This window comes from Caulobacter sp. DWR1-3-2b1 (assembly GCF_049895765.1).
In the GTDB taxonomy this organism is placed as follows: domain Bacteria; phylum Pseudomonadota; class Alphaproteobacteria; order Caulobacterales; family Caulobacteraceae; genus Caulobacter.
The window spans coordinates 1-56,282 of the sequence record NZ_JAFCSZ010000009.1 but is presented as its reverse complement, the minus strand read 5'-3'; the positions used below and the strand labels follow the sequence as shown (position 1 = coordinate 56,282).

The window sequence follows — 56,282 nt, the reverse complement described above, 5'->3', positions numbered from 1 at the left end:
GCAATCCTCGTGGATGCGACGCGCCGCATTGACGCCGGTTGGTCCGTCACAGAGATGGACGTCAACCAGGGCAAGGTCAGGCTGCAGATCGTGAGCGAGAACCATCGCCTCGTCGGAACTCATGGCGTGCCCGACCGAGCAGCATCCTGCTTCCACCAGCAGGAACTCAAGTTCAGTGGCGAGCAGAACCTCGTCTTCCACGATCAAAACGCCGAGCGGTCGCTCATTCATCACGCACCCTCGCCCGTTTTTACTATGGCGCGCCGTTAACGGGCAAGTTGATCACAACGCGCGTGCCTGGTGAGGCGTTTGAGCTTTCGAACTTGGCCTTCAATTGCTGGCAGAGCAGCTGGATGATGGTGAGCCCGAAGCCTGTCGATCCCGTCGAAGTGATTATACCAACGCCGTCATCCGCGATTTCGATCCGAAACTCTCGGTCGTTTCGACTAATTCCGACGAAGACCCGTCCGGGACGCCCATCCGGGAAGGCATGGCGCATCGTGTTGGACAGCAGGTCGCTGATCACCAAGGCCAAGGGCGCGGCCTTGGAGGCGGCCACATCCACCCGTTCCAGATCGAGGTTGAACTGGATGTCGTCACGACCCGAGGAGCCCATGATGTCGGCCACCAGATCGCGCACGAAAGCCGAAACGTCGAAACGTTCGACATCGTCGCATTGGAACAGGCGGCGATGCACGGTGGCGATGGCGCTGACCCGGTCCAGCATACCGCGCAGAGCGGCCTTCACGGCCGGATCGGAAACCCGCCGGTTCTGCAGCAGCAGCAGGGAAGAGATCAGCTGGAGGTTGTTCTTGACCCGGTGATCGACCTCATGGAGCAGGGCGGTCTTCTGCTCCAGCGCCTGGGTCAGCTCCCGCGTGCGGTCGGCGACCAGTCGTTCCAGGTCGTTCCGCGTCTCGCTCAAGGCCAGGTCCGCGCGCTTCTTGGTGCTGACGTCCAGCTGGGACGCGAAGAAATGGGTGATCACGCCGGTCTCGTCGCGGACAGGGCTCAGATTGACGGCGTTCCAGAACGACGACCCGTCCTTGCGGTAGTTCAGGATCTCGCATGCGGCGTCCTCCCCTGCGGCGATGGCTGTGCGGAGTCGTTCGACGTCAGCGGGATCGGTGTCGGGACCCTGGAGAAAGCGGCAATTGCGGCCGATGATCTCGTCACGGCTGTAGCCGGTCAGCTTCAGGAAAGCGCCATTGGCGAAGATGATGGGCTGGTCGGCCTGAGCCGCGTCGGTGACGATCATCGCCATTCGCGTTGCTCGGATGGCGGCGACGAACGAATCCCCGGCGCCGTCTGCGGAGGGGGCGCCAACGCCCCGTCCAGATTGCGATAGGTCCGTCATCAGGTCGCCAGATCCGACATGCCATCTCCCGTCCGCGCCTAACGCGTGGTGCGTCCGCCAGGTTCCGCCTGTGTCTGCTACCCAACAAACACCCGGAGCATGCCCCAAAAGAGGCAGGGCGTGAATCCTGTCTGGATTCACGCCCTGCGCGCGAGACGACAAAGGGGAGGATGAGCGTCCCGCGATCCGGAGCCCGGCCTATTTCGGCTGGTAGATCTTGTCGAAGACGCCGCCGTCGGCGAAGTGCGTGGTCTGGGCCTTTTTCCAGCCACCGAAGGTGTCGTCGATGGTCACCAGCGGAATCTTCTTGAACTTGCCGGCATATTTGGCCGCCGCCGCCGGGCTGCGCGGACGGTAGTGGTTCTTGCCGATCAGGTCCTGGGCCAGGGGGCTGTATAGGAAGTTCAGATAGCCCTCGGCGGCCAGACGCGTCTTGTGGCGGTCAACGTTCTTGTCGACGATGGCCACCGGAGGCTCGGCCAGGATCGACAACGACGGGTAGACGATGTCGAACTTGCCCGGCAGCTCTTCCTGCGCAAGGTAGGCCTCGTTCTCCCACGACAGCAGCACATCGCCGATGCCGCGCTGGGTGAAGGTGGTGGTCGCGCCGCGCGCCCCGGTGTCGAGGATGGGCACGTTCCTGAACAGCGAGCCGACAAAGGCCTGGGCCTTGGCCGGATTGCCGCCGGGCTGCTTCAGAGCCCAGGCCCAGGCGGCCAGATAGTTCCAGCGCGCGCCGCCCGAGGTCTTGGGATTGGGCGTGATGACGTCGATGCCTGGCTTGATCAGGTCGCCCCAGTCCTTGATCTTCCACGGGTTGCCCTTGCGGACCAGGAAAACGATGGTCGAGGTGTAGGGCGTGGAGTTCTCGGGCAGGCGCGACTGCCAGTTGACCGGGAGCAGCTTGGCGCGGGCGGCGATCTCGTCGATGTCATAGGCGAGCGCCAGGGTGACGACATCAGCCTGCAGGCCGTCGATCACCGAGCGGGCCTGTTTGCCCGATCCGCCGTGGCTCTGGTTGATGGTCAGGGTCTGGCCGACCTTTTCCTTCCAGTACTTGGCGTAGGCGGCGTTGATGTCCTTGTAGAGCTCGCGCGTGGGATCGTAGCTGACGTTCAGCAGGGTCAGGCCCTTGACGGCTCGCGCCTGGGCCTGACCGGCCATCAGGGTCGGCGCGGCGAAGGCAGCCGCGCCAGCTGAAGCAGCGCCAAGGACGCCCCGGCGCGTCGGTTTGTCGAAACTACGGGTCATGAAGGCATCCTTGGCTTGGGTGGGTTTGGGTTAGAACGCGTACTGCGTGCGCAGCGACCAGATATCGAGGTCCTGGCCGACCTGGGCGCCGGCAGGCGGGGTCGAGCCGGCCACGAAGGACGTGCCGCCCTGCGACAGGCGACGGACCTCGACATTGCGATAGGCGCCCGACACCGTAACGACGTTGTTGAGGTACCAGTTCAGGCCCAACGACAGGATGTTCTGCTCGCCGCCACGGATGGCGCCGGGCAGGGTCGGATTGCCCGGGCCGCTGGACAGGTGGTTGAGGTCCAGGTTCGAGTAGCGGGCGGCCAGTTCGACCGCGCCCCACTGGGCCTTCTTGGGGTTGAACGGCTTGGCCGGGCGCGGATTGTCGAAGCCGGCGGTGGCGGCGTTGTAGCGGCGTGGTTCGCCCGTCAGGGTCCAGCCGGCCTGGACGTACCAGCCGTCGAACTTCGGATCGCTCAGCGTGCTGTTGCGGCGCTCGACATCGATATTGAAGTACTCGGCCTGGGCGTAGAGGTTCTTGAACTGGGCGCCCAGTTCCAGGCCCAGGGCTGTCACGCCGTCGGCGTCGATATTGCCGGTGTCGATCAGGCGCGTGCCGTCGACCCGCAGTTCCGGCCGGTCGCGCAGGCGGATATTGGTCACAGCGCCGCCGGCCGAGGCGATGTCGGGACCACCAGCGGCGGGATCGATGACCAGGTTGGCGTTGGCGCCGACATGGATCAGCCAGTTCTCGCCCTTCAGCGGCACATAGGCCACGCGCCCGATGAAGCCGAGTTGCTCGTCATAGGTCTGGGTGGTGACGGTGTTGCCGGTGACGGCGGCGGAGAAGTTCCAGCGCTCGCCATTGGCCAGCACGCCGAAGGCGGCGCGGCCGTCGCCGCCAGCCAGGCCACGCACGGTCTCGGCGACCGAGGCGCGCTCGACAAACAGCGAGCCGGTGTTGTTGGCGGCATCTTCCAGACCGGTGACCGGGGCATAGATGCCGGCGCGGACCTTCACGGGATAGCCGCTGTACTGCACCCAGGCCGACGAGATCTTGCCGGCCTCTTCGGTGCCCGAACCGCCGAAGTCGTAGATCATGTTGTAGTCGAAGGCGCCGAACACCTTGCCTTCGATGCCCAGGCGGGCGCGGCGAATATTGGCGCCGTCGCCCAGGTCGCGGGCGCGGTCGTTTTCGGCGGCGTCATTAAACGAGCCGCGGCGGAAGTCGCTGGCCAGCGGGCCGGCGTCGCGTTGATCGTAGATCGCCGCGTCAGCTTGCAGGATTCCGCGGAACGAGGCCGTGAAGGCCCCGTCGCCGGTGGCGAAGGTCGGGCGGCCATTGGCCAGGCTTACCGTGGTGGCGCTCTGGGCGGCGCGGACGTCCTTGACGTTCGCGGCGGTGGCGGCCTTGAGGTCGGCGATCTGGCCGGACAGGGCCTGGAGCTGGGCTTCGAGCGCTGCGATGCGGGCTTCGGCGTCCTGGCTGGTCTGGGCGTTGGCGGCTCCGGCCATGGTCAGGAATGAAACGCCTGCGATCAGCGCGGTCCGCAAGGTCGTCTTGTTGGTCGTCATTATGGTCCCCTCTCGGTCCGCCTTGGCGGCCCGTCCTGCTGGAGCTAGGGAAAACTATTATTCCTAGCTCGTGAATAGAGATTAGGAAAACCGGCCGTAAGAAAAACTGCGGGCGCGGTTTGGCCTCCCGGCTGAAGCCAAGAAACTCCAGCTGACACAAGGAGATATAAGTTTAATGGGCTGTTAGCCGTGCACGGACAAATCGTCACAGCGCGGCTCATGGCGGGGCTAAAACGAAAAACCTCCCGCCGCGAGACCGCGACGAGAGGTTTGAAAATCGACGAGGCCGGACCCTCGCGGCGCCGACCCGGGGTGATTAGAACATCGCGCGGCCGGTGAGGCGCAGATTGTAGCGCTTCTGCCGCTTGGTCGCTTCGGCTCCGCCTTCGAGAGCGAGATAGGACATCGGCGTGCCGGCCTTGATCGCGAAGCCCAGAGTGAGCGCGCCCTGCTTGTCGTCAAAGGCGGCCAGGGTGAAGGGGCTGCCGTTCTTGAACTGGGCGATGGTGTCGCCCGTTTCGCCGGCCAGGGTCTGGCGATAGCCGACCCGCACTTCGGGCCGCCACCAGACGTCCTTGCCGAAGTCGGCGCCGAAGGCGATGCCGAACTCGCCCGAAAGGTTGCTGGAGGTGCGTTCCTCGACGGTCAGGTCGAAGCCCGCGCCGCCGCCGGTTTCCTTGCGCTCGCCTTCGCGCAGCCAGACATAGTCGACGCGGCCTTCGGGACGGACGAAGTAGCGGCCGATCTTGTGCTCATAGGCGCCGCCTGCGAAGGCGTTGAGCGTCGCGCCCGCCCAGTCGGCGGTGTTGGCCAGGATCAGGTCGGCCACGCCGTCGGCGTTGGCGTCCGGGGCGATGAATCGGCGATCGCCGTCGAACCAGCCGAAGCCGCCGCCGCCGCCGGCGTTCAGGCGCCAGCCGCCGATCGACCGACGCCAATAGGCGCCGCCCTGCACGAAGGACGCGGTGGTCTGTTCGCCGACCTTGGCGACAATGTCGTGTTCCTCGACATTGATATAGGCCAACGTCACGCCCAAGGCGCCGCCCGCGTCGCCCATGGCCTCATAGCCGGCCACGAAGCCGAACGCCTGGTTGTCGGAACCCGGCGTGTCCCCGGCGTCGCGGCGGACCAGCGAGTTGATTTCCTGGATCCACAGGCTGTCGGGGCCATAGCGCTCGCCCGGATCGGGCCGCACGGCGGTGGCCGCCGAGATCATCTGGTTGGCCGTCTGCAGCGACGAGAACAGGCCCTCGCCCTGGTCGGGCAGCATCTGGTCGTAAAGGCCCAGGAAGCCGTCCTTGCCGTTCTGGGCCAGGAAGGCCGTCGACAGGTCGGTATTGTCTCCCAGGGCGGCGAACACCGCGTCATAGCCGCCGGCCTGCGAGCGGCTCATGCCGATCTCGGCGGCCGTGCGGCGGCGCACGTCGATATAGACGTTGTTGGTGTCGGCGCGGCTGGAGGCGACGTAGAGGTAGGGCGACTCGGCCAGCAGGCCCTGGCCGATGGAGCCGACCGTCAGGCTCCCGGCCGAGATCACCGTGTAGGAGGTCGGTTGCTTGACTAGCCCCGTCAGGCGAATGCCGAGCTCGGCGCCGGAGGCGATGTTTGCCGCGCCGGAGACCTGGAGCTTGGTGTTGGCGCCTGCCTTCGGATCGGCGGTGAACAGGATCTTGCCGGTCGAGCCGACATTCAGGCTGGTGGCGTTGATCGTCGCGGCGTTGGCGATGCCGAGGCTGCCCTTGCCGACCGTGATCGACAGCTGGCCGTCCGTGTCGGTCAGGGCGCCCAGAACCAGCGAGCCGTTGTCGATCCGGAACGTATCGGCGCCCGCGCCGAACGAAATGTCGCCGATCACCGAGCCGTTGAGCACGTTGAAGGTGTCCGCGCCGGAGCCGAACCGCACCGCGCCGATCATGGACGGCTCGTCGCCGTCGTCCACGCCGTCGCCGTCCGCGTCGGCGTCGGCCACGCCGTCGGCGCCGTCGTCACCGTCGCTCAGGCCGGCCTGGACCAGGGTCACGCCGGTGGTGTTGCGGCTGACATCGATGGCCACGGACTTGCCGGTGACCGTCTCGTTGCCGGGCAGCAGGTCGGTGTCGTCGAGGTCCTTGTCGTCGTCGGTCGCGACCACCGAGGTCGAGATCTTGCCGTTGTTCTGAATGTTAGTCAGCAGGCCCGAATAGTCGATGACGCCATAGGCGCTGCCCTTTTCGCCGCCGACTGTCGCGGTGATCGCGCCGTCGTTCCTGAAGGTGGTCATCGAAGCGCCGGCGTCGATGGCGACGGCCCGCGCGTCGAAGGTCCCTTCCGACACGGTGAAGACCGACATCGAGCCCTTGTTCCACAGGGTCGGGACCGTAGCGCCGGCCTTGAGGTGCACGCCGGTGGCGTTGGCCTCGTAGGCGCTGGCGGCGATGGTCGAGGACAGCTTGGCGCCGCCCACCAGGGTGGTGGCCTGGCCGGCGTTGCCGCCGATCTGGATGCCCGTGCCGCTTACGCCGTCATAGACGCCGCTGGCGGCGATCGCGCCGCGCACGACCAGGCCATAGGCGTTCTCGCCGGTTCCGACCGCGCCGAGGGTCACGGTCCGGGTGTCCGAGCCGATGGCCAGGGCAGGGGCCGCGCCGAAGGTGGTCAGGGCGGCGGCGCCCTCGCTGGCGTCGGCGACGCCGTCGCCGTCTTCATCGGCCTTGGTGGTGTCGGTGTCTGTGGGCGGGATGTCCAGCAGCACGCCGCCGGCCACATTGGCGGTGACGCGCACGGCCGAGCCGCCCTGCAGCAGGTCGTCGGCGTCCAGCTTGGCGCGGTCGGTCAGCAGCGTGGGGCGGGTGGTGTAGCGATAGCCGGTGGCGCTGACGCCGCCCTGCACCACGAAAGCGCCGCTGACGTCGCCGTCGATAGCGACGCCGACCGTGTTCTTGCCCACCACCGAGACGCCGCCATTGACGGTGACCTTGCCGGTCACGGGCGCGGCGACGCGAATGCCGGCGCCGTTGTCGCCCAGCAGGGTGACCGAGCCGTTATTGGTGAAGTTGCCGATCAAGGCGCTTTCCAGCGAAATACCGGCGGAATTATTGCCCTCGATGGCGATCGTGCCGGCCGTCTCATTGACGATGGCGCCGGTGAAGGCGCCGGGACCCGTCAGGCGCACGCCGAAGCGGTTCGGGCCCGTGGCGAAGGCGCCGTCCAGGTCGCCGTCGGAATCGGTGTCGGTGGGCGTGTAGTCTTCGTTGATTGTAATGGCGGCGCCATTGCTGACCGAGCCGGTCCGGCCGCCCAGGATCAGGATGCCGGTCGAATCGTTGACGCCGACCGTGGCCAGGGTCCCGAGGCTGACGACCTTGTTGTTGCTGTCGAGCGTGATCAGCGCTCCCGACGTGGTCGGCTTGATCGAACCGTCCGCCGTCACCCGCACGTCGTCGGCCGCGCCATTATTGGCGGTCGACGTCGCGATCGGCGTGGTGCGGGCCGTTGTGACCGAGGTTTCAGCGTAAGCGCCAAACGCCAAAGCCAGGATAGGAGCGGCTGCGACTGTCGCGACCAGGACCTTGCGCTGCATTACGAACAACCACCTCGGATAAGAACCCAGACCCTAACTTGCGTCACGTTGCGGCGAAATTGCGGTGAGCAACGCCAACGGCACGCATTAGAGCGGCCAACCGTCTATCGCATGGCATGGCGTGGCGCCATATCTGCTTCGTCGAATCCCCACAGGCGAGAATCTCAAGGCGCGGATCCATGTCTCCGGAGCAACAACCTATTCGGAGTCTGGCCCGATCGGTCGGTGGGGTGACCCTGCCCGTCCTGGTGGGACCGGCCGCGATTCTCGTCCTGGCCGCGACAGGGGCGGCCCAGCCCGTGCCCGCCTGGCTGGCGGCCATCGCCAGCGGCCTCGGCGGTCTTTATCTCAGCGCGCGCCATCGTCGGATCCAGGCCGAGAATCAGCCCGCCGCGGCCCTGGCGCCCTCGGCGGCGCGTGACCTGCCGCCGTTCGCCACCATTCTGGAGCGCCTGCCCGATCCGCTGATGGTGATCGCCGCCGAAGAGGCCGACGACCTGACCGGCCGCCGCTTCGTGTTCGCCAACGCCGCCGCGCGCGAGCTTTTCCGGATTCAGCGCGACGCGACCCTGCTGGTTACCGCAGTGCGCAACCCCCAGGTGCTGGAGGCGGTGGACGAGGCCCTGTTCGGCGGGATCGAGCGGGCGGTTGAGTATGAGACCGGCGGAACCCAGGGCCGCTCGTGGATCGCCTATGCCCGGCCGCTGAGCGAAGGCGCTGAAGGTTCACGCCTGGCGATGCTGGTGCTTCGAGACGAGACCGACGCTCGCCGCAGCGAGCGCACCCGCGCCGACTTTCTGGCCAATGCCAGCCACGAGCTGCGCACGCCGCTCGCCTCGCTGTCCGGTTTCATCGAGACCTTGCGTGGCCACGCCAAGGACGATCCCGGCGCGCGCGACAAGTTCCTGGGCATCATGCTGGCCCAGGCCGAGCGGATGGCGCGGCTGATTGACGACCTGATGAGCCTGTCGCGCATCGAGCTGAACGAGCACATCGCGCCGCTGGGCCGGGTGGACCTGGCCATGGCCGTCATCGACGTCATCGACGCCCTGGCGCCGCAGGCCAGGGAAAAGGCGGTGAGCTTTGATCCGGTCTTGCCGCCGCGTGGCGCGGCCGTGGTCGAGGGCGACCGTGACCAGATCATCCAGGTGATCCAGAACCTGATCGACAACGCCATCAAATATACGCCCCGCGACGGGGTGGTGCGGGTCGAGATCTATCCCGGTCTGTCGGCCGACGCGGCGGCGGCCCCGCGCGATCCGGCGGCGGCGCGGATGTCGCTGCTGACCCCCGACCATGCGGCCGGCGAGCGCTATGCGACCTTTCGGGTCACCGACAGGGGCCCCGGGCTGGCGCGCGAACACCTGCCCCGCCTGACCGAGCGCTTCTATCGCGTCGAGGGCCAGAAGAGCGGCGACCGCTCGGGTACGGGTCTGGGCCTGGCCATCGTCAAGCACATCATGAACCGCCACCGGGGCGGGCTCACCGTCGAGAGCGTCCAGGGCGAAGGCGCGATCTTCGGCTTCTACCTGCCCATGGCCAAGGCCGGGGCCAAGGTAGGCATGGTGGCCGAAGCCCAGGCGTGAGGTGCGCCTCCTGACCGAAGCCAGGAAGCGGGCGCCGTCGTCAGAACAGTTTCCGGAACGAGACCCGCATCACGCGTCCGCGAGGATCCAGATAGTCCTCCTGATAGGTGATCGGCGTCGTCCCGTCCGGCGCCCGGACCGATTGGCGGGCGTCGAACAGGTTGTCGACCGAGGCGCTGATCCGCGCGCCCCTGAAGAACGGCTTGCCGCGCAAGGCCGGCTGGGCGCCCAGATCGGCGAAAACACGCAGGCTGACCGTGGTCAGCGCCGAGAACGACAGGTCCTGGGCGCCGACAGCGCCGGAACCTCGAACCACGGTGCCTTCCTGCCAGCGGGCGTTGAAGCTGGCGCCCAGGCCGTTGCGGGACAGGTTGCCCTGCAGATCGATCTGGTTCTTCGGCGTTCCGCCCCCGGAGCCCAGCGAGGCGCCGTCCAGCAGGTCGAGAGTCGGCAGGCCGGGCCGGATAACGATCTCGTCGGTGAACTTGACCGTGTGATAGAGCCCGATCTGGAACGTGCCCGCGCCGGGCGGTCCGCCGCCGCCGAAACCGGGGCCGCGCCCGCCGCCGCCAAAACCGCCAGAGCCGCCGGCAGGACCGCCAAAGCCGCGTTCGCCGCCTTCACGTCGGGCCTGGGTAGCCGAAACCTGAGACGCGCCGTCCTGGCCGGAAGGCGGAGCGCCCTGCTCGGTCGCGGCGCCGGGCTGGCCGGGAATCTGGGCGACCTGACCGGTGGCGGGCGTCCCGCGCTGGGCGCCGCCCTGAGCCTGACCCGGAGTCTGAGCCTGACCCTGGCCCTGACCCTGTCTCTGCCGGAACTGACCGGGCTGCGGCTGGGGGCCGAACGATTTTCGGAAGGTGAAGCCAGTGCGCAGTTCGTCGGTCTGGCGGCGGTCGAAATTGATCGGCCGCGCATCGATCTGCACCAGCCGCCCGGTGGCGTCGCGCACGAAGCGCTCGGGGAAGGCGCCCTCGATCTGACTGGAGGCGGTCGGGAAGCTGGAGATCGGGTCGTTGGTCCGTGAATTGGTATAGTTGGTCGTCAGGGTCAGGTTGGTCTTGTCGAACGGCTTGAGGCTGAGGCCCAGCTTGACGACCCGCCCGTCTTCTTCGCGAAGAGCGCGATTGCCGCCGGTCAGGCGCGAGATCACGGCGGTTTCGCCGCGCCGGAAGTCATAGACCTGCACGCCCGGGGTCAGCTGCTCGGGATCGCCGATCTGCTGGAGGCTGGGCGCGCCCTGGTCGCGGGTGACCGAGGCGATGACCCGCAGCTTCTCGATGGGCGACCAGTTGGCGCCATAGCCGATGGTGGTCAGGGTCCCGAAGTCGGAGAGCCTGTCGGCGGCCAGATTCAGGTTCAGCGACAGATTGCCCAGCCCCGGCAGCACGTCGTTGCGCACGCTGGTCAGGGGCAGGTCGAAGTTCAGCTTGGCGCTGCCGGTGTCGCGCGACAGGTCGCCCGACCGGGCCGCTCCGGCCCGCACCGAGTCGCTCTCGAGATGCACGGTCGCAAACCCGCCCGTGACCGTCGAGGTTGCCGCGCCGGCGGGGATGCGAAACAGCGTGCCGCTGAAATCGCCCTGGACGTCAGCCGAGGTCGAGATCGAATTGGAGACATCCCGATAGGCGACGCCGCCGATCACCCGCTCGGTGGTGCTGTCGTTCTTGCCGCCCTCAGCGTTGCCGGTGACCGACCAGCGCCACCCCTTGACCGCGCCGATCATGCCGCCGCCGATATGGCCGGTCAGGCTTTCCGACTGGCGGCGCAGCGGACCGGTAGCCAGGGTGTTGAGGCCCAGCCAGCTGGTGCTGTCGCTGCCCTCGATGCTGGCGTTGATCGTTCCCGAAACCCCGTCCCTGATCGGACGCGAGAACACGCTGTTGAGCGCCCAGGTGGTTTGCTTGGGGATCAGGGTGCGGAAGACCGCGTCTGAACGCGGCTGGGCGATGTCGCGCTCGACCTCGTACAGCGCGCTCTGGTCGCTGACCTTGGCGTCGATCAGGACGCGGGTGTCGCGCTGGATGCGAAACTGGTTGAGACGCGCATCGACTGTGTCGCCGCCGCCCGATTGGGTAGGCAATCTGGCGCCGGCCTCGACTGTGGTGGCGCGGAAGCGGCGGCGCAGGACCAGGTTGATCACCTTCTGGTCGGCGCGATAGCCGTATTTCAGCGCGACCTCCTCGGGCAGGATATCGACCCGGGCGATAGCCTCGGTGGGGATGTCGCGAACCTCGCTGAAGTTGGAGATGCGTCCGCCATTGACCAGGATCACCGGCCGGCCGCCGGCCGCGCCGCCCTGCGCCGAGGAGGTCTGGGGCTCCAGGGCGGTGATCAGTTCGGAGACCGTCGAGACGCCATAGGCGCGGATATCGCGCGGCGACAGCTGCAGTTCGGGCGGAATGTCGCCGATCACCGAGCCGGGCAGCTGGCGCGAGGCGGTGACCGTCAAGGCGTCGACTTCGTAGGCTTCGTCGTCCATCGCACCCGGCATCCCACCCGGCTGGGCGGCGGCTGGCTGCTGCGTCGCTGTGGTCTGGCGGGCCAGGGCCGGGGCGGCCAGCAGGGCGGCGCATGCGCTCAGCATCAGGGTGGCGCGCAGGCGGCGGGTCGCCATATCATCGGGCCGGTTGGTCACGAAGGTGTTCAAGTCGAGTCTCCAGACGATCAGGGCGCGCACAAGGGTGCTGCCAGGACCAGCGCCGGAACGGTCATGGCGAGGCTTCGTTGCGTTGCGATGTCAGGAAGGCAGGGAAGTGTTTCAGCTCGGCGACGTTGCCCCGCGTTCAAGGCGCAAATGGGCTGCCGGGCGCTGTCTTTAAACTGTCATCTAAACGTCGCATAAGCACAGTGCCGGGCGGGCATAGCTCTACCGGGGCGGGACGACGCGCTGTGCGACGTCTCCGCAACCCCTCGCGCAAGACCCCGCCGCACGCATGCTGACCTGGCTCTCGCTCCTGTTCCTGGCGCTGTTTTCCAGCATCGCCTTCATGCTCGGCAAGCGCCGCGCCGTGGCCAATGCCGGCGGCGCCAAGCGCGTGCTGCACTCGCTCCCGGGCTATTACGGCGGCTACGCGGCTCTCTGGGCTGGAGCACCGGCCGCCCTGCTCCTGCTGCTGGGCGCCATGTTCGGCGACCGCGTCGAGGACGCGATGTTGCAGGCCCAGCGGCCGGCCATCGTTCAAGCCCAGGATGTCGACCGCCAGGCCGTGTTCTTCAGCGACGCCCAGGCTATCGCGTCGGGTATCGCGCCCAGTGAGATCGCCTATGAAGGCGAACTGAAGGCCGCCCTTGACGTCAAGGTCGCCGAGGCCCGCCGGATCGACGCCCTGATCCGTTTCAGCGTTCTGGGTCTGGCGGCCGTGGTGGCCCTGGCCGGGTTCCTGCTGGCCTTCCCGCGTCTGTCTGCCGACTTCCGGGCCCGCAACCGGGTCGAGGGTTGGGTCGGCGGTCTGCTGCTGGCCTGCTCGATCGCCGCCGTCCTGACCACCCTGGGCATCGTCCTGTCACTGATCTGGGAAAGCTGGCGCTTCTTCCAGAGCGTCTCGCCGATCGCGTTCCTGCTGGGCACCGAGTGGAGCCCGCAGATCGCCATGCGCGCCGACCAGGTGGCCGCGGAAGGCGCGTTCGGCGCGGTGCCGCTGTTTGCCGGCACCTTCTTGATCATGATGATCGCCATGGCCGTGGCCGCGCCTGTTGGCCTCTACTCGGCGATCTACCTGTCCGAATACGCCAGCCGCCCGGTGCGCTCGACCATCAAGCCGCTGCTGGAGATCCTGGCCGGCGTGCCGACCGTGGTTTACGGCTTCTTCGCCGCCCTGACCGTTGGCCCCCTGTTCCGCGCCGGCTTCAACGCCTTGGGCGCGACGATGGTCGGCGGCCCGCTGGACGGCGTCGGTCAGTATCTGATGGAAGTCCAGAACCAGATGGCCTTGGTGGCCGGGGTGGTGATGGGGATCATGCTGATCCCGTTCGTCTCCTCGCTGTCGGACGACATCATCAACGCCGTGCCCCAAGCGCTCCGCGACGGCAGCTACGCGATGGGCGCCACCAAGTCCGAGACCGTCAAGAAGGTGATTCTGCCCGCCGCCCTGCCGGGGATCATGGCCGCCATGCTGCTGGCCGTGTCCCGCGCCGTGGGCGAGACCATGATCGTCACCATGGCCGCCGGCCTGCAGGCCAAGATGACCGTCAATCCACTCGACACGGTCACCACCGTCACCGTCCAGATCGTTACCCTGCTGACCGGCGACCAGGAGTTCGACAGCCCCAAGACCCTCGCGGCCTTCGGTCTGGGCCTGACCCTGTTCGTCGTGACCCTGGGTCTGAACATCATCGCCCTGCGCATCGTCCAGAAGTATCGGGAACAGTATGACTGACGCCGTCGCGCCCCCCGCCGCGCCCGATGTCGGCTCCGCTCGCGCGCCGCTGACCGCCATGGAAGCCCGCCTCAAGAAGCGTCACCGCGCCGAGGTTTGGTTCAAGGCCCAGGGTCTGCTGGCCATCACCGTGGCCATGATCTTCCTGGTGGTGCTGGTTGGCCGTATCGTCGGCCAGGGCTACACCACCTTCCAGACCCATACGCTGAGCATCCCGGTCTATCTGAACCCCGAGCGCATCGACGTCGCCGATCTGGAAGGCGTCAACTACGACTACATCGTCGCCGAGGCGACCATGAAGAAGCTGGGCGTTCAGGACGACGATCTTGGCCTGACCTCCGGCAAGGTCATGGACCTGATCTCGCGCGATTTCGGCTTCCAGCTGCTCAATCAGCTGAAGGCCGACAAGTCGCTGATCGGCAAGACCGTCACCGTCACCGGCCCGTTCAAGGCCGACGCCGACCTCTATTTCAAGGGGGAGATCAAGCGCTCGACCGTTGAGGAAGACCGCAAGCTCGACAACCAGCAGCTCGACTGGCTGGAGCAGCTGCGCAAGGACGGGTCGGTCAAGTCCGGCTTCAACTTCGCCTTCTTCACCAATTCGGATTCGACCGAGCCCGAACAGGCCGGTGTGCTGGGCGCCGTGGTCGGCTCGGCCATGATGCTGCTGATCACCGCCCTGATCGCCGTGCCGGTGGGTGTGATGGCCGCCGTCTATCTGGAAGAGTTCGCCCCGAAGAACCGCTGGACGGACATCATCGAGGTCAACATCAACAACCTCGCCGCCGTGCCGTCGATCGTCTACGGCCTGCTGGGTCTGGCCCTGTTCATCAACTGGCTGCACGTGCCGCGAAGCTCGCCGCTGGTCGGTGGTCTGGTGCTGGCCCTGATGGCTTTGCCGACCGTGATCATCGCCACCCGCTCGGCCCTGAAGGCCGTGCCCCCCTCGATCCGCGAAGCCGCCCTGGGCGTCGGCGCGTCCAAGACCCAGACCGTCTTCCACCACGTGCTGCCGCTGGCCATGCCCGGCGTGATGACCGGCGCCATCCTGTCGCTGGCCCACGCGCTTGGCGAGACCGCGCCGCTGCTGATGATCGGCATGGTCTCGTTCGTGCCCGGCGTGCCGGAAGGCTTTACCGGCGCCGCCACAGTTCTGCCCGTGCAGGTGTTCATCTGGGAGAACGCCTCTGAGCGCGCGTTCCACGAGCGCACCGCCGGCGCCATCATCGTCCTCCTGGTCTTCATGATCGTCATGAACGCCGCGGCCGTCATCCTGCGCCGCCGCTTCGAGCGCCGCTGGTAGAACATCATGATCCTGAACCCCTCCGCCCATCCCCTCGTCCAGGGACACGCCATGCCCCCCGCCAGCCCCGACGACTCTGTCTCCGCTCCCGTGATCCGCACGGCCGCGCCGCAGGTCTATCCCCCGGCCTCGACCAACGAGATCAAGATCCGGGCCAAGGACGTCAACGTGTTCTACGGCGACAAGCAGGCCTTGTTCGACGTCAACATCGACATCCCGGCCAAGTCGGTAACCGCTTTCATCGGCCCGTCGGGCTGCGGCAAGTCGACCTTCCTGCGCTGCATCAACCGGATGAACGACACCATCCCGACCGCCAAGGTCTCGGGCGTGATCGCCATCGACGGCAATGACGTCAATCTCAAGAGCGTCGACCCGGTGGTTCTGCGTTCGCGGGTCGGCATGGTGTTCCAGAAGCCCAATCCGTTCCCCAAGACGATCTTCGAGAACGTCGCCTACGGCCCGCGCATCCACGGCCTGGCCACCGGCAAGGCCGAGCTGGAAGCCATCGTCGAGAGCAGCCTCAAGAAGGCCGGTCTGTGGAACGAGGTCGCCGACCGCCTGCACCAGCCCGGCACCGGCCTGTCCGGCGGTCAGCAGCAGCGCCTGGTCATCGCCCGCGCCATCGCCGTCGGCCCCGAAGTGATCCTGATGGACGAGCCCTGCTCGGCCCTGGACCCCATCGCGACCGCCCGCATCGAAGAGCTGATCGACGAGCTGCGCAGCCAGTTCTGCATCGTCATCGTCACCCACTCGATGGCCCAGGCCGCCCGCGTGTCGCAGAAGACCGCTTTCTTCCACCTGGGCAAGCTGGTCGAGAGCGGCGCCACCGAGGACATGTTCACCAATCCTCGCGACACCCGCACGCAAGACTACATCACCGGCCGCTTCGGCTGAGCCCAAGCATTTTCGAGCGAAGTGGACACCGGTTCGCGTGAAGAAAATGCGCCAAACAAGAAGTGGACTAGAGCGGCGCTCTAGCAGGATCACGCAATGACCGAACATACCGTCAAGTCCTACGGCGAAGAGCTGAACCACCTCACGGCCGAAGTCACCCGCATGGGCGGCCTGGCCGAGGCGCAGGTCGCCGACTCCGTCGAGTGCATCGCCCGCCGCGACGCGCCCCTGGCCCAGCAGGTCGTGGCCCGCGACGATCGCCTCGACGCCCTGCAGGGCGAGATCGAGCGCAAGGCCTTCAAGCTGATCGCCCTGCGCCAGCCGATGGCGGTCGATTTGCGCCACGCCGTCGCCGCCCTGAAGATCTCGATGAGCCTGGAACGCTGCGGCGACATGGCCAAGAACATCGGCAAGCGCGCCCTGATCCTGACCGACGCCGAGCCCATGACCGCCCTGACCCGCTCGATTGAGCGCATGGGCAAGCTGGTGCAAGGCCGTCTGAAGGACGTGCTGGACGCCTACAGCGCCTCGGATCTGGAACGCGCCACCGGCGTCTGGAGCCGAGACGAAGAGGTCGATGAGCACTACAACGCCATCTTCCGCGAACTGCTGACCTACATGATGGGCGACCCGCGCACGATCAACGCCTGCGCCCATCTGCTGTTCGTGGCCAAGAACCTCGAGCGCATCGGCGACCACGCCACCAACATCGCCGAGATCATCCATTTCGAGATCACGGGCGAGGAGATCATCTCCAAGCGTCCGAAGCTCGATACGCCGCGCTGAGAGACCTTGTCATGACGCCGTATGTTCTTGTGGTCGAGGACGAGGACGCCCTGGCCACCTTGTTGCACTACAATCTCGACAAGGAAGGCTATCAGGTAGGCCTCGCCGGCGACGGCGAGGAAGCCCTGACCATGGCCAGCGAGCGCGCGCCGGACCTCGTCATCCTCGACTGGATGCTGCCCAAGGTCTCGGGCATCGAGGTCTGCCGCCGCCTGCGCGGCCGGGCCGAGACCCGCAACGTGCCGATCATCATGCTCACCGCCCGCGGCGAGGAGAGCGACCGCATCCGGGGCCTCGACACCGGCGCCGACGACTATGTGGTCAAGCCGTTCTCGATGGTCGAACTGACCGCCCGCGTCCGCGCCGTGCTGCGCCGCATCCGCCCGGGCCTGGCCGATGACCGCATCACGGTCGGCGACATCATCATCGACCGCGTCGCCCACCGCGTGAAGCGCCAGGGCAAGGAAGTCCACCTCGGTCCCACCGAATTCCGCCTGCTCGACTATCTGATGCAGCACCCCGGCCGGGTGTTCAGCCGCGAACAGCTGCTGGACGCGGTCTGGGGCTCGGACGTCTATGTCGAGGCGCGGACGGTGGACGTCCACATCGGCCGCCTGCGCAAGGCGCTGAACGGCTCGGCGGATGGGGATCCCATCCGGACCGTGCGGTCGGCGGGGTATTCGCTGGATGTTGAGGCGGCTTAGGGGTTAAGCGCGGCTTGGCTGGCTGAGGTTACTCAGCCAGCATTTCGTTACCGCCCATCGGGGCCGCGCATCTTCTCGAACGCAGCGTCTACCGCCGAGCAATCTCCTGAGTAAGCGAAAATGGCTTTCGCATCGTCAGAGTCAAAGATTGATCGCCAGACATCGCCAGGGTTGTTGACCGCGCTTCCCATGTCCAACGGATCGGCACGCATCGGCCCCACGCCGGTCAGGATGTCCATGTCGTCGGTCGTCTGCGGATTACCGTCTCGGTCAGCGACTATTGCTGCGAGGCTGCTTTCCCCCTTGAACGCTTCCGGCCTCGGTCGCGTGAGTTGATAGAATGGTCCCTTCTTTGGCAGCTCCGCGAGCGGAGCCCCGTGCAGAGCCGGCGCCCCGTTCACGTAAATCTGCTTCAACCTTCCGTGGCGTGCGTAGTCTGCCGAGATGTTCCAGCGCCAAACGTAATAGCTGCAGAGATTGATGTCGTAGAGGTACTTCTCGACATAGGCTTTGCGCGGATGGGCGATCAGTGTCGCACCGCCTTCCTCCACGAACACCTTCCGAACCTCATCACGTGTGGAAGCGCCAGAAAATTGTCCGCGAACCAGCGTGGTCATGTCAGTGAGGCCCTTCACGGCCTGGAATCGGAAAGGCTCGGCCGCACACATTGTTGTGGCCATCGCCGCAGTTACGCCGATGCACAGTGCTTTGATCATTCGAACCCCACAGATATCGAAGCAGCAAGTCGGTGAAGGTTAAAACCCTCTGCGCGCAATCCAGAGTATAATCGACAATCTCGCTACCGCTCAAAAAATCCCCTGAGCGTCGCTTTGATCGAACCCGACGCCCCCGCGTCGCGCCAAGCCTTACATCTCTTGGAGGCTGTAGCGTGCCGGTCTGTCCAGGTCAGTCAAGGACGACGCTCTCGCGTCGCCGCGGCGCGGCGGCCCGCAGGGCCGTGTCGGCGGACTGACCTGGACAGACCGGCGATCGTCTCGCCGTGAGATGTAAGGATGGCTCTGCCCGAGGGGCGTTCAAGCGCCATCGCCGATCAATCAGGCGCGCACGCAACCCCTCTCTCATAGAGAGAGGGAGGGGCCCGCCGCCTGCGGCGGCGGGAGGGTGAGAGGTTTCACCGCCAACCGGAAAAATCTCGATTCCTGTCGTTGAGCGTCCCGAGCGCCTCAGACCATGCTCTGGTCATGGACAAGACCGCCAATGCCCGCCGCCTTCGCCAGAGCCAGACCCTGGCTGAGAAGACTCTCTGGAACCTCGTCCGCAATCGCCGCCTGCGCGGGCTCAGGTTTCTGCGGCAGGTCGCGATCGATCGCTACTTCGCGGACTTCGTCTGCGAGGCGGCCAAGGTGATCGTGGAGCTGGACGGCGCGGCCCACGAGGGGCGCGAGGACTATGACGAGGGTCGCACCCAAACGCTGGAACTGTTTGGCTATGTCGTGCTGCGGTTTCCTAATGAACGGGTCCTCGCCGATCCGGGCGGCGTATCGGACGACATCCTGGCGGTGCTCGATTCGGCGAGGGTGTAACCTCTCACCCTCCCACCGCTTCGCGGCAGGCCCCTCCCTCTCTCAAAGAGAGAGGGTTTCGGAGGAGGCGTCCGGCCTCCATCCCCGTACTCCCACGAGCATAACCGCCCCACGCCCCCAACAAATTCAACGCCCTACGCCCCGATCCACCGTCACGATCCAAAATCGACGCATCACCCCCAAAAACGCCCGCATACTTCTCCTCGCTCCATCGCAAGGGGAGGGCGTCCAGCTGGCGACCTGACGGGCGGTGGAGGCGGTTGTGCGGGGCCACCGGTCGGACGAATGTCCGTACCGGCCGGCTTAAAGTGAGGACAGGGGACGTAAACCTGTCCATCGGGGGAAAGCCAAAGCCCCCGCCCGTCCGAAGGTTCGCTCCGGGCTCCCGGGAGGACCGTGGCTTGCAGCTTCAGGGCTGGGTCCGGTCTCGAAGGGGACAAGCCCGGGTGGGGCAAAAGGCTGAACAGGCCTGCGCACCCCGGCCAGAGGGATAACGACCGCGCGGAGCGCTCCGGCCACGGCCGAAACGGTACTCCTCTACAACCCATCCGGGCCTGGCCCGGACGCTCCGCCGCCTCCCCAAGTTTTTCGGGGCCAATCTCGCCGGTGAAAACCGGCGAGGGCGCCGCCTTGTGTCTTGGCGCCTTGACCCCGCTGCCCGCACGCGACACACCCCGGCCTCATGGAAAAGCTGAACATCCTCCTCGTCGGGTCCGGCGGGCGCGAGCACGCCCTGGCCTGGAAAATCGCCCAGTCGCCGCTGTGCGGGCGCCTCGTGGCCGCGCCGGGCAATCCGGGGATCGCGGCGCTCGCCGAGCTGCGCGCGGTCAAGGTGCTCGACGTCGAGGGGCTGGTCGCCCTGGCTAAGGAGATCGCCGCCGACCTCGTGGTGGTGGGACCGGAATCGGCGCTGGAGGTGGGCCTCGCCGACCGCCTCGCCGCGCTGAACATCCCCTGTTTCGGCGGCAGCCAGCGCGCCGCGCGGCTGGAGACCTCCAAGGCCTTCACCAAGGACTTCTGCCAGCGTCACGGCCTGCCGACGGCGGCCTATGGCGTGTTCACCGACGCACCCTCGGCCAGCGCCTTCTTCGACACCCTGCAAGCCCCCTTCGTGATCAAGGCCGACGGCCTGGCGGCCGGCAAGGGCGTGGTGATCGCCGCCACCCGGGCCGAGGCCGACGCCGCCGTGCTCGACATGCTGGGCGGCCGGTTCGGCACCGCCGGGGCGCGGGTGGTGATCGAGGAGTTCATGCACGGCGAGGAAGCCTCGCTGTTCGCGATCTGCGACGGGGCGAGCGCCATGCTGTTCGGCGCGGCCCAGGACCACAAGCGCGCCTATGACGGCGACGAGGGTCCCAACACCGGCGGCATGGGCGCCTATTCGCCGCCGCCCGTCCTGACCGCCGCCCTGATCGACCAGGCCTGGCGCGAATTGATCGAGCCAACGGTCAAGGGCATGGCGGCGGAAGGCAATCCCTATGTCGGTGTCTTGTTCGCCGGCCTGATGCTGACGCCGACGGGGCCCAAGCTGGTGGAATACAACGCCCGCTTCGGCGATCCCGAATGCCAGACCCTGATGCTGCGCCTGGAAAGCGATCTGGTGCCGATCCTGCTGGCCGCCGCCAAGGGTGAGCTGGCCTCGGCCGCTCCGCCGGTCTGGCGCGAGGAGGCGGCGATCTGCGTGGTGCTGGCCGCCGAGGGCTATCCCGACGCGCCCAGGACCGGCGGCGTCATTCGCGGCGCCGACGCTGACTATGGCGACGAGGCCGTGGTCTTCCATGCCGGCACGGCCCTGGACGATCAGGGTCAGCTGGTCGCCGCCGGCGGCCGGGTTCTGAACGTCTGCGCCCTGGGCGCGACGCTGCACGAGGCGCGGGATGTGGCCTACGCGGCCCTGGGGACCATCAGCCTGAAAGGCGGCTTCTACCGCAACGACATCGGCTGGCGAGCGCTGAGCCAGCACTGACGGCGGCCGTTTATATTGCCGGTTGCAGGCGAGGGCAAAACTCGGATACCACCCGCTACGGATGAGTGGCGTGTTCGGGGCCGGGCCGGTGAGGATATTCAACGACTCCTGGGCGCCGTCCGTGCATCGGCAGGCTCTGAGAACCAGCGGTCTAGATTATCGCCGTGACATCGATGGTCTGCGCGCCATCGCGGTGATGATCGTCGTGCTCAATCACGCCGGCTTCCGCATGGCCTCGGGCGGCTTTGTGGGCGTCGATGTCTTCTTCGTCATCTCGGGCTTCCTGATCACCCGGATCATCCAGGCCAGCGCAGACACCTCCAGCTTCGCGTTTGGCCACTTCTATTTTCGGCGCGCCAAACGGTTGCTGCCAGCGCTCTGCGTAATGATGTTGGCGACCCTTGTGGGCGGCTACTGGATCTTGACGCCGAGCGACTACAGCCTCTTGGGCCAGAGCGCCTTGGCGGCAGTCGGTCTCTTCTCGAACCATTTCTTCTGGCAGAATACTGGCGGCTACTTCTCCTCGGACGCGTCTGCCTTTCCGTTGATGCACGTCTGGTCGCTGTCGGTTGAGGAGCAGTTCTACCTGGTCTGGCCAGTGGCGTTCCTGTTGATCCTGCGCCTCAAGTCACCGGCCGTTCTCCTGGGTTTGGTCGGCCTGCTTGCCCTGGCCTCGCTGGCCTATGCCCAGTACGGCGTCTCGAAGACCTGGGCGGCCCCCTATTTCCTGGCTCCCGCCCGGGCCGTCGAATTCCTGCTCGGGGCCCTGGTCCATCTGCTGTGGCGCGAGCGGACCGCGCCAAGCCCACTACTCGCCAACCTGTGCTCGGGCCTGGGCCTGCTTGGGGTGCTGGCCTCGGTGTTGCTGCTCAGCGAGCGCTCGGGCTTCCCAGGCCTCAACGCCCTGCTGCCCTGCGTCGCGGCGGCCCTGATCATCGCCGCCCCGCAGTTTGGCCCCAGCCTGGGTTCGCGGCTGCTGGGTATCGGTCCGATGGTGGCGGTCGGCCTGGCGTCGTACTCGATCTATCTCTGGCATTGGCCGATGGTCAGTTATCTGAAGCTATCGGGCGTGGCCGTGACGCCCTCGATCAAGGTCGGTCTCGTGGTCGCAGCGGTCGTCGCCGGCTTCGTCAGCTGGCAATTGATCGAGCGGCTCTTTCGGGCCCGGCTGGAACGCGGTGAAAAGGTCGCTTGGGGCGTCATGCTGGCCGTGACGCTCGCCCTGGTCGGCGGCGCCGGTTATGTCTGGACCAGGAAGGGCCTGCCCGAGCGCTTCCCCCACGCCATGCTGACCCAGGACGAGTTGATGGCCGAGCGGGGGCGCTACTGGCGCGAACTGCCGGCCAAGGACGCGGTCTTCGACGCCAGCGCGGGCGCCAAGCTGCTGATCATCGGCAATTCTCACGCCTACGACCTAGCCTATGCGCTCAGCGAGAACGGCGCCCCCGGCAAGATTAAGCTGATCGAGACCAGCCACGAGTGCTTCAACTTCGGCCATGACGCGGTCGCGCCGGACGACGCCGCCCTATGCGCCGAGCGTTTGCGGGCGGTCCTGACCAGCAACGACCTCAAGGTCGCCAGCGCCATCTATCTGCACGACAACTGGGGACGGCTGGACCTGGAGGCCCTCGACGACATGATCGCTCGCCTTCGAGCCCTGACGCCGACGCCGATCTATGTGTTTGGGCCCAAGATGTCGTTCTCCGACGACGCCCTCGACATCGCCAGGGCGGCCCAGGCCCAGCTCCATGCGACGATCGCTTCGATCAACCAATTCGCGGCGGCCTATCGCGTCGAGGACAAGGTCACCCAGGATACCGCCCTGAAGGCGCACTTCGCCAACAAGCCGATGCAGGGGGTCAACTACGTGAGCATCCTGGACGCCCAATGCGGTGGCGGGGCGGTGTGCCAGATCATCTCCAGCGACGGCAGGTACCTGTTCTTCGACGACAGCCACTTCACCCTAGAGGGCTCCCGACGGTTCGGGGCCAGACTGAAGCGAGCGCGGCCCGAGCTCTTCGCGTCCGCTAAACCGCACCCCTGACGACAGAGCGGCTTGCACGCCACGCCCCACCCTCTAAACTCTCGTTCAAACAAGCGTTGGGGAGAAATCGCATGGCTGAAGCCGAGTCCGCCCAGGACCTGAACTCGGGCACCAAGCCGGTTGATCCGCGCCACGCCATCGATGAGGCCAAGCTGACGGCGTGGCTGGAAGCCAATGTCGAGGGCTATGCCGGCCCGCTGGAGGTGCGCCAGTTCAAGGGCGGCCAGTCCAACCCGACCTATCAGTTGGTCACGCCCACCCAGAAATACGTCCTGCGCCGCAAGCCGCCGGGCAAGCTGCTGCCTTCGGCCCACGCCGTCGACCGCGAGTTCAAGGTGATCTCGGGCCTGAACAAGGCCGCCTTTCCCGTCGCCAAGGCCTATGCGCTGTGCATGGACGAGGACGTGCTGGGCACGATCTTCTACGTGATGGACAATGTGGAAGGCCGCATCCTGTGGGACGGCACCCTGCCGGACTATCAGCCGGCCGAGCGCCGGGCGATCTATGAGGCCCAGATCGACACTCTGGCGGCCCTGCACAATGTGGACTACGCCGCCGTGGGCCTGGCCGACTACGGCAAGCCGGGCAACTATTTCTCGCGCCAGATCGACCGCTGGACCAAGCAGTACAAGGCCTCAGAGACCTCCGATCTGGAGGACATGAACCGCCTGATGGCCTGGCTGCCAGGCTCGGCGCCGGAGGATGACCGCACCTCCATCGTTCATGGCGACTATCGCCTCGACAACATGATCCTGCATGCGACCGAGCCGAAGGTCGTGGCGGTGCTGGACTGGGAGCTGTCGACGCTGGGCAACCCCCTGGCCGATTTCAGCTATTTCCTGATGAGCTGGGTGATGCCGTCCGACCAGCGCGGGGGCCTGGCCGAAATCACCGACCTGGAAGCCTATGGCGTGCCGACCATCGACCAGGCTGTGGCCCGCTATTGCAAGGCCACCGGCCGCGAAGGCCTGCCCAATCTGGACTGGTACTTCAGCTATAACCTCTTCAGACTGGCCGGCATCTGCCAAGGCATTGTCGGCCGCGTCCGTGACGGCACGGCCGCCAGCGCCCATGCGCAGCTGATGGGAGCGCGCGTGCCGGTGCTGGCCAAAGGGGCCTGGACCTTCGCGCAAAAGGCGGGGGCCTGAGACGTTAATGCGTAAGCCGATGATGGGCGTCTGCGCCCTGGCCCTGACCGGCCTGCTCTCCAGCGCCGCCTCCGCTGAAACCTTGTTCGTGCAGGCCGGCAGGCTGCTGGCCGATCCCGCCACCGGTAAGGTTGAAACCGCCAAGACCCTGGTGCTGGAAAACGGCAAGGTCGCCCGCATCGTCGACGGCTATGTCTCCGAGCCTGGCGGCCGGGTGGTGGATCTGAAGGACAGCTTCGTCCTGCCGGGCCTGATCGACAGCCACGTCCACCTGACCGGCCAGCAGGGCGCCAGTTCGCGGCTTGACGAGGTGACCCAATCTTCGGCCGACCAGGCGATGGTCGGGGCTGGCTATGCGCGCAAGACCCTGATGGCCGGCTTCACTACCGTGGCCGATCTGGGGGCCGACAATGCGGCGATTTTCGCCTTGCGGGCGGCGGTCAAACGCGGCGACGTGGCGGGGCCGCGCATCCTCGCCTCGGGCGGCGCCGTTTCGATTCACGGCGGCCATGGTGACGTCAACGGCTTCAGCGAAGAGGTCATGCACGCCCTGCGGCCGACCTCGGTGTGCTCGGGCGCCGACGACTGCCGCCGCGCCGTGCGCGAGCAGGTGTGGCGCGGCGCCGACATCATCAAGATCACCGCCACCGGCGGGGTGCTATCCAACACTGCTGCCGGCCTGGCCCAGCAATTCTCGGCGGCCGAGCTTGAGGCCATCGTCGACAGCGCCCACCGCATGGGCCGCAAGGTCACCGCCCACGCCCACGGCGTCGATGGCATCAACGCCTTCCTGAAGGCCGGCGGCGACAGCATTGAGCACGGCACCTATCTCGACAATGAGAGCATCGCCCTGTTCAAGAAGAACGGCGGCTATCTGGTGCCGACCCTGATGGCCGGCGACTTCGTCTATCGCGTGGCCTCGGGACCCAACAATTTCCTGACCCCCGCCCAGTCCGCCAAGGCGCTGGACGCCGGTCCCAAGATGCTGGCCATGGCTCGCCGCGCTCACGAAGGCGGCGTGAAGATCGCCTTTGGCACCGACAGCGGCGTCTCGGCCCACGGCGACAACGCCGGCGAGTTCGGCCTCCTGGTCAAGGCCGGCCTGACCCCGCTGCAAGCCATCCAGACCGCCACCATCAACGCCGCCGCCCATTTCGACCTCTCGGCCGAGATCGGCTCGCTGGCCCCCGGCAAGGCGGCCGACCTGATCGCCGTGAAGGGCGACCCGCTGGCCGATGTCACGGTGCTTCAGTCGGTGACGTCGGTGATCAAGGGCGGCGTGGTGGTGAAGTAGCCTAGAGGCCCGCCTTGGCGAGGACGGCGCCCAGCGCCGCCTCGTCCTCGAACCGGGCCCGCACCGGCCACGGCGCGACCCTGGCCCGCCAGGCCGGCGACAGTCGCACCCAGTCCTTCTCGGTGGTGACCAGCCCGGCGTCGAACAACGCCGCGCGGTCGGCCAGCATCTTCAGCGTGCCCTCGTCATAGACGCCGTGATCGGGGAAGGGCGCGAAATCGACCAGCTGGCAGCCGGCGGCCAGCAGGGCGCGCTCGACCTTCCACGGCTTGCCCACCCCGGCGAAACCAAGCTGCGGGCCGGAAGGCGGACGCCCGACCGGCTCCAGACGAGCGACCAGCACCGGCTTGTCGCCGAACAGGGCCAGCAGGGCCGGATCGGCGGCCGGCAGGTCGGCGGGCAGCAGCAGGACCACCGCGTCGGCCCGGGCCAGGCCTACCTTCAGCGGCTCGCGCATCGGCCCGGCGGGAAAGACCTTGCCATCGCCGAACGGCCACTCGTCATTGCGGGTCTCGCCGTCGACGACCACCAGCGACAGGGCCTTGCGGACGTCCGGATTCTGATGGCCGTCGTCCATGACGATGGCCTGAGCTCCAGCGGCCGAAGCGGCGCGAGCTCCGGCGACCCGGTCGCGGGCGATCCACATCGGAAAGTCTTGGGCCAGCATCAGCGGCTCGTCGCCGACATCCAGGGCGGTGTGGCGGGCGCTGTCGACCCGGGTCGGGCCCTTGTCCTTGCCGCCATGACCCCGCGCCAGACCGTGGGCCTCGATCCCGCGCTGGTTCAAGGTCAGCAGCAGCTCACGGACGACCGGCGTCTTGCCGGTTCCGCCGACCGTGACATTGCCGACGCAGATTACCGCCGCGCCGATTTCGCTGCCCGGACCCTTGGCGATCCGCCGCGCGGTAGACGCCGCCCAGATCCACGACAGCGGGGTCAGCAGGGCGCGGGTCACCGGCGACGGCGCGCCGGACTTCACGTACCACCAGCGGGGCGTCGACAGCTTCATGGAACCAGCTCGATGATGCGGGTCAGGCCGGCGCGAGCTTCGGCGTCGCGGGCCTCGACGAAGGCGGCGGCTCGCTCGGCTCGCGCCTTGCCGGCGGCGGGGTCAGCCAGGGCGGCGGCGAGACGGTCGGCCAGCACGCTGGCGTCGGCCAGGGCCACGCCCTCGACCGCCGAAAGTTCGGCATAGGCCGTCAGCCAGTTCTCGACATGCGGACCGGAGACTACGGGACAACCCAGCCGCACCGGCTCCAGCGGATTGTGGCCGCCGATCCCGGGGACCAGACTGCCGCCCACCAGGGCGATGTCGGCCAAACGGAACCACAGGCCCAGCTCGCCCAGCGTATCGGCCACCAGCACCGCCGGCGTGGCCGAAGGGTCGGCGCTACGCAGGCCGGCGGCCAGACCGCGAGCACGGGCCATCTCGGCGATGGCGGGGCCGCGCTCGACGTGGCGGGGAACAATGACCAGACGCGGACGATCCGGCAGGGCGGCGAAAGCGTCGAGTACGATCTCGTCCTCGCCCGGATGGGTGCTGGCGGCCAGCAACAGAAGCCGGCCTCCGAGCTGGGTTTTCAGGCGAGTCAACTCGGCGTCGTCGGCCGGCAGGGGCGCGGCGCCGAACTTCAGGTCGGCCTCGCCGGAGACGGTTCCGCCCAGGCTTGTGAAGCGCTCGGCGGCGCGGGCGTCCTGCACCAGGATCAGGTCGAAGCCGGAGAACAGCAGGTGGGCTGCGAAGGGCCGCGCCCGCCAGCCGTCGAAGCTCTTGTCCGACAGCTTGGCCGAGACCAGGGCCAGCCGCGTCCCGGCGGCCTTGGCCTGTAGCAGCAGGTTGGGCCATAGCTCGCTCTCGACGAAGACCGCCAGGCTCGGTCGCCAGTGGCCGAGGAAGCGTTTGGCGCCGCCGGGCGTGTCGATCGGTACGAACTGGTGGATCACGCCCTCGGGCAGGCGCCTCGCCAACAGCGCCGCCGAGGTGACGGTGCCCGAAGTGATCAGCAGGGCGACGTCGGGCCGCTCGGCCAGCAGGCGTTCGACCAAGGGCAGGATCGACAGACTCTCGCCGACGCTCGCCCCATGCAGCCAGACCAGCGGGCCCTCGGGGCGCGGGGTCGCAGGGCGCGCCAGACGCTCGTTCAGGCGGTCGAAATCCTCCTTGCCCCTGGCCGCGCGATGTTTCAGCAGCAGGGGTGCGAAGGGCTCCAGCGCCGTCGTGGCGACGCGGTAGAGCGCAAGCGACAGCGGCAGGCTCACACCACGTCCGCTGGCGCCAGACGGCAGGCATGGGCGCTGACGCTGTGCTCGATCTGCACGGTGGCGTGGCCGATCTTGAACCTGCTGGCCAGCTCAGAGCAGACGTCGTGCAGGAACTCGTCGTGATCGTCGGCGGCGGGCCGAACCACGTGGGCGGTCATCGCCGTCTCCGTCGTGCTCATGGCCCAGATGTGCAGGTCGTGAACTTCGACGACGCCGGGCCGGGCGGCCAGCCAGTTGCGCACAGTGTCCGGGTCGATGCCGCGCGGCGCGGCGTCCAGGGCCATGTCCAACGAGTCGCGCAGCAGGCCCCAGGTGCCCAGCACGATCACGGCCACGATCAGCAGGCTGGTCACCGAGTCGATCCACAGCCAGCCGGTGAGCATCATGCAGAGGGCGGCGACCACCACCCCGGCCGAGACCGCAGCGTCGGCGGCCATGTGCAGGAAGGCCCCCCGGGCGTTCAGGTCGTCCTTGGAGCCGCGCATGAACATCAGCGCCGTGGCGGTGTTGATGACGATGCCGATGGCCGCGACGATCATTACCGGGCCGCTTTCCACCGGCGTGGGGGCGGCGAAGCGGCGGACAGCCTCCCAAGCGATGGCGCCGGTGGCGGCCAGCAGCAGCGCGGCGTTGGCCAGCGAGGCCAGCACCGTGCCCTTGCGCAGGCCGTAGGTGTGACGGCCGCTGGGCGCTCGCTTGGCCAGGGTGGCTGCGCCCCAGGCCAGAACCAGGCCCAGAACGTCCGAAAGATTGTGCCCGGCGTCGGCCAGCAGCGCCAGGGATTGGGTCAGCAGGCCCGCCCCGAACTCGACCAGCACGAAGCCCAGGTTCAGCGCGATGCCGATCGCGAAGGCGCGGCCGAAGTCCTTGGGAACGTGATGGTGGTGGCCGTGGCCATGGCCGTGCGAATGGCCATGCCCGTGATCCTGAGCGTGGTCATGTCCATGGTGATCGTGAGTGTGGCCCGAATGGTCGTGCGGCATGGCCCTACATCCCACCATGGGCGGGTCGGATCAATGTTTCCCATCATCCGATCTTCCCGGCGAAGGCCGGGACTCAGACTCATCCAGAGCGTTTGGGCTGATGCGCCTTGGGCTCGAGCCGGAACGGCTGGCGCTCAGGGTTCGATCTGGACCCCGGCCTTCGCCGGGGAGAGCGGACTTGGCGGGACACCGGAGGGAGCCCCATCGGTCTCACCCACCAGTTGCTCGGCCCGACGGGACACGACCGACAGCCGGGCGCCCCAGGCCTCGGCCAGCGTGTCGGGATCGTCGCCGCGGCCGGCGGTGGCCGCGCCGTCCCAGACCATGGCCGCCTTTGCGAAGGGCAGGGGAATGATGGTGCGGTCCCAGGTGCCCAGGCGGATGCAGGGCTTCATGGCCACGCCGACGAACAGCACCGGCGCGCCGCTGACCCGGGCCAGGGCCACAGCGCCCTTCTGCAAAACCTCGACTGGCCCTCGCGGGCCGTCTGGCGTGATGGCCATGGCCCCGCCGTCCCTCACCCATTTGACCATGTCGCGAAAGGCTTGCTCGCCGCCCTTGTTCTTGGCGGTGTCGGTCTTCTTCAGCGAAGAGCCGCGAATGGCGGGGAGGCCCAGCCTGGCGATGACCCGGGCGATGAACTCGCCGTCGCGCGACTGACTGACCAGCACCCGGATCTCGGGTCTGTCGGCGCCTTGCGGCCAGGTCGCCGGGCCGACCGGCACGCGGGAATGCCAGAGGGCTAAGATCACGCCTGAGCGCTGCGCCAACGCTTGAGTCTGAACCTGGTCGGCGATCTCCTCGCCCTCGCGAGTCCAGCGCAGGGTGCGAAAGGTCAGGGCCAGATAGCCCGACATCAGATCGACCAGCAGGCCCATGACCAAGGGCGAGCGCAGCGGCTTCATGCGGCGTCGTCCGGCAGGTGGTCCAGATCCTGGGCCTTGGCGAGACGAGCATAGAGGCCCCTGGCGCGGACCAGTTCGACGTGGGTTCCGGTCTCGACGACCTGGCCCCCGTCGATGACGTAGATGCGGTCGGCGCCCTTCACGGTCGACAGGCGGTGGGCGATCAGGATGGTGGCGCGGCCGGCCATAAGCCGCTCCAGCGCCGCCTGGACCTGGGCCTCGCTCTCGGTGTCGAGCGCGCTGGTGGCCTCGTCAAGCAGCAGGATCGGAGCGTCCTTCAGGAAGGCTCGGGCGATGGCGATGCGCTGGCGTTGGCCGCCGGACAGCCGCGTTCCGGCTTCGCCGACGCCGGTGTCGTAGCCGTCCGGCAGGGCGGTGATGAACCCATGGGCGGCGGCCTGCTCGGCGGCGGTGATGATCTGAGCCTCAGTCGCATCAGGCCGGGCATAGGCGATGTTGGCGCGGATGGTGTCGTCGAACAGGAAGGGCTCCTGGGTGACCAAGGCTATGCGGTCGCGCAGGCTGGCCAGGGTCACCGAGCGCACGTCGTGGCCGTCGATAGTCACCGCGCCGGCGGTCACGTCGTAGAAGCGCGGAATGAGGTTGAGGATCGAGCTCTTGCCGCCGCCGGACGGGCCGACCAGCGCCACGGTCTCACCGCGCCGAACCTCAAGCGAGACTTGCTCAAGGGTCGGGATCTCATCGGCGTAGGAAAAGCTGACCTTCTCCAGCGCAATGGCGCCGTCGCCAGCCGGCAGTGTCCGGGCGTCGGCGGGATCGATGATAGTCGGGGCGACGTCCAGGGTCTCGAACAGGCGGCGGGCGGCGGTCAGGCCTTCACTGAACACGGTCTGCAGGTTGGCGACCTGGCGCAGGGACTGGGCTGCCATCAGCAGGGCGCTCAGGAAGGCGAAGAAGGCGCCGGCGGTGATGTCGCCTGTTGTGGCGCGCCAGCCGGCATAGACGAAGACGCCGGCGGTGATCAGGGTGGTGAAGGTCTCGGTGGCCGGGGCGGCCATGGCCCGGGCGTTCGAGCCCTTGATCAGGTGATGCTGGCGGCGGTCGACCACGGCAGCGACCCGGGCCTCTTCATAGGCCTCGCGGTTCTCCATTTTGACGATCTTGACCCCGTCCAGGCTTTCCATGATCGCGGTCGACAGGTTGGAGGTCTCGCCCATGGCGCCCTTGGCGGCCTTGATCGTCTTCCTCGAGAAGCGTCGCATGATCAGGCTGGCGACCGGGGCGATCACCAGCACGCCGGCGGCCAGGATCGGGTCGAGGCTGAACATCACCGCCAGGGCGCCGATCACGGTCAGGAACTCGCGGGTGTAGTTGACGACGCCGCTGGTCGCCGCCTCGCGGATCAGGCTTGCGTCATACAGCACCGCCGAGACATAGGAGCCCGAATGGGCGCCGCGCAGCCGGGCGAGGTCGGAGCGCACCAGCTTGCCGAACAACTGCACCTGCACGTCGCCGACCACACCATTGCCGATGCGGTTGATGAAGGTCGCCTGCAGCACTTGGAACAGGCCGCGCAGTATGGCGATCACGGCGATGGCGGCGGGAATGGCCAGGATCGCCCCGGGGCGCGGATTGGTGATCAACTGGTCGACGGCGGGCTGGATCATCCGGGCCAGCTGGGCGCTGAGCCCGGCCACGATGGCGGCGCTGATCAACGAGACCGTCAGCCCCTTCCAGCGGGGTTTGAGATAGTCGCGCCAGACCCGCGCGGCGAGGGCGCGGTTGGTGGCTTGCGGCGCGGCGGGATCGGTCATGCGCGAGGGGTCGGACGTCGAGGCCAAGCTGTCAAGGACACGGGCGCATCACCGCGCGCGGAAATGATCGTGCGTTTTGCATTAGGCGGCGGTCCATCCTACTTAGGCGCGGCAAGTCCAGAGGATCGCCTGTTTGGCCCAGTTCGACCTGACCACGCCTTGGGGGCGCCTGAAGACCTACCTCCACTACCTGTGGAACGACCATGCTTATCTGAGGGTCGGCTTCTCCAACGCTCATTGGGTCAGCCCGGAACTGGTGCGCGCCAACCAGCCGTGGCCGTTTCAGTTGGCATGGTGGAAGAAGCGGGGGATCAGGACCATCGTCAATCTGCGCGGCGGGTTCGACGGCAGCTTCTACGCCCTCGAGAAAGACGCCTGCGAGCGGCTGGGCCTGAACCTGGTGGACTTCACCATCACCTCCCGCGAAGTGCCGATCCGCGAGCGGGTGCGCGGGGCCAAGGAGCTGTTCGAGACCCTGGAATATCCGGCCCTGATCCATTGCAAGTCGGGCGCGGATCGGGTGGGGATCATGAGCGTGCTCTACGCCCATTACCGCCTGGGCCTGCCGATCCGCGAAGCGATGAAGGAGCTGTCGCCACGCTATCTGCACATCAAGGCCGGCAATACCGGCGTGCTGGACTATGTGTTCGAGCAATATCTCGAGCGCGGCGAGCCCAAGGGGCTGAGCTTCACCGACTGGGTCGAAAGCGACGACTACGATCCCGTGGCGATGAAGGCGACTTTCCGGGCCGGGATGCTCGGTAAGCTGCTGACGGACAGAATACTTCGGCGGGAGTAGGGACCAGGTCCTCCCCCTGAAGGGGGAGGCGGCCGTCAGGGCGGTGGGGGAAGGCCGCATAGACTCAGCAGCATTTCCCCCTCCGTCGGCTTCGCCGACACCTCCCCCGCTAGAGCGCTTTCCGACCTGATGGCTTCATCAGGGTCGGGCAAAAAGGGCTCTAAATCAAAAGTTTAGAGCATTTTTCGATCCAATAACCGTTTCACACTTATCGGAAAATGCTCTAGGGGGAGGACTTGCTCAGCCGATCAACCCAGGCTCGGATCCATCAGCTTGTGCGCGTGGATGATGAAGTAGCGCGCATGGGCGTTGTCGACCGTGGCCTGGGCCTTGGCCTTCCAGGCCTTGTGGGCGTCGGCATAGCTGGCGAACGCGCCGACGAACTCGACCTTGGACAGGTCGCGGAACTCGATGTCGGAGACATCCTTCAGTTCGCCGCCGACCACGAGATGGAGAAGCTGCTTATCGGTCATGATGGAGCATGTTCCTGCGAGGAATTATGATTATGGCAGGTCGATATGCCCGACACGCGACAGGATCAACGGCTGAAGCGTCGCATTGGCGCAAACCAGGCTCGGAACCAGCGGAATTGGGCTGTTATAGCTGAAACTGCGGCCCTTGTGATCCGTCAGGCAGGCGCCGGCCTCCGAACGGATCAGGTCGGCCGCGGCCACGTCCCACTCGCTTTTGGGCGAGAGGGCGACGGCGGCGTCAAATGCCCCGGCGGCCACAAGGCAGATGCGGTAGGCGATGGAGTTGCGACTCTCCACCCGCATGGCCGGCCAGGGATTGGTCCAGGCCGAATGCACGAACATCTTGGCGTCGCCCAGCATGGCGGCGTCTTCGAGATCGTCGGTGTCGCTGGGCGAGATCGTCATGCCGTTCAGGGTCGCGCCGCCACCGAGGACGGCTGCATAGGTCTCGTTGAGTGCGGGGGCATGGACCACGCCAGCGATGGGCTTGCCGTTCTCGACCACGGCCACCGAGACGGCGAACCACGGCTTGTTCTTCATGAAGGCGACGGTGCCATCGATGGGATCGACCACGAACTGCCGCGTCGTGGTCAGGCGGGCTGGATCGTCGACCGTCTCTTCCGACAACCAGCCATAGTCGGGCCGCGCCGCGCGCAGGCGGTCCTTCAACAGCGCATCGACGGCCAGGTCGGCGTCGGTGACCGGCGAGCCGCCGTCCTTGGACCAGACCTTCAGACCCCCGGCGCGCGCCTTGAGGGCCAGTTCCCCAGCCTCCCGCGCTGCGTCGAGGATCAGGTCCAGTTCGGTCATTTGCCGGCGATGGCCAGGCCATCGACCAGGATGGACGGCGCGTTGTTGGAGCCCCGGAACTCCAGGTCCGAGCCAGGGATCAGCCGGGCATAGATGTCGATCAGGTTGCCGGCCACGGTGATCTCGGTGACGGGGCCGGTGATCTCGCCGTTCTCGAACCACAGGCCTGAGCATCCCACCGACCAGTCGCCGGTATTGCCGTTCAGCGAAGGGCCAAACATCGAGGTGACCAGCAGGCCCGTCCCGGCGTCGGCCATCAGGCCGGCCTGGTCGCGCGTGCCGGTCGAGAGGGTCAGGTTGCTCGTCGAGACGCCCGAGGGGCCGGCGAGGCCGCGCGAGGCGTGTCCGGTCGTTTCGAGACCCAGCTGCCTGGCGCTGCTGGTGTTGAGCAGCCAGGTGGTCAGGACGCCATCGTCAATCAGGGCGCGGCGGACGGTGTCGACACCCTCGTCATCGAACGGAGCCGAGCCCAGGCCGCGCGCGCGGTGCGGGTCCTCGATCAGGCTGACGCCCTTGGCGAAGACCTGCTGGTTCAGCCTGTCCTTCAGGAACGAGCTGCCCCGGGCGATTGAAGGGCCCGAGATCGCGCCCAGCAGCGGGCCGATCAGCGACATGGCGAGGCGGTTCTCGAAGATCACTGGGGCGGTGGTCGAGGCGATCTTGCGGGCGTTGAGGCGCACGACCGCCGAGCGGCCGGCCTCGTGGCCGATATCGCCTGCGCCCGGCAAGTCGGCGAAGTGACGGGCCGAGCGGCCTTCGCCGCCCCGCTCCATGCCCGCGCCCTCGCCGGCGATGGCCGAGCATGACAGCGAGTGGCCGGTGGCCGCGTGCATGCCGGAAAAGCCGTCGCTGGTGAACAAGCGCCAGGAGGCCGAGCTCCAGCTGGCCGAGCCGCCGTCGGAATTGGTCACGCCCTCGACCGAGCGAGCGGCGTCCTCGGCCATGCGGGCCTGGGCCTCCAGCGCCTCGGCGGCGGGCTCATAGACGTCGATCAGGTCCAGGTCGGGGAACGGCCCCCTGGCCAGGCGGTCGCGCGGGGCGAGGCTGGCATAGGGATCCTCGGGCGCCAGGCGAGCCATGGCCACGGCGCGCTCGATCAGCTTGGCGCGGGCCTCGCTGGAGATGTCGGAACCGGAAACCGTGGCGCTGCGATTGCCGACAAAGACGCGCAGGCCCAGATCGCGGGCCTCCTCGCGCTCGACCTCTTCCAGTTCGCCCAGGCGCACGCTGACGGAGAGGGATTGCCGTTCGGCAAAGACGGCCTCGGCCGTGTCGGCTCCGGCCTTGAGTGCGGCCGAAACCACGTCGCTAAGCAGATTATCGTCCATGGGGTCTTATGGACGAGGGCGACGGTCCCGGGCAAGCGCGGCGCGCTCGCCGCATCAGGCGATAGCGTAGAACAGCAATGCCACGCCAATGAAGACATAGGCCAGCCAGGTGGCCACCATGCCTATCGCGCGGGGGATCGAGGCGCCGCCGCTGTTGGACAGGCCCACGGCGTGGATCAGGCGCCCGGAAAACAGCACGAAGCCGGCCACGTGGATCGCCAGGGGTGGGGCCCCGACCACGGCCAGAACGGCGATGGCGATCAGGGCGGTAGGGACATATTCGCTGGCGTTGCCGAAGGCGCGGATGGCGCGGGCCAGCTCGGGAATGCCCTCGTCGCCCATGGCCACCTTGTGCTTCTGGCGCAGCCGCACGACCAGCAGCGACAGGGTCAGCATCAGGAACACATGCAGCCCCGCCCAGAGGGCCGCGGCGTGACCCGAAGTAATCGTATCCATCGGAGAACCTTACAATATTGGCCCGCAACGCGCGGGAGGGGGCATAGAAGCCCTCTCCCGCGCCTGCATGCAAGCGACCTGCCCTAACGGGCGGGTTCGCGCGCTATCGGATAGAGCAGGTGGCGGTCGTCATAGAAGGGCGTGCGACGGTAGAACCAGCCAAGGCGAGCTTCCGGATCGGAGGCGAACTTGGGGTCGGCGGCCAGCCTGGCTTCGAACTCGGCCTTCAGCGCCGGGTCCGCCGCCATCATCTTTTCGGCCAAAGGCGCGATGGCGTAGCCCTCGATATATTCGACGCGGCTGAGCACCTCCGGGATCATGCCCCAGGCGAAGAAGCTCTCGCTCGATTGGGGCTCGAGCAGGAGCACGGCAAGGTCCCCCAGGGGCTGATCGGTCGGCACCCGCGCCGAGCCGGCGGGAAAGGACCAGTCGCGGGCTTCTGATGCGACCTGAGTGACGCCGATCTGGACATGGCCCTCGTTGGCGCGGGTGGCGACCTTGGGGTCGGTCAGGCGCAGCATCTCGACCTGTACAGTCTTGGCGGCCGCCAGCGGTTCGACCGTCAGGCCATGCAACTTCAGCCGCTCGATCAGATCCTTGCGATAGCTGGGGACCCAATAGGCCGCAGGACGCTTCAGGGTCAGGGTCGGGCGCGAGCCGTAGAAGGGCATGGACCAGATTTCAGGATCGGCTTTGCCCAGCCAGCGGATTTCGCCGCGGCCGGAAGCGGGGCTCTCATAGGTCTCATAGAGGATGCCCTTGAAGGCGCGGGTGGCGCTGGGCTTGTCCTCTGCGACGAAGTTGGCGGGGATCTCCGCCGGACGCAGAGCGCTGTCCTCGCCGATTGCGGCGCGCAGCGAGGGGCCTTTCTCGGCCAGCAGCTTCAGCGCCGTCTCCAGGAAAACATAGGTCCCCAGCACGCGTTGGGCATAGGGCTTGAGGCTGTGGTTCTCGATCAGAATGGTCGGGATGTGGGCCGCCGAGCCCCAGCCGTTCGAGAACCGCTCGCCCAGGCCGCCATCCGACAGGCCCGCCTTGGGGCCGTGCTCGTCGATCCCGAACACCAGTCCGCCGGGAATGTGGCCGCGGGCTTCCAGGCCCTTGTTCATGGCGGGCTTGAAGGTCGCGTCCAGCCACTTCGCAATGGCCGGTGATCGCGACCAGACGCCGTTCTCGCCGTTATAGCCGTAGGTGACGTCGTACTGGTAATCCATGCCGTCAGTGACATGGATATCGACATAGAGGTCGGCCCGGTACCTGGCCTGCAGGGCCTTGAGCGCCTGCATCTCCGGCTGGTCCAGCTTCATGAAGTCGCGATTGAGATTCTGGTTGGTCGCCGTATTGCGCCAGCCCTGGATGCGCGGCCCGCGCTGGTTGGGGCGGCTATAGGCCGAAGCGCGCTCGTGACCATCGACACTGAGGATCGGGATCAGGACCAGATTAACCTTGTCGAGCAGGCCCGCCTTGCCGTTGAAGGCCATGTCGCGCAGCAGCATCATGCCCGCGTCCTTGCCGTCGATCTCGCCCGGATGGATGCCGGCCTGGGCCAGCAGTACAGGCTTCCTGGGATCGAGCTTGGCTCCGTCCTTCGACGCGATCACGGCATAGATCGGCCGGCCTTCAGGCGAGACGCCGAACTCTTCGATGCGGATCAGGTTGGACGCTGCGTCCAGCCGCTCGAACCATTTGCGGGTGTCGACATAGTCAGGGCTGAAGTCGTGCTCAGGATCGGCCTCGAACGCGGTGACCCACGGATCGGACTTGTCGCGCAGCAGCGCCTGGCTCGCGCCCTTCCACTGCGGCGCGGGCGGCAAGAAGGCTTCGTCCCAAGGGGCTTGGGAGAGGGAGGGTGGCGAACTCTGGGACATGGCGAGACTCGGAGACAAAACGGCCAAAGCCGCGAGAAACAGGAGGTTCCGCATGAACATGTCCTCGCGCGAATATCGCGACCCTGCAAGCGTCCGGTGTCAGTCCGGCTCGAACATCAGACGCAGCACACTGAGGACCTGATCTAGGGCGTCGTCGTCCAATCGCCCCAGTCGTCTGATCAAGCGGCCCCGCGCTACGGCACGCACTTGATCTGGCAACACCCGCCCGGCCCGCCCCTGAAACTCGATTTCGATCCGAAAGCGCGCGGTCGGATCTCCGGAACTCATCGGCGCGATGATGAAGATGTCGTGATGGCTCAAGCGGTCCGGCGAGACGATCAAGCAAGGACGCGTTTCGCGGATCTCGCTGCCCTCGGTGGGATCCAGACGGGTCAGCCAGACCTCGCCGCGTTTCACCACTCCCAGTCCTTTTCCGCCTCGGTGTTAAGCGGCGCTTCGAGCCATTCGCGACCTTCTTCTGTCAGGCCTTGGACCCCGAGCCGCTTGGAGTCCTCCTCCCAGCCCTCGCGCGGGTCGGCCGCGACGGGTGACAGGAAGACCCGACCGTTTTCGGCCACGAAGTCGATGCGATCACCGAGCTTGGCGCCGAGCGTTTCAAGCACAGGCTTGGGCAAAATAACGCCCGCCGAATTGCCGATCTTGCGGATAGCCGAGGACATGACCTGCTCCGTTGCAACGAAGTAATAACATGCTCGGTCGGCTACTTCCAGATCGGCTTGCCATCACCCGGCAAGCCCAGCCGCGTCCACTTCTCGCTGACCGCATCGATCACCGACTGGTCCATGCGGATCTCCTCGCCCCACTCGCGATGGGTTTCGGGTGGCAGCTTGTCTGTGGCGTCCAGGCCGATCTTGGAGCCCAGGCCGCTCTCGGGGCTGGCGAAGTCGAGATAGTCGATCGGGGTGTTCTCGATCACCGTGATGTCCCGCGCCGGGTCCATCTTGGTCGAGATCGCCCACATCACGTCTTTCCAGTCGCGGGCGTTGATGTCGTGGTCCACGACGATCACCCATTTAGTGTACATGAACTGGCGCAGATAGCTCCACACGCCCAGCATCACGCGCTTGGCGTGGCCGGGATAGGCCTTCTTCATCGAGACCACGGCGATGCGATAGCTGCAGCCCTCGGGCGGCAGCCAGAAGTCGACGATCTCGGGGAACTGCTGGCGCAGCAGCGGGATGAAGACCTCGTTCAGCGCCTCGCCCAGCACCGAGGGTTCGTCCGGCGGCCGGCCGGTGAAGGTGGTCAGGTAGATCGGGTTCCTGCGCATGGTGATCGCCGTCACCTGGAAGACCGGGAACTTCTCGACGCTGTTGTAATAGCCGGTGTGGTCCCCGTAGGGACCTTCATCCTCATACTCGTCGAGCAGGACGTGGCCCTCCAGCACGATCTCGGCGTGGGCCGGCACCATCAGCGGTACAGTCTTGGCGGCCACCAAATCAACCTTGGCCCCGCGCAGCAGGCCAGCGAACTGATACTCCGACAAGGTGTCGGGCACGGGCGTCACGGCGGCCAGGATGGTGCCGGGATCGGCGCCGAGCACGGCGCAGGCGGGCAGGGGCTCACGCTTCCCCGCCTTCTTATGACGGGCATAGTGCTGGGCCCCGCCGCGATGAGCCAGCCAGCGCATGATGCAGCGGTCCTTGCCCAGCACCTGCATGCGGTAGATGCCGAGATTGAAGTCGTCCTCGCGGTCCTTGCCGGGACCCTTGGTGACGACCAGCGGCCAAGTGATCAGCGGCGCGGGCTCGCCGGGCCAGCAGGTCTGGACGGGCAGCTTGGACAGGTCGATGTCGTCGCCAGTCAGGACGATCTCCTGCACCGGCGCCTTCTTCACCGTGCCCGGCCGCATGGCCATGACGGTCCTGGCCAGGGGCAGCATGTCGAGAGCGTCTTTCAGGCCCTTGGGCGGCTGGGGCTGGCGCAGGAAGGCCAGAAGCTCGCCCACTTCGCGCAGTTCGCCGGCGGTGGTGCGTGGCTCGCCGCCCAGGGTGACGCCCATGGCCACGCGCTTGACGGTGCCGAACAGGTTGGCGAGCGCCGGCATCGGGGAACGCGTGCCGTCCGGCAGGATGACGTTCTCGAACAGCACCGCGGGGCCGCCGGTCGCCAGCAGGCGGGTCTGGATCTCGGTCATCTCCAGCACGGTGGAGACGGGTTCGGCCACTCGGACCAGCTCGCCCTGCGCCTCGAGGACGTCGATGAATTCGCGCAAGGAACGGTAGGCCATGGGGACTCCTGGAACGCGCGGAACCTAGCGGATTTTGCGCGTCTGGCTATGGCTGGCTGAGGGTGCGCAGCAGGATCGCCCGGATGCGCGCCAGATGCTCGGGCGTCATCTTGCCCAGGGCGCCGCGTCGCTCGTGCGGAATGTGAGCCACCGGGTCGCCATGGGCCTGAAAGACAAAGTGCTCGAACATGCCGCGCCAGATCTCCCGCTCGCTGGACGGCAGGTCGCGAAGGCTCGCCAACGCGTGCAGCAAGACCTCCAGCGGCCGGCTCAGCACGGCTTGCGTCTCGTTCCACCAGTAGTTCACCAGCACGGTGAAGGGATCGAGCGATTCCACATTGTGGAACCAGAAATAGGGGATGTAGATCGCGTCCCCGGGCTCCAACTCGGCGATCTGGGCGGTCGCCCAAGCCTCCTCGAAGCGTGGATAGCGTTCCAGATCGGGCGCGGCGATATCGACCATGCTGACCGGCGGGCCGGCCGGCGTGAATTCCAGCGGGCCGAGATAGAGGTTCTTCAGTTGATCTGGCGGAAACAGGGTGAAACGCCGCCGGCCAGCCACCGCGCAAGCGATGTTGTAGTTCATGTCGAAATGGGTCGCCGTCGTGATGGCGTTGCCGATCCAGATACGCGGTCCCACCGAGGCTTCCAGCAGCGGCTGCCGATTGGCCTGAGCAAAGCCGGGCAGCGCGGCCGCCGTCGGCGTCGATTGCACAGCGAGCGCTGGCGGCGCGGCGTCGTTCCTCAGGGCGAGCAACTGGTCGAGAGCCTCGCCCAGCGGGACGTTGTGACGCTGGAAGTTCAGCGCGCTCATGTCGTTGGTGTAGAAGAACCGTCCGCCGATCCGGGGCTCGCCGCGCAGGACAGCCACCGGCTTGCCGGCGTCGAAGCCGCGCAGATAGTCGGCCATGGCCTCGTCGGAAGCGCGCGCCGCCGCTACAGCCGGCCAGTCGGCGATCAGACCCTTGAGGATGGCCGGAGCATTGCCCGGCATGATCTCCGCGCGAAAGATCTCCGGGGTCACGTCGCGCCACTCGCGCGTCTTCGGCGCAGGGGGCGGGAGGGTCATGGCCTAGTCCGCGACCGCCAGGTCGTCGGCGTGGATCATCGGGCCTTCGGTGAAGCCAAGCTCGGCCTCGATGGCGTCGGAGCGCAGGCCGGCGATGCGGTGCGCGTCGGCGCTGTCGTAGCGGGTCAGGCCCCGAGCCACCTCGCGGCCGGTCTCGTCGCGCACCCGCACGGCGTCGCCCTTGTCGAACGGACCCTCGACCGCGCGAACTCCGGCCGCCAGCAGGCTCTTGCCCCTGGCCAAGGCCGCAGCCGCTCCGGCGTCGATCGAGAGCCAGCCCTGCGGCGCCAGCGAGCCGGCGATCCAGGCCTTGTAGGCGGCGGCGGGGCTGGCCCCGGCCTCGATCAGCGTGGCCTTGGCGCCCTCCTCAATGGCCTTCAGCGGACGGGCGCGCGAGCCCAAGGTGATCAGTGTGGCGCAGCCAGCGGCGCGAGCGATGCGCGCGGCGGCGATCTTGGTGGCCATGCCGCCGGTGCCGACGCCGGCGGCGGCGTTGGCGCCTCCAGCCATGGCCTCGATCTGCGGCGTGATCTCGGAGATCGTCGCCAGGTGGCTGGCGTTTGGGTCGCGGCGCGGGTCGGCGGTGTAGAGGCCGTCGATGTCCGACAGCAGCACCAGCAGGTCGGCGCCGGCCAGCTGGGCGACGCGGGCGGCCAGGCGGTCATTGTCGCCGTAGCGAATTTCCTCGGTGACGACCGTGTCGTTTTCGTTGACCACCGGCACGACACCGAGGCCCAGCAGGGTCTCGACCGTGGCGCGGGCGTTCAGCCAGCGGCGGCGGGTCTCGGTGTCGTCGCGCGTCATCAGGATCTGGGCGACCCCGACGTCATGGGGCTCGAAAGCCTCTTCCCAGGCGCGCATCAACAGGGATTGGCCGGCGGCGGCGGCGGCCTGCTTTTCAGGCAGGGTCAGCGACTTGCGGCCGGTCAGACCAAGACGGCGACGGCCCAGGGCTACTGCGCCCGACGAGACCACCACCACCTGCTGGCCCCGGGCTCGCAAGAGCGCGGCGTCGTCGCAGAAGGCCTTCAACCAGGTATGGTTGGCCGCGCCGGTGTCGGCGTCGATCAGCAAGGCCGAGCCAACCTTGAAGACGATCCGCCTGGCGGAGGCCAGCGGCCCACCGCCCGCCGCAACGGGAGTCTGGCTCACGGAGTCCAGCCCCCGGGGGTCTCCGGGACGTGGTCCTCTTCTTCGTCGATTTCCTCGATCTCGTCGCCACGACGGATGCGGACCTCGCGATAGGCGGCGCGCAGCAACTCCTTGACGCCCTTGCCCGAGACGCCCGAGACCAGACGCGGCTTGACGCCAGCGACGGCCTCCAGCTCGGCGGCCTTCTCGGCGATGGTCTCCTCGTCGAGGGCGTCGATCTTGTTCAGGGCCAGGATCTCGGACTTGTCGCCCAGCTCGTCGCCATAGGCTTCAAGCTCGCCCCGGATCGTGGTCCAGGCCCCCGCTATGTCTTCCTGGGTGGCGTCGATCAGATGGATCAGGACCGCCGAACGTTCGACATGGCCAAGGAAGCGGGTGCCGAGGCCGGCGCCTTCCGACGCGCCTTCGATCAGGCCGGGAATGTCGGCCAGCACGAACCGTTCGCTGGTCGACAGATCGACCACGCCCAGGTTCGGCGTCAGGGTGGTGAAGGGATAGTCGGCGATCTTCGGCTTGGCGGCGGTGGCGGCGGCCAGGAAGGTCGATTTGCCGGCGTTGGGCAAGCCCACCAAGCCGACGTCGGCAATCAGCTTAAGGCGCATCCAGACCCAGCGTTCTTCGCCTTCCTGGCCGGGGTTGGCGTATTTTGGGGCCTGATTGATCGGTCCCTTAAAGTGCAGATTGCCCCATCCGCCATTACCGCCCTTGCACAGGCGCACGGTCATGCCGGCCGTGTCGAGGTCGGCGATCAGGGTTTCCTTGTCTTCTTCCAGCACCTGGGTGCCGACCGGAACCTTCAGGGTGATGTCGCCGCCGGCAGCGCCATGGCGCCCGCGGCCCATGCCGTGGATCCCGGTCTCGGCCTTGAAGTGCTGCTGGTAGCGGTAGTCGATCAGGGTGTTGAGGCCGTCCACGGCCTCGATCCAGATGTCGCCGCCACGGCCGCCGTCGCCACCGTCGGGGCCGCCGTATTCGATGTACTTCTCGCGTCGGAACGAGACCGCGCCGCCGCCGCCGTTGCCGGAGCGGATAAAGATCTTGCACTGGTCCAGAAATTTCATCTGCGTCTTTTGTCGCAAGGCGCTTGCCGCGTCGAGCCGAAATGGCGTCGCAACGCCTACTGGGTCCTTATCAGAACACTGTTCGCTTCTGTGACGAAATATTAAAACACGTTGTGCGACAACGGGGCCTGCAGCGAAACCGTCGTTCTTACGATGGAATGGGAGGCTGGCGTTGACAACGGCACAGGACGTCGGAGGGGAACTAGCGGAGGACCTGCGGGACCTGACGCTCCAGACGCTGTGTAAGAAGTACGCCGGCGAAGCCTCGATCCACCGCAATATCCTGATGAGCCGCGGCACCGGCGTGACCGGCACCTGGCGAGATTTCCGCGCCTTCCTCGCCGACATCGGCGAGCGTCCCAGCGCCGAACACCTTCTGGTTCTACTCAACCGGCATGAGCGCACCTACGGTCCCGGCCGGGCCCGCTGGATGACGGCCGAGGAGCAAGCCTCCCACGAATCCGATTTCGACCGCTACAGAGCTCACAAGCAGCGCGAAGAACAGCTGCTGATGCACCAGGCCGCCGCGATGAAGCGCGCCAAGGACCCCAAGGCCGCGTCGTTTGGCCAGTGGACGCCGATGCAGGGCCAGCAGGTGGCCTATAGCGACGTCGCCAGAAAGCTGAACATCCCGATCGCCGCGCTGTCCAAGACCATGGCCGATGGTCGGTCGGCCGACGAACTGCTCAAGCGCGCCTCTTCCGCGGGCGAACTGATCAATCAGGACGCCACCTGGCTGCCGCCGGATCCCAAGCGCAAGGCCGGCTTCTTCGAGGCCTTCCGCATCTGGCACATGCAGGTGCAGCCTCAGTTCAGCCGCGCCGCGACACCGACCTTCCTGTTCCTCTACATCGCCCTGCCGGTGATGAAGCAGTGCCGGGACGAGCTGATGGACCTGGATCTCTGGAACCCGCTGGGCCAGAGGGCCATGAGCGCGCGCGACGCCCACCCTTCCTGGAAGAAGTACTGCGAGTTCATGCCGCGCGCCCAGGTGGCCCTGATGGAGATCCCCATCTACGCCACCTATTCGCTGCTGTCGGATCTGGACGCGCTGTGCGACCGCATACTGACCGCCGAGAAGCGCTTCCGCGAAGGCGCGCAGAAGGTCATCGCGACCCACCGCGCGGCTTAACTCTCTAGGCCAGCCACACCATCATCCGCGTCGCCGCCGGCTCGCCACGCGCGACGGACGGCTTCATTTCGACGACGCCGGTATAGAGAAAGCCGGCCTTGATCAGCACCTGGCCAGAGGCGGGGTTGTCGGCGAAGTGCCCGGCGACCACCAGCTTCTTGCGCCATTCGCGTTTGGCCCAGTCCAGCGCGCCCTGGCAGGCCTCGGTGGCGAGGCCCCGGCCCCAGAACGGTTTGCCGACCCAGTAGCCGATCTCAAGATGACCGCTCGGCGGCGTGAACAGGCCCAGCACGCCGATCACGCCCTCGTCTTCCAGCTCGATGGCGAAGGTGTTGTCACGCCTGCGATCCTGCGCCTGGCAGCGGCCGACGAAGTCTTCCGCGTCCGTCCGGCCATAGGGCCAGGGCATGCGCGTGGTCATGCGCGCGATGTCGCTGTCGCCGCCCAGGGCCACGAGGCTCTGAACGTCGTCCATGGCCGGAGCGCGCAGCACGATGCGCCGCGTCTCGATGATGGGACTGCTGTCGATGACGCACATAGTACGCCTCCCGGTTTCTCGATCCCTCTTTGCTCGGGGACCGTGACGCCGCCATGGCGATTCGGTGTTTCATGGCGTCGCAGGCAAAACAAAAGCGGGGAGCCCGGCGTTCCGGACTCCCCGCTTAGGTTCGTCTGTCCGGATCGTCTTCTCGCGAGAGAAGCACGACCCGAAAAAGTCGAGTGCGTACTACTCGGCGGGCTGCGCCTTGGGCGCTACCGTCACGTAGGTGCGATTATGCTTCTTGGTCACGAACTTCACCGCGCCTTCGATAAGCGCAAAAAGAGTGTGATCCTTGCCGATGCCGACGCCGGCGCCAGGCCAGAACTTCGTACCGCGTTGACGGATGATGATGTTGCCAGCGAGAACCTTCTCGCCGCCGAACTTCTTCACGCCAAGGCGGCGGCCGTCGGAGTCGCGACCGTTGCTGGACGAGCCGCCTGATTTCTTGTGAGCCATCTTGCTCTCCTAATCTCTAGAGGCGCAGCCGCTTAGGCTTCGCCGTCTTCCGGGGCAGCTGCAGCCTTCTTCGGCGCGGCCTTCTTTTTCGGGGCGGCTTCAGCGACCGGAGCGGCCGTCTTGGCGACCGGGATCGTGAAGGGCACGGCGGCGTCGCCGAGGCCGCGAGCGCGGGCGTTCAGGATGACCTTTGGGGTCAGGTCGATGACGCCGTCCCACTTGGTTTCCGAACCAGCGCCCGAAACCGAGGTCACGCGCACGACCGACTCGGTCTGGCGGTGACCGCGGGTGCGGCGATAGCCCTGACGGCGGATCTTCTTGAAGATCTTCACCTTCTCACCCTTGCGGGTTTCGAGCAGGGTTCCGGAGACGACAGCGCCGTCTACCGTGGGGGCGCCGACCGTCACGGCCTCGCCTTCGCCAAGCATCAGGACTTCGCCGAAAGCGACTTCCGAGCCCGGTTCACCGTCGAGCTTTTCGACAACCAGCAGATCGCCGGCTTGGACCCGGTACTGCTTGCCGCCGGTTTTGATCACCGCGTACATAGGTTAGCGCCTTAAGAAACGTGCGTTCGCAAAATAGGGAACGCCCGCAAGGAAACCCGGCGGGCGAGGGGGCGGACTTATACAGCCGACCGACCTTGAGTCAACGGTCTGCGACAGATTCCTGACCATGAAACGCTGACGCTCCACAGGACGGATTCGGACTGGAACGTTACAATGTAACAGTATATAGCCTTTGGCGTGAATTCGACCTTCTTCGCCTCGATCGCCGCCACCGGTTTTGCCGTGGCTTTTCTGCACGCGGCCCTGCCAACCCATTGGCTGCCGTTCGTGCTGGTCGGTCGTGCTCAGAAGTGGTCGACCAGCCGTACGCTGGGCGTGACCCTCCTCGCGGGGCTGGGCCATGTGGGCCTCACTATGGTGCTGGGCCTGGCTCTGGTGGTCGCGGGCCTGGCCCTGCAACCCAGCCTGGGCGGCGTCTTTCACTGGGTCGTTGGCGGACTGATGGTCGCGGTTGGCGTCTTCTATGTGCTGCGCGGGCGTCACAGCCACGCCATGCCGGAAGCCAGCCGGACCTACGGCTCGGACAAGGCCGCCATCGCCGCCCTGGTGACCCTGCTGACCCTTTCGCCCTGCGAGGCCTTCCTGCCCTATTACCTGGCCGGTATGGAGCATGGTTGGCAGGCCTTCCTGCTACTGAGTCTGGTGCTGCTGGCGGCGACCTCGGCGGGCATGCTGATCTTCACCGCCCTGAGCCTGGCCGGCTTCAAGCGCCTGGGGCTGCAATGGGTTGAGCGCTATGAGGAAACCATCCTCGGCGCGGCCCTGATTCTGGTCGGCGTGGCCGTGGCCTTCTTCAAGACCTGACGCCGATACTCCCGGGGTGGCTTTCGCCAGGGCGCTGGACCCCCTAAATAGCGGCCATGACCCAGACTCCCGCTTCGACCGGCAAGATCCCCGTCACCGTGCTGACCGGCTATCTCGGCGCCGGCAAGACCACCCTGCTCAACCGCATCCTCACCGAGGAGCACGGCAAGCGCTACGCCGTGATCGTCAACGAGTTCGGCGAAGTCGGCATCGACAACGACCTGGTAGTCGGGGCCGATGAAGAGATCTTCGAGATGAACAATGGCTGCGTCTGCTGCACGGTGCGCGGCGACCTGATCCGGGTGCTGTCGGGCCTGATGAAGAGGAAGGGCGGCTTCGACGCCATCATCGTCGAGACCACGGGCCTGGCCGATCCCGGTCCGGTGGCCCAGACCTTCTTCGTCGACGAGGACGTCAAGGCCCGCACCCAACTGGATTCGGTGACCGCCGTGGTCGACGCCAAGCACATCATGCTGCGGCTGGGCGACAGCCGCGAGGCCGTCGAGCAGATCGCCTTCGCCGACCAGATCGTGCTGAACAAGACCGATCTCGTTTCAGAAGACGACCTGCGCCACGTCGAGGCGCGCATCCGCCGCATCAACCCGCTGGCTCCGATCCATCGCGCCCAGCGCTCGAACGTTCCCCTGGACGCCATCCTGGGCAAGCACAGTTTCGACCTGGAGCGGATCACCGAGCTTGAGCCGCACTTTCTCAATCCTTCGCATGGCGAGGCGGGTCACGTCCATGACGAGCACTGCGGTCACGACCACGGCCACGTGCATGACGAGCATTGCGGACATGACCATCACGGCCACGACCACCATCATGATCACGGCCACGCCAGCGCCATCCACGACGACGGCGTGAAGGGGATCTCCCTGACCCTGGACAAGCCCGTGGATGGCCAGAAGATCACCGCCTGGCTCAACGACCTGCTGGCCCGTCGCGGCCCCGACATCCTGCGCGCCAAGGGCATCATCGACGTGCAGGGCGAGGAGCGCCGTCTGGTGTTCCAGGCCGTGCACATGATCCTGGAAGGCGACTTCCAGCGCCCCTGGACCGACAAGGACAAGCGCTACAGCCGCATGGTCTTCATCGGCCGCGATCTGGACGAGGCCGAACTGAAGGCCGGCTTCGAGGCGACTGCGGCCTGACCGGCCGGAGCCTTGCGATCCTCGATCGGGCGCCGAAGCCCCAGCTCAAAAAGGCGGGATCAGCGGCCTTGAAGGACGTCGACCAAGGTCCAGAAGGTTTCCTTGGGCTGGCCCATATCGTCGAATAGCAGCGGCGCGTCGGTCTTGTCCTTGCCCCAACTGGAATTGCGCAGCCACGAGTCGGCGTCGCGGACGCCCCAGACGGTGAAAGCGAACTGCTGCTTGTCGGGCAGGGCGACGAAGGATTCCAGGGCTTCGCGGTAGAGGCGCAGTTGGTTGGCCTGCCTGTCAGCGCGGGATTTCAGGCTGACGCCGTCGGTCTGGAACGACACATCCAGTTCCGACAGGTGGATGGGCAGGCCAAGGCTGGCCAAGTCGCGCAGGGCCTCGGCGATCTTGCCTGGGGGCAGATCGATGTCGATGTGGGTCTGGGTGCCTATCCCGTCGATCTTCACGCCGCGTTTCAGCATGTCCTCGATCAACTTCAGGAAAGTCCGTCGCTTATGCGGCTTGCTCTCCAGATGGTAGTCGTTGACGAACAGCAGGGCGTTTGGGTCGGCGGCGTGGGCCTCTTCGTGGGCCCGGATGAAGTGGCCCTCCTGGCCCAGATTCTCGGTCCAGAGCGATTCGCGCAGAGACACGCCGTCGTCGGCGACGGGCTCGTTGACCACGTCCCAACTGCGCGCCAGGCCCTTGTAGCGCCCCGCGACAGCCTGGATGTAGTTGGCATAGGCCCGGTCGAAGGCTCGCTTGTCGCCGACCAGCTTCTGGAAGGCTGCCGGCTTGTCGATGTACCAGATCAGGGTGTGGCCATGCAGAGCCTGGTCATTGGCCTTGCAGAAGGCGGCCACGCGGTCTCCGCCCTCGAAGCGCAGGGAGCCATCCTGTTGCAGGATATACTCCATCTTCATCTCGAAGCCGGCGGTGATCTGCGAGAACTGGCTGCTGGCCGCGGCGTCGAAACCGGGCCGGCCAAATTCGTCGGTGATGATCTCCGTCCCGATCGGGAACGGCGCCAGGTCGCGCAAGAGCGGGACAGGTCCGTTGCGGGCAGAGGAGGCTGGATCGGCCGAAGCGCCCTTGCCACAGGCGGCGAGAGCCAAGGTCGAAGCCAGAAGCGCCCGTCGCGACAGATCTCCCGTCCCGGGCGTCATTGCGGGGCGCCGCGTGGTGCGGGCGTCGGAAGCGTCGATGCGCGGGGCCGTGGCGTCGAGTTTCATGGTGGTCAGCATGGCGGGGCCGGCGCCCGAAGGCAATTGTAGGGCTTCGGCGCTGGCTGCCTGCAACACCGCGCGATTTTTCTTCGAGGGAAAAGGACAAAGAAAGAGCCCCGGAAGCGAGGCTTCCGGGGCTTTTCAAACTTTGGCTCGCCAGAGATCTGGCGCCGAAGATCCCTAGTGGATGTCTTCGTTGATCAGGCCGACCTTGTACCAGCCAGCGGTCTGCAGCTGGTTCAGCACGCCCATGAAGTCGGCGTACAGCACGTCGGCGTCGGCGCGGATCATGACGCGCTGATCGTCCTTCGCGCCGGCTTGGCCGGTCGCCGTGAACTTCGCGTCCAGATCGATCTCGAGGTTGTCGAGGCTGGTCTGCTTTTCAGCGATGAACAGCGCGCCCGACTCCTGGATCGAGATGAACACCGGCTCTTTCGGCTTCGGCGCGTTGGGCGGCGGGATCGTCGCCGGGGGCAGGTCGACCTTGATCGCGACGGTGGCCATTGGCACCGCGACCATGAAGATGATCAGCAGAACGAGGAGGATGTCCACGAAAGGCGTGACGTTGATATCGGAGTTCTGATTCAAGGAGTAGCGACCACCGCCACCACCAGAGAGTTTAGCCGCCATAGCCTGACTGTCTCCCAAGGGCCGCGTCACTCGCGGTCCCGCAATTGTTAGGTCGCCACGTCTGGCTCAGACGGACGAGGAAGTAAAGCCCGACGTGGCGGCTCGATGGCAACCCCCTTTTTGACTCTGTGTGACGTAACGGCGTTCGCATCCGACAGGGCGCCACGGGCCTTCGGGCGCCATCCGGCTAGGCGCCGGAGCCCTGTCGGGGTATGGCGCGGGCATGATTTTCTCGTTCGACGCCTTTGTCACCGCAGCCCTTTTCGACCGCGCCGGTCGCGCCGCCTTCGCCCTGGGCGACGGCACGGTCCGACTCGAAGCCGACGGCGGCTATGTCACGGTCGAGGCCCATGGCGGTCCAATCGGCGGCGCGGTCCTGAGTGCGGTGGTGCATCCTTCTGGTCACGGCCTGATCACCGGCGGCGATGACGGCCGCGTGGTCTGGAGCCGAATCGAGAACGGCGAGGTGGTCGCCACCGTCTTGGCCGAGGTGAAGGGCAAGTGGATCGAGCACCTGGCGGCCAGCCCAGCCTCGGGCCTGATCGCCTTCACGGCCGGCAAGGAGGCGCATGTCCGCGACGTCGCTGATGCGGCTTTCTCCCGCGTTTTCGCTCATGAGAAGACCGTGTCGGGCCTGGCTTTCGATTCCAAGGGCCGTCGCTTGGCCACGGCGGCCTATGGCGGCGCGCAGCTGTGGTGGGCCAAGATCGCCGAACAGAAGCCGCAGGTCCTGAAATGGGCCGGCAGCCACATCGCGGTGAGCTTCAGTCCCGACGGCAAGTTCCTGGTCTCGTCGATGCAGGAAAACCAGCTGCATGGCTGGCGGCTGTCGGACGGCAAGGACATGCGGATGGGCGGCTACCCGGCCAAGATCAAGAGCATGTCTTTCTTCGACAAGGGAAACCTCATGGTCACCGCCGGCGCCAATGGCGCGGTGGTCTGGCCGTTCGCCGGGGCCAGCGGCCCGATGGGCAAGGAAGCCGCCGAGATCGGTTTCTCACGAGACTCCATGGTTGTGCGGGTGGCGGGGGTCGAAAACCTGCCGGTCGCCTTGGCCGGTCAGGACAACGGCAAGATCTGGGCGGCGCACATGCGCACTGGCCGCATCGAGACCCTGAAGGCCGAGAAGGGCTCGCCGATCAGCGCGCTCTCGGTCTCGGCCGACGGCAAGCGCCTGGCCTGGGGCGACGAGGATGGCGAGGCGGGGGTGCTGGATATTCCGGACCTCAGCGGACCCCGGACGATCTAGAAAGAGCAAAGGCCCCGCCGCTCGAGCGGCGAGGCCTCGTTCAGAGAGCGGCGAGTCGCAGCTCCAGTCGTCAGGCTATTGGGCGCTAGGCGTGTTGGCGGTGGTCGCGCCGCCGTCGGCGTTGCCGGCCTTTTGCTCGATCTTGTCTGCCTGCTTGTTCAACTCGGTTTCCTTGGCTTCGTTCGGCGTAGCCGCCGCCTTGGCTTCCAGCGAGTCGGCCTGCACTTCGGCGGCCTTGTCCTGCTTGCTTTCACAGGCGGCGACACCGGACACGGCGAACAGGGCGATGGCAGCGAGCGCGATTTTCTTCATGGCAGTTTCCTCTCTAGTGGTGAGATCCAGTCGCTTGGAACCCGCCCAAATCCTCCTCGGGAAAGGGATCGAGCGATTTCCAGAGGGACTCAAGCGTCGCGTTCTATCCAATAGTGAGGCTTCGGAAACGCTCATGCTGGAGGTTTGTTCAATCAAGCGGCGCCGCATGTCGACAAACCGGTCCGCAGCTATTCAAAGCCTCGCATCTCCCCCCAGGCCTCGAACGAATCCCGCCGCGAGCGCCAGCTGTTCACGGCGGCGCCCTCGTCGCGGTAACCCAGGGCCATGCCGGAAAACAGCATGTGGCTGTCGGGCAGGCCGACATGGTCGTGGACCACCTGATGGTAATGAGACCAGAACTCCTGGGCGCAGGTGTCCAGGCCGCGCTCGACGGCCAGCAGCATCAGGGTCTGCATATACATGCCCAGGTCGCTCCACTGCGGCGGTCCGCAGCGGCGATCGACCGAGAAGAACAGCACCACCGGCGCCCCGAAGCTCTGGCCGTTGCTGGCGAACCATTGGAGACGAGCAAGCTTGTCCTCGCGTGGGATTCCAAGCGCGCCGTACATGTCCTCGCCCACCTGGAAGCGGCGGCTGCGCAGGGGTTCCCAGAGATTGGCGGGGTAGACGTCATATTGCGGGGTGTCGGGCGAGGCGACCCGCTGCAACATTGTCGCGCGCAGCGCCGCCAGCGGCCCGCCAGTGATGGCCTGCACCCGCCAAGGCTGGAGATTGCCGCCGGAAGGAGCGCGGGCGGCGGCTTCCAGAAGCTCGCGCAGCAGGGAGCCGTCCACCGGATCGGTCTTGAAGGCGCGCACCGACATGCGGCGGTTCACGGCGTCGAGGACATCCATGCCGAACTCCCTGATTAGCCCCCGCGACAGGGGACGCTCCGATCGTTAGCATCCCGCCGCAGCGTCAAGACAAGAGGCGATCCGTGAAGCTGTTGCGTAATATCTTTCTGGCTCTGTTCATCGTGCTGGTCGCCGGACCGGTGCTGGCGGTGATCGTGTTCCGCTTCGTGCCGCCGCTGGTGACGCCGCTGATGGTCATTCGCGCGGTCGAGGGCAAGGGTCTGGACCACCGCTGGAAGTCGATCGGAAAGGTCTCGCCGGCCCTGCCGCGCGCCCTGATCGCCGCCGAGGACTCCAAGTTCTGCGACCATCGCGGCTTCGACATCGAGGCCCTGCAGAAGGCCTATGCCAACAACGAGAAGGGCGGCAGGATCAAGGGCGGCTCGACCATCAGCCAGCAGACCGCCAAGAACATCTTCCTGTGGCCGGGGCGCTCCTATGTGCGCAAGGGACTGGAGGCCTGGTTCACGGTGCTGATCGAGACCTTTTGGGGCAAGAAACGGATCATGGAGGTCTATCTGAACTCCATCGAGTACGGCCCTGGCATCTATGGCGCCGAGGCCGCCGCGCGGCGCTATTTCGGGGTCGGCGCCGACAAGCTGACGACCGTGCAGGCCGCGCGCCTGGCCGCCATCCTGCCCAGCCCGTTGAAGTGGAAGGTGGTCAAGCCAGGCAAGTACGTCGCCAAGCGCTCGCGCAGGATCGGCGCGGCGTCCGGCACCGTGCGACGCGAGGGCCTCGCGGCCTGCGTCGTCTAGCAAGGAGCTTTCTCTAATGCCCGTAGCACCTGGCCCCGTGCTCGAGACCGAACGCCTGACTCTGCGCCCGACCGCGACGGAAGACCTGGATGGGTGGGCGAGCATGATGGCCGACGAAGAGGTCGCTCGCTTCATCGGCGGCCTGCAGCCCCGTTCGTCCGCCTGGCGCGGCATGGCTTCCATGGCGGGGTCCTGGACCCTGATGGGCTTTGGCATGTTCTCGGTGATCGAGAAGTCCAGCGGCCAGTGGCTGGGCCGGATCGGCCCCTGGCAGCCGGAAGGCTGGCCTGGAACCGAGGTCGGCTGGGGCTTGACCCGCGCCGCCTGGGGCAAGGGCTACGCCGTCGAGGCCGCAACGGCGACCATCGGCTGGGCGTTCGACGAACTGGGCTGGGACGAGGTCATCCACTGTATCGACCCGGAGAACACGCCGTCCCAGAAGGTCGCCGAACGATTGGGTTCCTACAACAAGGGCCGGGGCCAGCTGCCGCCGCCGTTCGCCGACCATGTCGTCGATCTCTGGGGCCAGACCCGGGACGAGTGGCGGGCGCGGCGGAAGCCCTGAACTTTAGAACCAGCCCGCTTCCCGCAAGGCCTTGGCGTAGGCGCGGCTGACCGGGGCCTCGACGCCGCCGCGCAGGGACAGGGTCGCTCGGCCGTCACCGCGTCTGGCGTCCTCGACCGCGTCCTTGGCCACCCACCAGGAGCGGTGGGTCTGGGCGCCGTCTATGCCTTCAAGTTCTGCGACCGCGTCCGACAGGCGCATCAGGATCAGGTCCTCGCCCTTTGAGGTGTGCAGGCGCAGATAGTGGTCCTGCGCCTCGACGGCGCGGATCTCGGCGCCGCGCAGGCGGGGCGGCAGACGATCGAGGAAGCGCGGGGCCGGCGCGCCGACCAATGCGGCGTGGGTCTGGGGCGGTCTGCGCCGAACCAGGAAGTTTAGGGCCGTCATGGCGCTGGTGACCACGAGAACGGGCAGCAGATAGCCCGGCAGCGCCGCCGGACGCGGCGCTCCATGGAAGGCCAGTTCGCTGACCGCCCAGACCACCATGGTGAGGGGCAGGGTGATGCCGATCGCGACCAGTGTTCCATAGAGCCAGGGCCGCTCGTCGGCGCGGCCGTCGCGACCGACGACCTGGCTGACCCCGGCGCCGACCACGGCCCCGGCCACGCATAGACCCACCCAATAGGCGAGGCGGACGAGGAGCGTCGCCTGATGGGTGCCGAAGGCTCCCGTGAGCGCCAGGAACACGCCGGCCACGCCGGAGACCAGCAAACCCCGCATCGCCTCCTTGCTGGTCAACGCCGTTCGCGAAGCGTGAGCGGCGTCAGCCAGCCATTCACGAAAGCGGGGCGGTGACTGACGCAACGGCGATTGAGACACGAGAAGGGCCGCTCCAGGGGTGAGGCGTCGACGCAGCGACGTCGCGGATGGAGATGAAGATGGGCGACCAAAACATGTCAATGCGGCGCGGGGTGTCGAGCCGGCGTTTCCTCGTTCCGTCCCTGGCGGCGGTTACGGTGGCCATCGTCGCCGCAAACCCCGGCGTCCGCGCCGCGCCCGCCCGTTTCCTTGAGCGCTTCGGCTTTGCGCCGCATGCCCCGGATCTGTCTCTGATCGCCGCCGCGCCGCTGGTCATCCAGCTGCACATCGCCGGCGCCCTCGTCGCCCTGGCCATCGGCACGGCTCTTCTGATCGGGGTGAAAGGCAATGGGGTTCACAAGGTCCTGGGCTGGACCTGGGTGGTCGCCATGACCCTGACGGCGGTCAGTTCGCTGTTCATCCGCCATATCAATCACGGCGATTTCAGCTTTATCCACCTGCTCAGCGGCTGGACCCTGATCGCCTTGCCCATGGCGATCTTCGCCATAAGGCGTCGCAACGTCCGCCTGCATCGCAAGATGATGACCGGCATGTTTGTTGGCGGGCTGCTGATCGCGGGCGCTTTCGCGTTCATCCCCGGCCGCCTGATGTGGAACGTCTTCCTCGGCTGAGAACGCGCCTCATCGGCTTCACGCGGCGTCAGCCACTGAAGGTTGGGAAGGGTCGCGGAGCGCCCGGGCCTCGCCCGGATGAGTGTTTAGTTGAGTACCGTTTCGACGAAGACAGACGCTCCGCGTGATCGTTATCCCTCTGGCCGGGGCGCGCAGGTCTCATTCAACCTTTTGCCCCCATCCGGGCTTGCCCCCTTCGAAACCGGACCCAGCCCTTGAGCTGCAGCCACGGCCTTCCCGGGGACCCGGAACGAACCTTCGGACGGGCGGGGACCCTGGCGGTTCCCCGATGAACAGGTTTACGTCCCCTGTCCTCTGATTAAGTCCGCCGGTCCCGCTCTCGCGACTCTGGCAAACCCCGCTCGATCACACCCCAAGGCCCATCAGGTCGCCGGCCGACGTCCCTTCCCTTGCCTTGGGGTGAGATCAGTATGCGGGCGGTTTCAGCGCCGAGGATTGGCGCGATCAAGAATTTTACAAGCCACTGATCTAGCTGGAGTTTGTTTCGAAAAATGCGGGGATGGAGGGCAGCCAATCCCCGTTCTCCGCCGTAATTCCCGCCCTGAAATGAAGCGATACACCGACACCGGAAAAGGTCGCCCGCTGGCGCCGGAAGCGGAGATGCTGATCGTCGGTTCAGGGTGGTTGTCGGACGTCAGCTATTGGCGGCGAGGCCCGGAATGCGCTTGCCGGTGACCCCAGCTAACGTAACGCTCGCCGTTGAAAGTACTGAAGTCATTTTGGTTAATATCCGTGATTTGTATCTATAATTAAGGCGTATTAATGATGAGTTCTATACGCAAACTCGTTAACTCATTTTTTCAACTTGACGTTAAATGCAGTACAATAATCATCTAACATCTGCGGCACTTATTATTATTCCTGTACAATCTCTCTCCGGCGCATTCATATCCAGTCCTGAGGATCTCATGGCCCATTCGGAACTCGACGACCATAACGGCGCTGCGGCGACGAGCGGTGGACCAACGGACGGAACGCCGCACGGAGACGCGGGAGAAGACACGTTGGACGGCGGCCCTGGCGACGACACCATCGCAGGCGGCGCAGGTAGCGATACGATCTCGGGCGGGAACGGCTCCAATTCGCTGCACGGCGGCGAAGGTGACGACCAGATCACCGGCGGCGGCGACGATGACCACATCGACGGTGGCGATGACGATGACGATATCGATGGTGGCGACGGCGCTGATGACATTGATGGTGGCGACGGCGATGACGAAATCGATGGTGGCGAGGGCGCTGACGACATTGATGGTGGCAACGGCGATGACAGCATCCTGGGCGGGGCCAGTAACGACACGATTTCCGGAGGGAACGGGTCCAATACGCTTCGCGGGGGCGACGGCAAGGATCAGGTGAACGGGGGCGACGACGGTGACGACATCAATGGCAATGCCGGCGACGACACCCTCTCTGGCGGACTTGGGGACGACTGGGTTGTCGGCGGCAGGGACAATGACAAGCTAAGCGGAGATTCCGGCCAGGACATCGTCTACGGCAATCTTGGCGACGATGATCTTGACGGGGGCGACGACGACGACATCGTCCGAGGTGGCCAGGGTAATGACACCCTCGCCGGCGGGGCCGGCGACGACTTGCTCTTTGGCGATCGTGGCTCCGACACCCTTACCGGCGGTGCGGGCGGCGACGTATTCCACCTAAGCGCCGGAGCGGGAATTGACCTAGTCACGGACTTCTCGCTTGCCGAAGGCGACCGCGTCCGACTGGACAGCGGGGCGACCTACACAGTCAGCCAAGTCGGCGCCGACACCGTCGTAGACCTGGGCGGCGGAGATCAGATCGTGCTCGCCGGCGTTCAGATGTCCCAACTCACTACCGATTGGCTCTTCGCCGGCTAAATGTTTGGTCCCGGACTTTGATGGGTTGGATCGACGTTGAATCTCTCAGGTTCTTTTGTCCAGATTTTGCAGATGTATTCGTATGGGGTCAGGCCGTTGAGGGTCTTCAGACGGCGCGCGAAATTGTAGGCGTCGATGAAGTCGCCGAGGTGGCGGCGGAGATGATCGTG

Annotated in this window: 51 protein-coding genes and 1 pseudogene (1 of these 52 running past the window's edge); 20 read left to right on the top strand and 32 right to left on the bottom strand. The window is 66.5% G+C overall.

The features are described from left to right. The 5 genes from ACP69S_RS10600 to ACP69S_RS10580 all read right to left on the bottom strand — a co-directional run. Positions 1-231 carry the 5' end (the start) of a response regulator gene (locus ACP69S_RS10600; protein ID WP_425996982.1) on the bottom strand. It extends 234 nt beyond the left edge of the window, so the window shows 231 of its 465 coding nt (coding positions 1-231); it begins with the start codon at positions 229-231; its stop codon lies off the left edge, out of view. Positions 232-253: 22 nt separating this feature from the next. Next, the gene (locus ACP69S_RS10595) at positions 254-1,357 is read right to left on the bottom strand and encodes a histidine kinase dimerization/phosphoacceptor domain -containing protein (RefSeq protein WP_425996980.1); all 1,104 of its coding nucleotides are present in this window, start codon (positions 1,355-1,357) and stop codon (positions 254-256) included. A 198-nt stretch (positions 1,358-1,555) separates the two neighbouring features. Beyond that, complete coding sequence (locus ACP69S_RS10590) at positions 1,556-2,608, bottom strand: sulfate ABC transporter substrate-binding protein (protein ID WP_425996978.1); 1,053 nt, start codon at positions 2,606-2,608, stop codon at positions 1,556-1,558. 30 nt (positions 2,609-2,638) lie between these two features. Then, positions 2,639-4,171 carry an OprO/OprP family phosphate-selective porin gene (locus ACP69S_RS10585; protein WP_425996976.1) on the bottom strand — a complete coding sequence of 511 codons (1,533 nt, stop codon included), beginning with the start codon at positions 4,169-4,171 and terminating at the stop codon, positions 2,639-2,641. Positions 4,172-4,487: 316 nt separating this feature from the next. Then, complete coding sequence (locus ACP69S_RS10580) at positions 4,488-7,730, bottom strand: autotransporter outer membrane beta-barrel domain-containing protein (RefSeq protein ID WP_425996974.1); 3,243 nt, start codon at positions 7,728-7,730, stop codon at positions 4,488-4,490. Between the two features lie 179 nt (positions 7,731-7,909). On the opposite strand from ACP69S_RS10580, the gene ACP69S_RS10575 reads away from it, so the two are divergent. Next, positions 7,910-9,316, top strand: coding sequence for a sensor histidine kinase (locus ACP69S_RS10575; RefSeq protein ID WP_425996972.1), 1,407 nt, complete (start codon positions 7,910-7,912; stop codon positions 9,314-9,316). 40 nt (positions 9,317-9,356) lie between these two features. Here ACP69S_RS10575 and ACP69S_RS10570 read toward each other — a convergent pair whose 3' ends face one another. Continuing rightward, the gene (locus tag ACP69S_RS10570) at positions 9,357-11,963 is read right to left on the bottom strand and encodes a TonB-dependent receptor (RefSeq protein ID WP_425996970.1); all 2,607 of its coding nucleotides are present in this window, start codon (positions 11,961-11,963) and stop codon (positions 9,357-9,359) included. Positions 11,964-12,249: 286 nt separating this feature from the next. Here ACP69S_RS10570 and pstC point away from each other — a divergent pair, with 286 nt between their 5' ends. The 5 genes from pstC (at position 12,250) to phoB (ending at position 17,379) form a co-directional block, all read left to right on the top strand. Continuing rightward, positions 12,250-13,692 carry a phosphate ABC transporter permease subunit PstC gene (gene pstC / locus ACP69S_RS10565; RefSeq protein ID WP_425996968.1) on the top strand — a complete coding sequence of 481 codons (1,443 nt, stop codon included), beginning with the start codon at positions 12,250-12,252 and terminating at the stop codon, positions 13,690-13,692. Beyond that, positions 13,685-14,995: a phosphate ABC transporter permease PstA gene (gene pstA / locus ACP69S_RS10560; protein WP_425996966.1), complete on the top strand. Its 1,311-nt coding sequence runs from the start codon at positions 13,685-13,687 to the stop codon at positions 14,993-14,995. The genes pstC and pstA overlap by 8 nt, the downstream gene beginning before the upstream one ends. Positions 14,996-15,046: 51 nt before the next feature. Next, positions 15,047-15,889, top strand: coding sequence for a phosphate ABC transporter ATP-binding protein PstB (pstB, locus tag ACP69S_RS10555; protein WP_425997131.1), 843 nt, complete (start codon positions 15,047-15,049; stop codon positions 15,887-15,889). A 96-nt stretch (positions 15,890-15,985) separates the two neighbouring features. Then, a complete protein-coding gene (phoU, locus tag ACP69S_RS10550; RefSeq protein ID WP_425996964.1) occupies positions 15,986-16,675 on the top strand; it encodes a phosphate signaling complex protein PhoU in 690 nt (229 codons plus the stop codon). 11 nt (positions 16,676-16,686) lie between these two features. After that, positions 16,687-17,379, top strand: coding sequence for a phosphate regulon transcriptional regulator PhoB (gene phoB, locus ACP69S_RS10545; protein WP_419319011.1), 693 nt, complete (start codon positions 16,687-16,689; stop codon positions 17,377-17,379). 47 nt (positions 17,380-17,426) lie between these two features. Here the strand turns inward: phoB and ACP69S_RS10540 are convergent, their stop codons facing one another. Next, positions 17,427-18,095: a hypothetical protein gene (locus ACP69S_RS10540; RefSeq protein WP_425996961.1), complete on the bottom strand. Its 669-nt coding sequence runs from the start codon at positions 18,093-18,095 to the stop codon at positions 17,427-17,429. Between the two features lie 486 nt (positions 18,096-18,581). Between ACP69S_RS10540 and ACP69S_RS10535 the strand changes: the two genes are divergently transcribed. From ACP69S_RS10535 to ACP69S_RS10515, 5 genes are all read left to right on the top strand, one after another. After that, the gene (locus ACP69S_RS10535; RefSeq protein ID WP_425996959.1) at positions 18,582-18,923 is read left to right on the top strand and encodes a DUF559 domain-containing protein; all 342 of its coding nucleotides are present in this window, start codon (positions 18,582-18,584) and stop codon (positions 18,921-18,923) included. Positions 18,924-19,605: 682 nt separating this feature from the next. Next, positions 19,606-20,889 carry a phosphoribosylamine--glycine ligase gene (purD, locus tag ACP69S_RS10530; RefSeq protein WP_425996957.1) on the top strand — a complete coding sequence of 428 codons (1,284 nt, stop codon included), beginning with the start codon at positions 19,606-19,608 and terminating at the stop codon, positions 20,887-20,889. A gap of 61 nt (positions 20,890-20,950) precedes the next feature. Then, a complete protein-coding gene (locus ACP69S_RS10525) occupies positions 20,951-22,933 on the top strand; it encodes an acyltransferase family protein (RefSeq protein WP_425996955.1) in 1,983 nt (660 codons plus the stop codon). 71 nt (positions 22,934-23,004) lie between these two features. Continuing rightward, the gene (locus ACP69S_RS10520; protein ID WP_425996953.1) at positions 23,005-24,081 is read left to right on the top strand and encodes a phosphotransferase family protein; all 1,077 of its coding nucleotides are present in this window, start codon (positions 23,005-23,007) and stop codon (positions 24,079-24,081) included. Between the two features lie 7 nt (positions 24,082-24,088). Then, positions 24,089-25,375: an amidohydrolase family protein gene (locus ACP69S_RS10515; RefSeq protein WP_425996951.1), complete on the top strand. Its 1,287-nt coding sequence runs from the start codon at positions 24,089-24,091 to the stop codon at positions 25,373-25,375. Position 25,376: 1 nt separating this feature from the next. On the opposite strand, the gene lpxK is transcribed toward ACP69S_RS10515, so the two are convergent. The 5 genes from lpxK to ACP69S_RS10490 all read right to left on the bottom strand — a co-directional run bounded on the left by lpxK (position 25,377) and on the right by ACP69S_RS10490 (position 31,300). Next, positions 25,377-26,384, bottom strand: a complete 1,008-nt coding sequence (lpxK, locus tag ACP69S_RS10510) for a tetraacyldisaccharide 4'-kinase (protein WP_425996949.1) — start codon at positions 26,382-26,384, stop codon at positions 25,377-25,379. Beyond that, positions 26,381-27,634, bottom strand: a complete 1,254-nt coding sequence (locus tag ACP69S_RS10505) for a 3-deoxy-D-manno-octulosonic acid transferase (RefSeq protein WP_425996947.1) — start codon at positions 27,632-27,634, stop codon at positions 26,381-26,383. The genes lpxK and ACP69S_RS10505 overlap by 4 nt, the downstream gene beginning before the upstream one ends. Next, the gene (locus ACP69S_RS10500) at positions 27,631-28,620 is read right to left on the bottom strand and encodes a cation diffusion facilitator family transporter (RefSeq protein ID WP_425996945.1); all 990 of its coding nucleotides are present in this window, start codon (positions 28,618-28,620) and stop codon (positions 27,631-27,633) included. The genes ACP69S_RS10505 and ACP69S_RS10500 overlap by 4 nt, the downstream gene beginning before the upstream one ends. A gap of 134 nt (positions 28,621-28,754) precedes the next feature. Further along, positions 28,755-29,525: a lysophospholipid acyltransferase family protein gene (locus ACP69S_RS10495; protein WP_425996943.1), complete on the bottom strand. Its 771-nt coding sequence runs from the start codon at positions 29,523-29,525 to the stop codon at positions 28,755-28,757. After that, entirely contained in the window at positions 29,522-31,300 is a 1,779-nt protein-coding gene (locus ACP69S_RS10490) for an ABC transporter ATP-binding protein (protein WP_425996941.1), read from the bottom strand. The genes ACP69S_RS10495 and ACP69S_RS10490 overlap by 4 nt, the downstream gene beginning before the upstream one ends. 133 nt (positions 31,301-31,433) lie before the next feature. Between ACP69S_RS10490 and ACP69S_RS10485 the strand changes: the two genes are divergently transcribed. Then, positions 31,434-32,099, top strand: a complete 666-nt coding sequence (locus ACP69S_RS10485) for a fused DSP-PTPase phosphatase/NAD kinase-like protein (RefSeq protein ID WP_425996939.1) — start codon at positions 31,434-31,436, stop codon at positions 32,097-32,099. A gap of 248 nt (positions 32,100-32,347) precedes the next feature. Here the strand turns inward: ACP69S_RS10485 and ACP69S_RS10480 are convergent, their stop codons facing one another. The 11 genes from ACP69S_RS10480 to obgE all read right to left on the bottom strand — a co-directional run bounded on the left by ACP69S_RS10480 (position 32,348) and on the right by obgE (position 42,567). Then, positions 32,348-32,572, bottom strand: coding sequence for a DUF4170 domain-containing protein (locus ACP69S_RS10480; RefSeq protein ID WP_425996937.1), 225 nt, complete (start codon positions 32,570-32,572; stop codon positions 32,348-32,350). Between the two features lie 30 nt (positions 32,573-32,602). Beyond that, positions 32,603-33,382 carry a 3'(2'),5'-bisphosphate nucleotidase CysQ gene (locus tag ACP69S_RS10475; protein ID WP_425996936.1) on the bottom strand — a complete coding sequence of 260 codons (780 nt, stop codon included), beginning with the start codon at positions 33,380-33,382 and terminating at the stop codon, positions 32,603-32,605. Next, the gene (locus tag ACP69S_RS10470; RefSeq protein WP_425996934.1) at positions 33,379-34,710 is read right to left on the bottom strand and encodes a TldD/PmbA family protein; all 1,332 of its coding nucleotides are present in this window, start codon (positions 34,708-34,710) and stop codon (positions 33,379-33,381) included. Before ACP69S_RS10470 ends, ACP69S_RS10475 begins: the two co-directional genes overlap by 4 nt. A 54-nt stretch (positions 34,711-34,764) precedes the next feature. Further along, the gene (locus ACP69S_RS10465; protein ID WP_425996932.1) at positions 34,765-35,166 is read right to left on the bottom strand and encodes an MAPEG family protein; all 402 of its coding nucleotides are present in this window, start codon (positions 35,164-35,166) and stop codon (positions 34,765-34,767) included. Positions 35,167-35,249: 83 nt separating this feature from the next. Further along, on the bottom strand, positions 35,250-37,094 hold the full coding sequence (locus ACP69S_RS10460) for a M14 family metallopeptidase (protein WP_425996930.1): 1,845 nt from the start codon (positions 37,092-37,094) through the stop codon (positions 35,250-35,252). A 39-nt stretch (positions 37,095-37,133) separates the two neighbouring features. Continuing rightward, positions 37,134-37,451, bottom strand: a complete 318-nt coding sequence (locus tag ACP69S_RS10455; protein WP_425996928.1) for a type II toxin-antitoxin system PemK/MazF family toxin — start codon at positions 37,449-37,451, stop codon at positions 37,134-37,136. Then, positions 37,448-37,714, bottom strand: a complete 267-nt coding sequence (locus tag ACP69S_RS10450; protein ID WP_425996926.1) for an AbrB/MazE/SpoVT family DNA-binding domain-containing protein — start codon at positions 37,712-37,714, stop codon at positions 37,448-37,450. The genes ACP69S_RS10455 and ACP69S_RS10450 overlap by 4 nt, the downstream gene beginning before the upstream one ends. A gap of 41 nt (positions 37,715-37,755) precedes the next feature. Then, on the bottom strand, positions 37,756-39,285 hold the full coding sequence (locus tag ACP69S_RS10445) for a UbiD family decarboxylase (RefSeq protein ID WP_425996924.1): 1,530 nt from the start codon (positions 39,283-39,285) through the stop codon (positions 37,756-37,758). Between the two features lie 46 nt (positions 39,286-39,331). Next, positions 39,332-40,354, bottom strand: coding sequence for a cupin-like domain-containing protein (locus tag ACP69S_RS10440; protein WP_425996922.1), 1,023 nt, complete (start codon positions 40,352-40,354; stop codon positions 39,332-39,334). Between the two features lie 3 nt (positions 40,355-40,357). Further along, positions 40,358-41,506 carry a glutamate 5-kinase gene (gene proB / locus ACP69S_RS10435; protein ID WP_425996920.1) on the bottom strand — a complete coding sequence of 383 codons (1,149 nt, stop codon included), beginning with the start codon at positions 41,504-41,506 and terminating at the stop codon, positions 40,358-40,360. Beyond that, positions 41,503-42,567 carry a GTPase ObgE gene (obgE, locus tag ACP69S_RS10430; RefSeq protein ID WP_425996918.1) on the bottom strand — a complete coding sequence of 355 codons (1,065 nt, stop codon included), beginning with the start codon at positions 42,565-42,567 and terminating at the stop codon, positions 41,503-41,505. Before obgE ends, proB begins: the two co-directional genes overlap by 4 nt. 172 nt (positions 42,568-42,739) lie before the next feature. Here obgE and ACP69S_RS10425 point away from each other — a divergent pair, with 172 nt between their 5' ends. Further along, positions 42,740-43,699: a hypothetical protein gene (locus ACP69S_RS10425; RefSeq protein WP_425996916.1), complete on the top strand. Its 960-nt coding sequence runs from the start codon at positions 42,740-42,742 to the stop codon at positions 43,697-43,699. A 4-nt stretch (positions 43,700-43,703) separates the two neighbouring features. Here the strand turns inward: ACP69S_RS10425 and ACP69S_RS10420 are convergent, their stop codons facing one another. The 3 genes from ACP69S_RS10420 to rplU form a co-directional block, all read right to left on the bottom strand. Beyond that, the gene (locus tag ACP69S_RS10420) at positions 43,704-44,237 is read right to left on the bottom strand and encodes a GNAT family N-acetyltransferase (protein ID WP_425996914.1); all 534 of its coding nucleotides are present in this window, start codon (positions 44,235-44,237) and stop codon (positions 43,704-43,706) included. A 189-nt stretch (positions 44,238-44,426) separates the two neighbouring features. Continuing rightward, positions 44,427-44,696, bottom strand: coding sequence for a 50S ribosomal protein L27 (rpmA, locus tag ACP69S_RS10415; RefSeq protein ID WP_425996912.1), 270 nt, complete (start codon positions 44,694-44,696; stop codon positions 44,427-44,429). Positions 44,697-44,728: 32 nt separating this feature from the next. Then, positions 44,729-45,241, bottom strand: coding sequence for a 50S ribosomal protein L21 (gene rplU, locus ACP69S_RS10410; protein WP_425996910.1), 513 nt, complete (start codon positions 45,239-45,241; stop codon positions 44,729-44,731). A gap of 198 nt (positions 45,242-45,439) precedes the next feature. Here rplU and ACP69S_RS10405 point away from each other — a divergent pair, with 198 nt between their 5' ends. Together ACP69S_RS10405 and ACP69S_RS10400 are read left to right on the top strand one after the other, a co-directional pair. Continuing rightward, positions 45,440-46,066 carry a hypothetical protein gene (locus ACP69S_RS10405; protein ID WP_425996908.1) on the top strand — a complete coding sequence of 209 codons (627 nt, stop codon included), beginning with the start codon at positions 45,440-45,442 and terminating at the stop codon, positions 46,064-46,066. 56 nt (positions 46,067-46,122) lie between these two features. After that, positions 46,123-47,220, top strand: a complete 1,098-nt coding sequence (locus tag ACP69S_RS10400; protein ID WP_425996906.1) for a CobW family GTP-binding protein — start codon at positions 46,123-46,125, stop codon at positions 47,218-47,220. Positions 47,221-47,279: 59 nt separating this feature from the next. On the opposite strand, the gene ACP69S_RS10395 is transcribed toward ACP69S_RS10400, so the two are convergent. Beyond that, positions 47,280-48,509, bottom strand: a complete 1,230-nt coding sequence (locus ACP69S_RS10395) for an endo-1,4-beta-xylanase (protein ID WP_425996904.1) — start codon at positions 48,507-48,509, stop codon at positions 47,280-47,282. Between the two features lie 105 nt (positions 48,510-48,614). Then, complete coding sequence (locus tag ACP69S_RS10390) at positions 48,615-49,064, bottom strand: biopolymer transporter ExbD (protein ID WP_425996902.1); 450 nt, start codon at positions 49,062-49,064, stop codon at positions 48,615-48,617. Between the two features lie 223 nt (positions 49,065-49,287). On the opposite strand from ACP69S_RS10390, the gene ACP69S_RS10385 reads away from it, so the two are divergent. Next, positions 49,288-50,313 carry a WD40 repeat domain-containing protein gene (locus ACP69S_RS10385; protein ID WP_425996900.1) on the top strand — a complete coding sequence of 342 codons (1,026 nt, stop codon included), beginning with the start codon at positions 49,288-49,290 and terminating at the stop codon, positions 50,311-50,313. 75 nt (positions 50,314-50,388) lie between these two features. On the opposite strand, the gene ACP69S_RS10380 is transcribed toward ACP69S_RS10385, so the two are convergent. After that, positions 50,389-50,625: a hypothetical protein gene (locus ACP69S_RS10380; RefSeq protein ID WP_425996898.1), complete on the bottom strand. Its 237-nt coding sequence runs from the start codon at positions 50,623-50,625 to the stop codon at positions 50,389-50,391. Between the two features lie 188 nt (positions 50,626-50,813). After that, positions 50,814-51,479 (bottom strand): nitroreductase, encoded by a 666-nt coding sequence (locus ACP69S_RS10375; RefSeq protein WP_425996896.1) that lies wholly within the window; start codon positions 51,477-51,479, stop codon positions 50,814-50,816. A gap of 83 nt (positions 51,480-51,562) precedes the next feature. Between ACP69S_RS10375 and mtgA the strand changes: the two genes are divergently transcribed. Both mtgA and ACP69S_RS10365 read left to right on the top strand, forming a co-directional pair. Then, complete coding sequence (gene mtgA, locus ACP69S_RS10370) at positions 51,563-52,237, top strand: monofunctional biosynthetic peptidoglycan transglycosylase (RefSeq protein ID WP_425996894.1); 675 nt, start codon at positions 51,563-51,565, stop codon at positions 52,235-52,237. Positions 52,238-52,253: 16 nt separating this feature from the next. Continuing rightward, positions 52,254-52,802 (top strand): GNAT family N-acetyltransferase, encoded by a 549-nt coding sequence (locus ACP69S_RS10365; RefSeq protein WP_425996892.1) that lies wholly within the window; start codon positions 52,254-52,256, stop codon positions 52,800-52,802. A 3-nt stretch (positions 52,803-52,805) separates the two neighbouring features. On the opposite strand, the gene ACP69S_RS10360 is transcribed toward ACP69S_RS10365, so the two are convergent. Beyond that, entirely contained in the window at positions 52,806-53,702 is an 897-nt protein-coding gene (locus tag ACP69S_RS10360; protein ID WP_425996890.1) for a LytTR family DNA-binding domain-containing protein, read from the bottom strand. Between ACP69S_RS10360 and ACP69S_RS10355 the strand changes: the two genes are divergently transcribed. Both ACP69S_RS10355 and ACP69S_RS10350 read left to right on the top strand, forming a co-directional pair. Next, positions 53,681-54,232 carry a DUF2306 domain-containing protein gene (locus ACP69S_RS10355; RefSeq protein WP_425996888.1) on the top strand — a complete coding sequence of 184 codons (552 nt, stop codon included), beginning with the start codon at positions 53,681-53,683 and terminating at the stop codon, positions 54,230-54,232. The two genes, ACP69S_RS10360 and ACP69S_RS10355, sit on opposite strands and share 22 nt — an antisense overlap. Before the next feature lie 836 nt (positions 54,233-55,068). Beyond that, positions 55,069-56,112, top strand: coding sequence for a calcium-binding protein (locus ACP69S_RS10350; protein WP_425996887.1), 1,044 nt, complete (start codon positions 55,069-55,071; stop codon positions 56,110-56,112). Here ACP69S_RS10350 and ACP69S_RS10345 read toward each other — a convergent pair. After that, positions 56,109-56,282: pseudogene (locus ACP69S_RS10345) on the bottom strand (IS481 family transposase); the annotation flags it as partial. The gene ACP69S_RS10350 and the pseudogene ACP69S_RS10345 overlap by 4 nt on opposite strands.

What these genes read in the sequence shown, in the direction of transcription:
- ACP69S_RS10595 (WP_425996980.1), bottom strand. Translation starts at nt 1,357, where the DNA reads ATGACGGACCTATCGCAATCTGGACGGGGCGTTGGCGCCCCCTCCGCA.
- ACP69S_RS10590 (WP_425996978.1), bottom strand. Translation starts at nt 2,608, where the DNA reads ATGACCCGTAGTTTCGACAAACCGACGCGCCGGGGCGTCCTTGGCGCT.
- ACP69S_RS10585 (WP_425996976.1), bottom strand. Translation starts at nt 4,171, where the DNA reads ATGACGACCAACAAGACGACCTTGCGGACCGCGCTGATCGCAGGCGTT.
- ACP69S_RS10580 (WP_425996974.1), bottom strand. Translation starts at nt 7,730, where the DNA reads ATGCAGCGCAAGGTCCTGGTCGCGACAGTCGCAGCCGCTCCTATCCTG.
- ACP69S_RS10575 (WP_425996972.1), top strand. Translation starts at nt 7,910, where the DNA reads ATGTCTCCGGAGCAACAACCTATTCGGAGTCTGGCCCGATCGGTCGGT.
- pstC (WP_425996968.1), top strand. Translation starts at nt 12,250, where the DNA reads ATGCTGACCTGGCTCTCGCTCCTGTTCCTGGCGCTGTTTTCCAGCATC.
- pstA (WP_425996966.1), top strand. Translation starts at nt 13,685, where the DNA reads ATGACTGACGCCGTCGCGCCCCCCGCCGCGCCCGATGTCGGCTCCGCT.
- pstB (WP_425997131.1), top strand. Translation starts at nt 15,047, where the DNA reads ATGCCCCCCGCCAGCCCCGACGACTCTGTCTCCGCTCCCGTGATCCGC.
- phoU (WP_425996964.1), top strand. Translation starts at nt 15,986, where the DNA reads ATGACCGAACATACCGTCAAGTCCTACGGCGAAGAGCTGAACCACCTC.
- phoB (WP_419319011.1), top strand. Translation starts at nt 16,687, where the DNA reads ATGACGCCGTATGTTCTTGTGGTCGAGGACGAGGACGCCCTGGCCACC.
- ACP69S_RS10540 (WP_425996961.1), bottom strand. Translation starts at nt 18,095, where the DNA reads ATGATCAAAGCACTGTGCATCGGCGTAACTGCGGCGATGGCCACAACA.
- ACP69S_RS10535 (WP_425996959.1), top strand. Translation starts at nt 18,582, where the DNA reads ATGGACAAGACCGCCAATGCCCGCCGCCTTCGCCAGAGCCAGACCCTG.
- purD (WP_425996957.1), top strand. Translation starts at nt 19,606, where the DNA reads ATGGAAAAGCTGAACATCCTCCTCGTCGGGTCCGGCGGGCGCGAGCAC.
- ACP69S_RS10525 (WP_425996955.1), top strand. Translation starts at nt 20,951, where the DNA reads ATGAGTGGCGTGTTCGGGGCCGGGCCGGTGAGGATATTCAACGACTCC.
- ACP69S_RS10520 (WP_425996953.1), top strand. Translation starts at nt 23,005, where the DNA reads ATGGCTGAAGCCGAGTCCGCCCAGGACCTGAACTCGGGCACCAAGCCG.
- ACP69S_RS10515 (WP_425996951.1), top strand. Translation starts at nt 24,089, where the DNA reads ATGCGTAAGCCGATGATGGGCGTCTGCGCCCTGGCCCTGACCGGCCTG.
- lpxK (WP_425996949.1), bottom strand. Translation starts at nt 26,384, where the DNA reads ATGAAGCTGTCGACGCCCCGCTGGTGGTACGTGAAGTCCGGCGCGCCG.
- ACP69S_RS10500 (WP_425996945.1), bottom strand. Translation starts at nt 28,620, where the DNA reads ATGCCGCACGACCATTCGGGCCACACTCACGATCACCATGGACATGAC.
- ACP69S_RS10495 (WP_425996943.1), bottom strand. Translation starts at nt 29,525, where the DNA reads ATGAAGCCGCTGCGCTCGCCCTTGGTCATGGGCCTGCTGGTCGATCTG.
- ACP69S_RS10490 (WP_425996941.1), bottom strand. Translation starts at nt 31,300, where the DNA reads ATGACCGATCCCGCCGCGCCGCAAGCCACCAACCGCGCCCTCGCCGCG.
- ACP69S_RS10480 (WP_425996937.1), bottom strand. Translation starts at nt 32,572, where the DNA reads ATGACCGATAAGCAGCTTCTCCATCTCGTGGTCGGCGGCGAACTGAAG.
- ACP69S_RS10475 (WP_425996936.1), bottom strand. Translation starts at nt 33,382, where the DNA reads ATGACCGAACTGGACCTGATCCTCGACGCAGCGCGGGAGGCTGGGGAA.
- ACP69S_RS10470 (WP_425996934.1), bottom strand. Translation starts at nt 34,710, where the DNA reads ATGGACGATAATCTGCTTAGCGACGTGGTTTCGGCCGCACTCAAGGCC.
- ACP69S_RS10465 (WP_425996932.1), bottom strand. Translation starts at nt 35,166, where the DNA reads ATGGATACGATTACTTCGGGTCACGCCGCGGCCCTCTGGGCGGGGCTG.
- ACP69S_RS10460 (WP_425996930.1), bottom strand. Translation starts at nt 37,094, where the DNA reads ATGTTCATGCGGAACCTCCTGTTTCTCGCGGCTTTGGCCGTTTTGTCT.
- ACP69S_RS10450 (WP_425996926.1), bottom strand. Translation starts at nt 37,714, where the DNA reads ATGTCCTCGGCTATCCGCAAGATCGGCAATTCGGCGGGCGTTATTTTG.
- ACP69S_RS10445 (WP_425996924.1), bottom strand. Translation starts at nt 39,285, where the DNA reads ATGGCCTACCGTTCCTTGCGCGAATTCATCGACGTCCTCGAGGCGCAG.
- ACP69S_RS10440 (WP_425996922.1), bottom strand. Translation starts at nt 40,354, where the DNA reads ATGACCCTCCCGCCCCCTGCGCCGAAGACGCGCGAGTGGCGCGACGTG.
- obgE (WP_425996918.1), bottom strand. Translation starts at nt 42,567, where the DNA reads ATGAAATTTCTGGACCAGTGCAAGATCTTTATCCGCTCCGGCAACGGC.
- ACP69S_RS10420 (WP_425996914.1), bottom strand. Translation starts at nt 44,237, where the DNA reads ATGTGCGTCATCGACAGCAGTCCCATCATCGAGACGCGGCGCATCGTG.
- rpmA (WP_425996912.1), bottom strand. Translation starts at nt 44,696, where the DNA reads ATGGCTCACAAGAAATCAGGCGGCTCGTCCAGCAACGGTCGCGACTCC.
- rplU (WP_425996910.1), bottom strand. Translation starts at nt 45,241, where the DNA reads ATGTACGCGGTGATCAAAACCGGCGGCAAGCAGTACCGGGTCCAAGCC.
- ACP69S_RS10400 (WP_425996906.1), top strand. Translation starts at nt 46,123, where the DNA reads ATGACCCAGACTCCCGCTTCGACCGGCAAGATCCCCGTCACCGTGCTG.
- ACP69S_RS10390 (WP_425996902.1), bottom strand. Translation starts at nt 49,064, where the DNA reads ATGGCGGCTAAACTCTCTGGTGGTGGCGGTGGTCGCTACTCCTTGAAT.
- ACP69S_RS10385 (WP_425996900.1), top strand. Translation starts at nt 49,288, where the DNA reads ATGATTTTCTCGTTCGACGCCTTTGTCACCGCAGCCCTTTTCGACCGC.
- ACP69S_RS10380 (WP_425996898.1), bottom strand. Translation starts at nt 50,625, where the DNA reads ATGAAGAAAATCGCGCTCGCTGCCATCGCCCTGTTCGCCGTGTCCGGT.
- ACP69S_RS10375 (WP_425996896.1), bottom strand. Translation starts at nt 51,479, where the DNA reads ATGGATGTCCTCGACGCCGTGAACCGCCGCATGTCGGTGCGCGCCTTC.
- ACP69S_RS10365 (WP_425996892.1), top strand. Translation starts at nt 52,254, where the DNA reads ATGCCCGTAGCACCTGGCCCCGTGCTCGAGACCGAACGCCTGACTCTG.
- ACP69S_RS10355 (WP_425996888.1), top strand. Translation starts at nt 53,681, where the DNA reads ATGGGCGACCAAAACATGTCAATGCGGCGCGGGGTGTCGAGCCGGCGT.
- ACP69S_RS10350 (WP_425996887.1), top strand. Translation starts at nt 55,069, where the DNA reads ATGCAGTACAATAATCATCTAACATCTGCGGCACTTATTATTATTCCT.